At 42.9% G+C, this 43,113-nt stretch carries 30 protein-coding genes and 2 pseudogenes; 19 read left to right on the top strand and 13 right to left on the bottom strand.

What is annotated here, in order from left to right:
* Positions 1-69 precede the first annotated feature (69 nt).
* Entirely contained in the window at positions 70-1,245 is a 1,176-nt protein-coding gene (locus OCV81_RS12600; RefSeq protein WP_262640351.1) for a site-specific integrase, read from the bottom strand.
* 321 nt (positions 1,246-1,566) lie between these two features.
* Here OCV81_RS12600 and OCV81_RS12595 point away from each other — a divergent pair.
* A pseudogene (locus tag OCV81_RS12595) lies at positions 1,567-2,040 on the top strand (site-specific integrase); the annotation flags it as partial.
* Between the two features lie 59 nt (positions 2,041-2,099).
* Here the strand turns inward: OCV81_RS12595 and OCV81_RS12590 are convergent.
* The gene (locus OCV81_RS12590) at positions 2,100-2,405 is read right to left on the bottom strand and encodes a helix-turn-helix domain-containing protein (RefSeq protein ID WP_148330279.1); all 306 of its coding nucleotides are present in this window, start codon (positions 2,403-2,405) and stop codon (positions 2,100-2,102) included.
* A complete protein-coding gene (locus OCV81_RS12585; RefSeq protein WP_148330278.1) occupies positions 2,380-2,676 on the bottom strand; it encodes a helix-turn-helix domain-containing protein in 297 nt (98 codons plus the stop codon). Before OCV81_RS12585 ends, OCV81_RS12590 begins: the two co-directional genes overlap by 26 nt.
* Positions 2,677-2,991: 315 nt before the next feature.
* Between OCV81_RS12585 and OCV81_RS12580 the strand changes: the two genes are divergently transcribed.
* The gene (locus OCV81_RS12580; protein WP_004294141.1) at positions 2,992-3,297 is read left to right on the top strand and encodes a helix-turn-helix transcriptional regulator; all 306 of its coding nucleotides are present in this window, start codon (positions 2,992-2,994) and stop codon (positions 3,295-3,297) included.
* 58 nt (positions 3,298-3,355) lie between these two features.
* Here OCV81_RS12580 and OCV81_RS12575 read toward each other — a convergent pair whose 3' ends face one another.
* From OCV81_RS12575 to OCV81_RS12530, 10 genes are all read right to left on the bottom strand, one after another.
* On the bottom strand, positions 3,356-4,138 hold the full coding sequence (locus OCV81_RS12575) for a PRTRC system ThiF family protein (RefSeq protein ID WP_148330277.1): 783 nt from the start codon (positions 4,136-4,138) through the stop codon (positions 3,356-3,358).
* Positions 4,135-4,836, bottom strand: coding sequence for a prokaryotic E2 ligase family D protein (locus OCV81_RS12570; RefSeq protein WP_148330276.1), 702 nt, complete (start codon positions 4,834-4,836; stop codon positions 4,135-4,137). Before OCV81_RS12570 ends, OCV81_RS12575 begins: the two co-directional genes overlap by 4 nt.
* A 5-nt stretch (positions 4,837-4,841) precedes the next feature.
* Positions 4,842-5,951 carry a peptidase gene (locus OCV81_RS12565; RefSeq protein ID WP_148330275.1) on the bottom strand — a complete coding sequence of 370 codons (1,110 nt, stop codon included), beginning with the start codon at positions 5,949-5,951 and terminating at the stop codon, positions 4,842-4,844.
* A gap of 36 nt (positions 5,952-5,987) precedes the next feature.
* Positions 5,988-6,209 (bottom strand): PRTRC system protein C, encoded by a 222-nt coding sequence (locus OCV81_RS12560; RefSeq protein ID WP_004326366.1) that lies wholly within the window; start codon positions 6,207-6,209, stop codon positions 5,988-5,990.
* Positions 6,210-6,253: 44 nt separating this feature from the next.
* Complete coding sequence (locus OCV81_RS12555; protein ID WP_148330274.1) at positions 6,254-7,315, bottom strand: PRTRC system protein E; 1,062 nt, start codon at positions 7,313-7,315, stop codon at positions 6,254-6,256.
* An 18-nt stretch (positions 7,316-7,333) separates the two neighbouring features.
* Complete coding sequence (locus OCV81_RS12550; RefSeq protein WP_148330273.1) at positions 7,334-7,543, bottom strand: hypothetical protein; 210 nt, start codon at positions 7,541-7,543, stop codon at positions 7,334-7,336.
* 22 nt (positions 7,544-7,565) lie between these two features.
* Complete coding sequence (locus tag OCV81_RS12545) at positions 7,566-7,781, bottom strand: hypothetical protein (protein ID WP_004326363.1); 216 nt, start codon at positions 7,779-7,781, stop codon at positions 7,566-7,568.
* A gap of 291 nt (positions 7,782-8,072) precedes the next feature.
* Complete coding sequence (locus OCV81_RS12540) at positions 8,073-9,842, bottom strand: DNA topoisomerase (protein ID WP_148330272.1); 1,770 nt, start codon at positions 9,840-9,842, stop codon at positions 8,073-8,075.
* A gap of 75 nt (positions 9,843-9,917) precedes the next feature.
* Positions 9,918-10,178 (bottom strand): DUF4099 domain-containing protein, encoded by a 261-nt coding sequence (locus tag OCV81_RS12535; protein WP_148330271.1) that lies wholly within the window; start codon positions 10,176-10,178, stop codon positions 9,918-9,920.
* Positions 10,179-10,232: 54 nt separating this feature from the next.
* Positions 10,233-12,050, bottom strand: coding sequence for a DUF3945 domain-containing protein (locus OCV81_RS12530; RefSeq protein WP_148330270.1), 1,818 nt, complete (start codon positions 12,048-12,050; stop codon positions 10,233-10,235).
* Between the two features lie 951 nt (positions 12,051-13,001).
* Between OCV81_RS12530 and OCV81_RS12525 the strand changes: the two genes are divergently transcribed.
* From OCV81_RS12525 to OCV81_RS12445, 17 genes and pseudogenes are all read left to right on the top strand, one after another.
* On the top strand, positions 13,002-13,556 hold the full coding sequence (locus tag OCV81_RS12525) for an RNA polymerase sigma-70 factor (RefSeq protein WP_148330281.1): 555 nt from the start codon (positions 13,002-13,004) through the stop codon (positions 13,554-13,556).
* A gap of 106 nt (positions 13,557-13,662) precedes the next feature.
* A pseudogene (locus OCV81_RS12520) lies at positions 13,663-16,425 on the top strand (NPCBM/NEW2 domain-containing protein).
* Between the two features lie 96 nt (positions 16,426-16,521).
* Positions 16,522-18,981: an outer membrane protein assembly factor BamB family protein gene (locus OCV81_RS12515; RefSeq protein WP_148330269.1), complete on the top strand. Its 2,460-nt coding sequence runs from the start codon at positions 16,522-16,524 to the stop codon at positions 18,979-18,981.
* Positions 18,982-19,168: 187 nt separating this feature from the next.
* Positions 19,169-20,158, top strand: a complete 990-nt coding sequence (locus tag OCV81_RS12510; RefSeq protein ID WP_022340860.1) for a FecR family protein — start codon at positions 19,169-19,171, stop codon at positions 20,156-20,158.
* A 152-nt stretch (positions 20,159-20,310) separates the two neighbouring features.
* A complete protein-coding gene (locus OCV81_RS12505; RefSeq protein WP_262640349.1) occupies positions 20,311-23,727 on the top strand; it encodes a TonB-dependent receptor in 3,417 nt (1,138 codons plus the stop codon).
* A gap of 13 nt (positions 23,728-23,740) precedes the next feature.
* Complete coding sequence (locus tag OCV81_RS12500; RefSeq protein WP_148330268.1) at positions 23,741-25,513, top strand: RagB/SusD family nutrient uptake outer membrane protein; 1,773 nt, start codon at positions 23,741-23,743, stop codon at positions 25,511-25,513.
* 106 nt (positions 25,514-25,619) lie between these two features.
* Positions 25,620-27,782, top strand: a complete 2,163-nt coding sequence (locus OCV81_RS12495) for a glycoside hydrolase family 31 protein (RefSeq protein ID WP_148330267.1) — start codon at positions 25,620-25,622, stop codon at positions 27,780-27,782.
* Between the two features lie 180 nt (positions 27,783-27,962).
* Entirely contained in the window at positions 27,963-29,417 is a 1,455-nt protein-coding gene (locus OCV81_RS12490; RefSeq protein ID WP_148330266.1) for a glycoside hydrolase family 125 protein, read from the top strand.
* A gap of 33 nt (positions 29,418-29,450) precedes the next feature.
* The gene (locus OCV81_RS12485; protein ID WP_262640348.1) at positions 29,451-31,916 is read left to right on the top strand and encodes a beta-galactosidase; all 2,466 of its coding nucleotides are present in this window, start codon (positions 29,451-29,453) and stop codon (positions 31,914-31,916) included.
* A 67-nt stretch (positions 31,917-31,983) separates the two neighbouring features.
* Positions 31,984-34,899, top strand: coding sequence for a glycoside hydrolase family 2 TIM barrel-domain containing protein (locus OCV81_RS12480; protein WP_148330264.1), 2,916 nt, complete (start codon positions 31,984-31,986; stop codon positions 34,897-34,899).
* Between the two features lie 95 nt (positions 34,900-34,994).
* On the top strand, positions 34,995-35,186 hold the full coding sequence (locus tag OCV81_RS12475; protein ID WP_148330263.1) for a hypothetical protein: 192 nt from the start codon (positions 34,995-34,997) through the stop codon (positions 35,184-35,186).
* 509 nt (positions 35,187-35,695) lie between these two features.
* Complete coding sequence (locus OCV81_RS12470) at positions 35,696-37,972, top strand: carbohydrate-binding protein (RefSeq protein WP_148330262.1); 2,277 nt, start codon at positions 35,696-35,698, stop codon at positions 37,970-37,972.
* Positions 37,973-38,172: 200 nt separating this feature from the next.
* The gene (locus OCV81_RS12465; protein WP_262640347.1) at positions 38,173-39,204 is read left to right on the top strand and encodes a family 43 glycosylhydrolase; all 1,032 of its coding nucleotides are present in this window, start codon (positions 38,173-38,175) and stop codon (positions 39,202-39,204) included.
* A 6-nt stretch (positions 39,205-39,210) separates the two neighbouring features.
* Entirely contained in the window at positions 39,211-39,465 is a 255-nt protein-coding gene (locus tag OCV81_RS12460; RefSeq protein ID WP_262640346.1) for a carbohydrate-binding protein, read from the top strand.
* A 17-nt stretch (positions 39,466-39,482) separates the two neighbouring features.
* Positions 39,483-39,665 carry a hypothetical protein gene (locus OCV81_RS12455; RefSeq protein ID WP_022340849.1) on the top strand — a complete coding sequence of 61 codons (183 nt, stop codon included), beginning with the start codon at positions 39,483-39,485 and terminating at the stop codon, positions 39,663-39,665.
* Between the two features lie 160 nt (positions 39,666-39,825).
* Positions 39,826-40,884: an alkaline phosphatase gene (locus OCV81_RS12450; protein ID WP_148330261.1), complete on the top strand. Its 1,059-nt coding sequence runs from the start codon at positions 39,826-39,828 to the stop codon at positions 40,882-40,884.
* Positions 40,885-40,904: 20 nt separating this feature from the next.
* Entirely contained in the window at positions 40,905-42,923 is a 2,019-nt protein-coding gene (locus tag OCV81_RS12445) for a glycoside hydrolase domain-containing protein (RefSeq protein WP_148330260.1), read from the top strand.
* The last annotated feature ends 190 nt before the right edge of the window (positions 42,924-43,113 follow it).

Raw genomic sequence — 43,113 nt, 5'->3', positions numbered from 1 at the left:
GTCGGATAAGCTGATTGACGATAGGATTATATTGAACCCAATCCTAACTTCTTACTACAGAAGTATTTATCAAGCGACCAATCTGGGCGCACTCGCATACCGCTGTGTGGTCTTGATATGTTTGTGCCCCATGATTTTGCTTACCGTTTCGATGGGTATTCCTTGTGATAAACAAATTATGCTGCCGAATGTATGACGTGCCTGATGGAATGAAATCGGACGGTTGATGCCGCACATCACCGACATCTTTTTGAGGTGGCGGTTCATGCTTTCTTTCGTAAGCATGGGCAGCAATTTCCCGTCGGCATCCATGCCCTTGTATTTCTCCAATATGGCGAGCGGTATTTCCATCAGCCTTACACATTCGGGTGTCCCGGTCTTCTGCCGTTCGGTATGAATCCACAGGCTTCCATCCTCCGCTTTCACGAGATTCTTCTCCGTCAATGCCCTCATGTCGCAGTAGCAGATGCCCGTCCAGCACGAGAACAGGAACATGTCCCTCGTGAAATTGCGGTTGGGCGTATCATAAGTCATGTTGGCGAACTTGCCCAGTTCCTCTTCCGTAAGGTACATCTGCTTGAACTCCGGCTTTTGTGGTCTGTAGCCTTTGAACGGGCTGAACGGGATAATGCCACGGAACACGGCAAGCATCATCACGCTTTTCAGGCGGTTTACATGTCCGAGTATGGTCTTAGGCATAAACCGCTTGACGGTGCGCATGTACATGTCGAAATCCTCGATGAAATTCTCGTCCAACTGCTTGACAGGCATGTCTGAAAGGCGGTACTTGTCTTTCAGGAAGGTGGCGAGGTGGCGGTAAGTGTTCGTGTAATGGTAATAGCTGGTTGCGGAACGGTTTACGCCTACGCGCAAGGCATATTCCTCATTAAGCTCCGCAAACAGCTTCATGATGGTGTCCTGCGATTCCGCCAGCCCTTGGTAGGCGTTCTTCACTTCCTCTGCCGAAACAACCTCCTTGATGTCTTTAAGTTCGTTGAAACGCTGGCGCAACAGCAGCAGTGTACGTTCAATCTCCCGGTTTGCCATGACCGCCATCCTGCTCTTGCCCGTACACCGTTGTGCCGTGGCGTTCCACAGCCTTACATCTACCTTGAACTTGCAGGAGAACTGCGCGATGGAGTTGTTCTTTCCCCTGACGGCTATCCTGCCCATGAGGGGTGACAGTCCGTCCTTGTCCTGTCCGCTGCGCTTGATGTAGAGCAGCACTTTCATTTCTGTCTTCATTGTCATAACTTTTTTGGTTGCAATATTAGTGATACATTGCCGACCGACAGAATTGGAAACGGGGCAGAACGGCGCAAACGGAACGGACGCTGCTAAATCTGCGGATTTGAAGTCCCTGCCGCACGTATAATGCTTGTTTACAAGCATTAGGAACGCTGTTTTTCAGGCTTCAGACAGGTAGCGGAACAGGTAATGACTTGGTAGCGGAAACCTTGCATTATCCTGCCTTTCCCTGCTGTTTGGCTATAATGGCAAACTACTGTAAAACCGCTGCTTTACAACGTATTGCGTTTGATTCTCTTTATTCCTATCTCCCTTGCTTTGATGCTTCTTTCTTGCTTCACGGGTTTGGCTTTTGTGGATGTTTCTCAATTAACTGCTGAGGATTTAATTAAAGATGCCCAGGGAAATATGTGGATTCGAAAAATGAGACAGAAAACGAAGGAAATGTGTAATATTCCTTTACTTAGTGTTGCAAAAGAAATTCTGGAAAAGTATAAGGATTTTGCATCAACAAATGCTAAGGGGTTGTTATTGCCGGTCTCCAGTAATCAAAAGACCAATGCATATTTGAAAGAAATAGCTGATATTTGTGGTATAAAGAAGAAATTAACAACACATGTCGCACGACATACAGCTGCTACAGTAGTCTTTTTGGCAAATAGAGTTTCGATGGAGAATGTTGCGAAAATCCTTGGACACGCCAATCTTAATATGACAAGACATTATGCGAAAGTTCTGGATCAGTCCATATTGAATGATATGGAAAATGTTGAACGGAGCTTTAGACAATGAAAAAAGGGGCACAAGAAGGAATGGTTTACAAGCTATTCCTTCTTGTGATTTTAAATTTATCAGTTAAAATGGGTACCGAATATGTTTGTCCGGTTCTTAGCTAATAACTCTTCAATATCACTTTCTTTATAAAGAATTTTTTTACCAATTTGATAATAAGGTAATATTCCATTACACCTGTATTCGGATAAAGTACGTTTTGAAAGTTTTAATTTTTCCGCAAGTTCAGAGTCTGTTATATACTGTTCATTTTGGAGACTTCTCAATTGATAAGTTTTAAGTGATTTTAAAATCTCCTTTAAATCTTGGATTCGGTTAAAGAAATCGATGATTTCTTTATCACTTTTTGTCAGTATTTTTCCCATATTGTTGTTCCTTAATTAGATTCATGACTTCTTGTTTATGATAGTACGTTTTGCGGCCAATCTGAGTGAATGTAATATTTCCACGGTTCTTTAAGTACTGTAATGTTCTGAGTGAAATATTTAGTATTTCGCATACTTCTTGATTATCTAACCATTCATTTAGCTGACAATTAGAATGTTGATTTCTCAATAATTTGAATTCTTTTTCTAAATCAAATAATGCATCTAGCATTTCTTGAAATGTTTTTGCTTCTATATTAACTATTTCCATATTTGGTATTTTAGGATTGTTGGGATAAAGGTAATTATAGCAATATATATTATGTTTGATTGCTTCATCAGATAGCATCAAAATTCATTAGATGTCATGGAAGTTAATTGTGTTAACCGATACTTGATTATAGTTTACACTTTTGGTTTACACTAATATTTAGACATTATTTTGTATGTTTCAGATTATCAGCAGTTAAGTAGTAATATTAAATAAATATGAACTATGTGGCATACTATTTTCACTATTATAAGTACATACTCTTGAGTGCGCACAACGGGAGTATCGATTTATTCATTTAATAACATTGGAATTATGTCATATATAGATAATGAGATACTCGAAAGGCTGATAGGAACAATGGTAGAGGGATTTGCCCGCATTGAAAAGAAACTGGACCAGATGAACCGTCTGAAAGAATGTATGAACGGAGACAGACTGCTTGATAATGTGGATCTGGCAGAACTCCTTGGTGTGTCACAAAGAACTTTGGCACGTTACAGGCAAGAGGGCAAGATTAAATATTACTCGGTGGAAAAGAACGGGAAATCATTCTATCTCGCCTCAGAGATACAGAGTTTCCTGCTTCAGCGTGGTAAGAACGTAGTAAATAATAAATAGCAAATAGACTAAGTGACCGTATTCTGATGGAAAGATGATACATACGGTCACTTATGCATTATACCGGGATTGCGGTCACTTTCAATGTTTCCAGATTGACATAGGCACCGCGATACAGTGTCTTTCCTTCCTTGAACATTCTCCAGAGCAGGTCACATCCGATATGTGCCAGTGTGGAGTTAATGAACAAATCCTGTTTTTCCAAAGCTTCCGCCAGTGAGCAGCTTGGTCCCGATTCCTTTTCCTTGATTTTTGCATAGTCCACTTCCTCGGTGATGACATTCATTTTAGGCATGGGAATATATTCCTGTGAAGAAGGTTGGAGAACTTTCTCACGTACCGTCCCGATGATGACCTGTCCTTTTGTCTGGCTGTTCCCGAAATCCATCCAGTATATGGGAGCCGAATGGTCACTGAAGTTTTCTTTGCGGACTTTCTTCAGGAATTTCCAAAGCGTAAGACGTGAGCGTATATTGTCCGTACAGGTTATGATGATATTTGCTGTGTTATCTTCAGAAAAATTCCTGGTAGGAAAACATTGCGATTCTGCAGTCCATGCGTATCCGAAGAAACGGTTGATGCGTGTGACTAGTGATACGGCTTTGTTCAGTCCCAGTTCCGTCTCACTGAAAAGCTGGCGTCCTATATTGGCCTGGCTTACTGTGTCGGGATCGAATACGGTGACATGTAGTCCGGGATGGCCCAATGCCTGAAGTGCCATGCTCATGCGTGCCAGATTGGTTATCACTTGTGAGCCGGTACCTCCGGCTCCGATGACGAATACCGTTACCGGATGACGCGGATTGAGCAGGTAGCGGTCGGTAAAATGTATCTTTTTCATGGAAGTATGTCTTTAAGTTTTTTATTCATGGGCTTGAGTTCGTTCATGTCGAACGGATTGTTTCTTATGTTCTCGGTGACGATGACAAGATTTGAAACGGTAGGATTGACATTTCCTCCCAGATGGGAGAATTCAGTCAGCCAGAACCGTTTTTCCCAGTATTCCAGCAGGGAAAGGAAAGTCGGGTTCTGTGGCTTTTCCAGAGAACTGCTGCCAAGGCAGACACTTGATCCGGTCACGTTGAAGAACGGGGCACGGAACAGTGGTGTCGTTTCCACCGGACGTTTCCCCTTGAAGGCGAACACGTCCATGCTTCCGTTTTTTACATGGTAGACAATTCCCGGCAGATTGAATGTGCCGTCCTGTATATTGAGGTCTTTGTGAAAAAACATCTGTCTTTTTTCTGGCGGATTGTACCAGATATATTCTTCCTGTCCTTTTCTCGGATTGCAGGCCAGCATGTTTTCGGGGATTCTGCCTGCCGGTATCCCGCTCATTTCCTCCGTATAGGATTCCAGCAGGGTATTCATGAATTCGTATGTGACGGGGATACCTGCCCCCATCTGTCCGCTTTTCCCGATGGGACGCAATTCTATGAAGTATCTGGTGTCAGAATTTTTTCTGTCTTCATACTTGTAGGCTATGATAGCAGCTTTCGGCACCATCATTTTCTGTATGTTTTGGGTCAGTTCATTCATGATGTTTATAAATTATAGGTAACATGTTCTACAAATTTCTCAAACCATTTTGAGAACCGTTCCGGATAATTCTCTGGTCTGAACAGTTTTTCAGTTTCCGGTGTGATGAAGGTAAATGATACGGGAGTCTGGTTATATGTTTCCTGACAGTCAGTACTGAAACAGCTTTCCATGTCTTTGGTAACCGTATCCGTAATGGAATAGGTAAGCAGAATCTGATATTCGAGCGGTGGCGGTTCGAAATCCCTTTCCTTTTCGCTTGCATAGTCATAATCATAATTCAAGATATGAGGACTGTCTTTTGCAATCAGGGACATCCCTTCAGTAATCAGTTCCAAAAGTCTTTTTTCCTTATTGCAGGAAGGATTACAGTTGCGGATATGTTCTTCCAGATTCCTACAGAAAGCCTTGGAGTGCATCCGGCACAGTTTCCTGTGGATTCTCCCTTTCTCATATGACCTGAAAAGCTTTTCCTTTCTGTACAAATCCTTTTTCTCTTCCTCATCGAGCTGTTCAAAGTCCACATAATCGATACAGACTTCCGACATCTCAAAATAAGGGGTATCGGTTATATCCATCATCCTGTGATACTTGATGAACCTTCTGATGAACTCCAGTGTGATCCTTTTGATTTCACCTTTCAGTCTTTCTGTAAAATCTATCGGTATCAGGAACAGGGTGTAATCAGGCCATTCATGGAAATGATAGATACAGAACTGGAGCTTGTTACCGACAAGTTCCAGATTTACATGATGAGATACTATGGAATCCAGCGCATTATAAAGCAGGCATATTTTTTCTCTTATGGAAGTCCTGCCTGTAGGATGGTATGGCAGCTCCACATCCAGGAGCTGCGCATACTTCATGGCTGAACGGTACAGGAAATCAAGATTCTCTTTGGTGGTGACATTTACCGTTACATCCCTGTCATTCTCCACATACAGGTCGGGAGCGATGGAAGGTATTCTCGTGTTCAGAAAACCATGAGGCTTTCTGCTGGAGGGAGTTTTCTTTTCTTTCTGCTCCTGATGCCCCGGCTTATGTCCGTATTTTCGAGTTCCGATATGATAAGTCTGGCTAAATTTTCCAAAGCCCGTTCCGTAAGTTGTGTACATGGTTTTTTATTTTTATGTTGTCCTTTTTTCATGTCCTTACCCTTTCACTCCGATGGTTGTCTTGAATTCATATACTGCCCGGTCGTCTTCGATTTCCGGTCCGTGTACGGTCGCGGTGGTCAGTTCCGGATAGTTCATTGAATAGAAATCCATTACTTCAGCCGGAGACATGTTTACGTTCGGATCATCCAGTACGATTTCCTGACTGTTCTTCTTCATCTTGAATACTCTTTTCATTCCTTTAATTTCCAGTGCCATATTGTTTATTGTTTATTGGTTTTACAAATCATTTATTTTTATAATCAGCAGTATACCATTTCTACCTGTGCCTCGTCCTTCATACGGTACTCAGTCGGAAAATCCGGATATTCCGCATACGGGTCCTCTCTTAGAAGTTCCCTGTCATTCTCGTCTTCCGGATCGAAGCAGAATGTATCATGGGCTGCCGGTGCAGTCTGGTATTCCCGTCCGTTTCCGTTCTGTACCTGTGCTGTTCCGTTCGGTATATGGTCGTTTGTCGGCTGCCGTACCTGTTGTTGTGGATAAGGAGCCGTCTCAGGCTGGTAAGCCGGCTGCTGCGGATAGGGCTGCATTGTAGCTCCTTGTGGCATACCTGTTCCTTGCATTACGGGGCGGTTTGGAGCAGGTTGGATATATGCTCCGTTCATTCCATATACCGGTTGAGGCATTCCCTGTGGAATCTGTTGTGGTGCAGACTGCATGACAGGTTCAGGATTCATAGTATGGGTCTGCTGCTCTGGGAATATGCTTGTTTGCATACCGGGCTGTGACTGACCGTTCATATTGCCTTGTGGTTGGGGAATTACCGGCTCCGGTTCCTCTGCCATACCGAACAGACTTCCTTCGCTGGCCTGTTTCTGTACTTCCTGCATCTTTTCGTCAATCTCCTTCTGTTTTTCTGAAGGAGCCAGCACTCGTGCCTGTTTCAGCCATGTCATTGCTTCGGAGAACCTTTTTGCGGCAGTTGCATCATCAGCCTTCTTGAGGAGCTTTTCCATCTTTTCACGTTTTTCCCTGGCTTCCTTTGATTCAGCCGGTACTGTTGGGGTTTTGGATGATTTGGCCTGTGATGTAGCCTTTTCTGCCTGTTTCTCGAAATTTTCCGCATTGACAAGCAGTCCCTGTACCTTCTGTATCGGTTGGAGTATGGTCTGCAGGAAGCCCATATCCAGTTCTGCCGGTGTTCCGTTCACGACCAATGGCACCATGTTTTGCCGTGTATCCTCTTTCAGGCTGTTCCGCCTTGGCATGACTGTCACACTCAGGCTGTTGTCCACTTTACGGATATTGATATTCAGATCCGTACCTGCTGTAATCATCTGATAAATTGATTGAAAAAACATAATTGAAAAATTTTATGGTTATACATAAGTTTCCTTGAAGAATTCTTTCAGAATATTCTCTCTGTCCGGATTGCTGGAAATATCACGTAGCGATTCCAGATAGTAGCCGATGTTTTTAGGTTCATCAACTGTATTGGGCAGACGTCTTTTAACCGGTCTGATATGTTCGCTCTGTGGCCATGCAGTCGGCATGACAGGAGCTTGTGAAGTTATAGCAACTGTTTCCATATATGTATATTTATATTTTGGGTTATGCGACAAATAATCCTACAATGAACAGAAGAATAAGAATCTTGAAAATAATGACCAGTATCCTGAACAGGAAACCGAAGAATCCTCCTGCAAGCAACAGCAGCGTAATCATCCCGGTGGGGACAATCCCTTTGCTTGTCAGCAGACATATTCCGGTAATCAGGAATATCGCTGTTGCATGTCTGCCAATCTTTCTGATAATCTGTAGTTTCATAATCCTTAATTTTATGAATGAATAATCCCATCGGGATGTGTTTTCCCGATTTTATAGGCCTCCGGCCTCTTGGATTGCCTTTTTGCGCAAAGCCTGGCAGGAAAAAATACCGGAGCGTAGCGGGGATGATTTTTTCCTGTCCAGCCAAGCCCTTCAGGGCAGCCTTGCGGCAAAAGGCAGGCAATCCAAGACCTTTGCCGCTTAAAAGCGGAAAAACAGAATCTTTTCTGTACGGATACAAAAAATGCAGACCTTCCGGCCTGCATTCTCTTGGTTGATTAGGTATAGATGTTATTCTTCTTTTGTGGAATAGGTGTTGAAAATGTCATCAGTCATTTCCTTGGCGAGAGTCCTGATCCTGTTCAGGAAGTCCTGTCCGGTTATCATTCCGCTTTCAAGTCCGGCCAGCTGTTTTTCCCAGTCTGCGGTGAGTGAAGTATCCGCAATTTTCTTTCCACGGATGGTTTCGTAGGTGAACATGCCTTTCGGGGTCGGAACGATATATTTCCCTGAATAACGGATATACTTACGGTTAACCAGTGTACGGATGATATTGGTACGTGAGGATACCGTGCCCAGTCCGTTCTGTTCCATGTATTCCACCAATTCTGCATCCGTGAACGGAGTTACCGGCTGCTGTTTCTTGTGCACCATGTTGCATCCGCATACATTCAGGGTATCACCTTTCTCCACTTCGGGGAGTTCTTTGACGGAATATCCCGATGTCGGGATCATGTCGGAACGCATGAACACATCATGCCAGCCGGCTTCAATGATTCTTGTTTGTTCGGCCTTGAAATGTTGTGCCGCACAAACCGCTTCAATATTTGTCGTTTCTATGCGGCATGGAGCCATGAATGCTTCGAGCATCCTTCCGGCTACAAGTCTGTAAACCTGCATTTCCTTTTCGGACATATTTCCGGGACGGATACCTGTAATGATGATGGCATGATGTACATTGGCTTTTTCTGCGTTTATTACGTGGCGGGACAAACCGGATATGTCAATACCTCCAGTTCCTTTAGCGGCAGGGAACAACTCCCATGATAGCAAACGCGCCATGATTGGTGAAAGCGAGTCAAACACATCCTCCTTCAGATAACGGCTGGAAGTCCTTGGGTAGGAAATCAGTTTCTTTTCATAAAGGGACTGTGCTATGTCATACACCTCTGATGCGGTATAACCATAGCGGATGTTCGCTTCCTTCTGAAGTTGTGTCAGGTCAAGCAGATCCGGTGGAAGTATTTCCTTAACGCTGTGGCTGATACCTGTTATCTGTGCCTGATGTGCCAGCTTGCAGTCCTGGAAAAACATTGTAGCGGATTCTTTGTCGGGAAGATCCTGTGTGCGGCGCATCTTGAAAAGGATGCCGTCCTTTTGCAGGCTGATGTAGATGGGCCAGCTGTCCGATGAAATATGATTCTCCCTTTCACGGTAGCGTCTGCTGATGGCAGCCAGTACCGGTGTCTGTACCCGTCCGAGGGAATTGTTGCCGAGTCCCATCGCCTTGCACATGGCATAGCTGGCGTTGATTCCGAGAATCCAGTCCGCCTTGTTGCGGCTGTCGGCAGCAAGGAACAGGCTGTCGTAGCAACTGTCCGGCTTCAGGTTTTCCATGCCTTTACGCACAGACTCGTCGGTAAGAGAAGAAATCCACAGACGGAAGCAAGGCTGTGTACAGTTCAGGTATTGATAGACATAGCGGAATGTCATTTCCCCGTCACGGCTTGCATCGGTAGCCGCAATGATGGTGTCACATGCCTGAAATACCCTCTCGATTACTTTAAGCTGGAGCACGGCATCAATCTCCGGTATCCATCCGTTCTCGGTGCGTGTATGCCGTACCATCAGTTCAAATTCGGACGGGATGAAAGGAAAGTCATTCCGTTCCAGCTTCTGGGTTCCGTAGTCCTTCGGCATGGCCAGTGACAGCATGTTCCCGAAGGTCCACGTAACCATGTAGCCGTTTCCTTCCACATATCCGTTTCTTACTTTGGTTGCACCGATGATTCTTCCGATTTCTTTTCCTACACTTGGTTTGTCTGTTAATATGGCAATCATGATAAATTCTGTTTTTATATCTTTCCATACGGACTTACCGTATGGAAAGAGAGATGATACATTATGGATTCTTATTTATTCACCTGAAGGGTTTATACCGTTTACGCTGATGACCGGATTTCCATTCTTGTCTTCAATCAGACTGAGTGTGGCGTCCATGGTCAGTGAAAATACAGGAGTCTTGATTTTAATGGACATGACATTGGTTTCCTCTCCCCGAAGGAGCAGGTCCATGTTTCCGTCCTTTTCAATTTGCGATCTGCTGATACCTACCGATTCCAGTTTCTCCCAGTCGATTTGTTCAGCCTTGTAGATATGATGATTGTTCTTGTTCATGTTCTTTCCTTTTTTTAGTAGTTGATGATTTGAATGATTTAAATCCCGTTCAGGTCAGACAGCCTGTTTTGCTCCCTTTTTCTGTTCCTGCTGTTGGGTATTGTCAGTCTGTGAAGCACGTTGTGAAGTATTACGACGCACATCCGGATTTTCCTGGAAATATTGCAGCTGTCCGGTGTTTGCGTTTACTTTCAGATAGGAATCGAACGGTTTGCCGTTGGGACCTTTCATACCCGTTACGAGGATAGCCTTTCCGTCCTGAAGGTTTGCTCTTTCCTGTGCCGAAAGCAGGTGTCCGTAAACCTCAGCCGGGATGGCTGGTGCCTGTCGTTCGTTGAAACCGTCCGGAGTTCTGGAATACTGTGGTCTTCCGCTTGCCAGGTCCAGCTTGACGAATGACGAAAATTCCTCACCTTTACGGTTGATCATGTTCTCAAGATAGATGGGCTGCCCTTTGCGTAACGCTTCCTTGTCCTCCGGTGTGAGCTGTACCGAACAGATTTCCTTTGGTATGTAGATTTCTCCCGTTTCCGGATTGTGGCGCGTATATTGAAGACCACCTGTTACCTTATCCATGGTAACGAAGGATGAAAACAGTTCGCCGTTCTTTCGCTTCATATCCTCTACAAGGATGGTGTGGCCTTCGTTCAGCGCTTTGAGCTGCATGGGGGAAAGCGGTACACCGCCAAGCGTCTGCTGGTTGAAAGCCTGGTCTTTCGGGAAAATAAATTCGATGCCTCTTCTTTCCGCATTGTATTGCAGATTGGCATTGAATTCCTTGCCTTGATTGGATTTCATGCCATCCACGAATATCTGTTCACCGTTTTTCAGTTTCTGAATTTCATCCGGAGTCAGAGTCACACCTTTGATTTCATTCGGGATATAGACATGCTCCTGTCGTACGGCTACCAGTTCGTTGGTATTCTTGTCGATGGAAATCAGACACGGCTCTGTCGTGTTGCCACGCAGGTTAAGGTCAGCCACGCGTCCCATGTTTCCACTTTCACGCAGGTTTTTCTTGTCCTCTTCCGTGAAGATATGTCCGAAATAAGGACGGTCCAGTTCAGGTTCCTTTCTGATACCGTGGATGCCCAGCATGACCTGCCCGCCGTTGGATATGAACGAAAGGCGTGCATCAAGCTTTGCGGTCAGTACCCCAGGAATGTTGAGTGTCAGCGGCATAGTTCTGTTAGTCTTGTATCCTTTCAGCATGCTGTCAAGCTGTCCAGACTGATCCAGCATTTCCTTGGATATGCCGAACTTACCCAGTTCCTCCCAGTTAATCATATTCTCGTTATAGCGGTACGTGGGTGTCTGTTGGCGTTGCGGTTCCTGCTGTTCGCGCCCCTGTGCGGCAGCTTCCACCTGTGATACCTGTTCAGGCTGAGCCTGCGTTGTCTGTTCCTGTTTCTTTGCCATTGTTGTTTCCTCCTCTTTTGTTTGACTGTTTTTCTGATTGTTTGCTTTCGGTACGATTTCATAGCGTTTTAGAAACTCCTTTACCGCGTCTGTTTTCTTGCCTTCGGCCAGGTCCTTGAGAGCCTGTTTGTTCTGCCTGTAATCGTTGAAGGTCATGCGGATAAGCCTGAAATGCGTAGGTTCCTTCAGCTGGCTCCAGAAGTTCTTGATAAAATTTTCGAGGATACTCGAATTCTTGTCGAATTTCAGAAATGAGTTCTCATTCTTCTCCTCCGGTGCAACCGTCTGATAATTACCTTTCTCGTCTGCTTTGCTGACCACTCCCAAACCCTCCTTGGGGTCGTTCTTGTTATGTACCAGCAGAAGCTCGTCAATTTGTTCCACATAAGGCTTTTCCGGTTTCTTTGTCCGGCCTTGCCTTTTTCCCTTGTCTGGACTGTTTTCTTGTGCCATAATCTTTTGTTTTGAGTGACTACTTGATTTGTTTCACAGTCCAAATGTAAGATGATAAATTGAGTAAACAATTGATTTACAAATAGATGACATTAGATATCATCAGGTGTCATCAAATGTCACACGAAGGATAGGAAAGAACGGGAACAGAGGAAAAAAAGAAAAAAGAATTGGATGTAGGAGTAAAAACATAGCTAAGCCACCTGACTATGCAGATCGGAGGGAGCTGAAATCCCTGTCTTATTTTGGGAGTTGATAGGCAGGCTATGTTTTGTTATTTTGGAAAGTGGGTTTTCACAGTATTTGTGAGGCCATATATAGAATATAAGGATAGCCGCCTTTGATTTACGGCTATGCGTCACGTCGGTCGCAGTTAATCCCTGTAATCTTTTCTTTAATTCTAATCCGTTTGCCGCCGCATTCTTTTTCAGGTGAATTTTCATGGCGTAAGCCATAAGGAAAATTCTCCTGAAAAAAGGAATAAATGCGGCTGGCAAATCAGGATTGGGATTTTTCTTTGATGGAAGGGGAAAATGCATTTCTATAAGTAATCTCTTGGCATTGCTGATGGCGATGTCGGCATTCTAATGGTGGTTTGCACAACCGTTATGTTAATATATGATTCTGCGGAGTTCTAGCTGTTCTTTGGGATAAATTATATGGGATATCTTTGAATAAGAGTGTAAACAGATTGAATATCAGTGGTGTATATAAGTGTTTTTGCATGATGCATTTATGATTTGAGTGTTAAAATTTTGTAGATAACCATATTAAATAAGCATTGAGCAAAGAATTAAGATTTTACAAACAGTTTTAGGTATAACCTATTTGAAAAAACTATTGAAATTTTGATATAGTTACATTATTTTTTTCTTTGCTATATTTTCATTATTCTAAGAATTTTGTTTCTTTTGCGGGTTGTTAACTAATGGATTTGTGGGTTTTTCATTGATGGAGAAGTCTGAGTTACATATTTTGGCAGAAATCGGAGCCGGAAACATACACGCATTCGAACAGCTGTTTTTTCAATATCAGCCGAAACTGGTCTGTTTCCTGACGGGCTTGACGCATGATCCGGAATTAAGCCGGGATATGGCGCAGGAGATGTTCTTGTCTATTTGGCAGAACCGGAAAAGGTTGTCGGAAGTCAGGTCTCTTTCTGCTTATCTGTATCAGATGGCCCGTTATAAGGTGTATGATTATTTTGATCATCTGGAAGTGACCGAGCAATATGTAAAAGAGTATCTGGAAAATACGTCAGAGGCTAAGTCGGAAGAAGAACAGTTGTTCGCCCGTGAACTTCAGGCCATGATTCAGAATGCAGTCCGGCAGATGTCTCCCCAACGCCAGCAGGTCTATCGGATGAGTCGTGAAGAGGGACTTTCCAATCAGGAAATCGCCGACCGTTTGGGAATCAGCAAACGAACAGTAGAAAATCACCTGACAGCAGCATTGGCCATTCTTCGTAAAGTCATTTATCTCTGGCTGTTGTTGACTATCCGATAGTTTATAATTTTTTCCAGAAAAACGTTGTTTGTTTTGTGTGTGCATACCTTTTAAACCTACTTACAGGTACAAGTACTTAAATCTATAAAGGTGTAATACACAAAATATGAAAAAAGCAGTCATTCTTATTTGTCTTCTGGCCTGTAGTATGGGGAGTGAGGCTCAAGAGAAAATTTCGTTAAAGAATCTGGACTTTTCCAAAGTCTGGCAGGAATATGGTACGGTCATTACCGAGGATGATACCATCAAGTTACATGCTCCGTCAGTGGCTAAAATCAGGTTGGATGGAGAAGCGGAACGGTTCCAGACGCAAGTGAGTATATTTTCCACAGATATCGGGAATGATGATGCTTCTTTATTGGTCTAGCCTTTGGTGGACGGGACCAAGCTGCTTTTCCGCAAAGAAGGCGAAGGTAAACGGTTCCTAGGATTGACCGGAACCGACGGTAACATCGGGGAAGGTTCTGTCGAGGTGATTCTGAAGGCAGATGGTAAGGAAATCTATAGCAGCGGTGTCATCCGGCAGGGGGACGCTCCGAAGCAAATCGATGTATCCTTGAAGGATATACGGATGCTGGAAATGGTTGTCGACCCGACGGCCGACGGGGCGAGCGGTGATCAGGTGTTATTGGTATCTCCGGTCATCGGTTATCAGGGGAAGATGCCGGAGATGGTGGATGTCCAGTCAGTCGGGGAAGGACCCAGGCAAAGTGAAACGGTCATTGCACGGTTGGAGCAGCAGATAGGGAAACTGCCTGTGTGGGAGTCCCGGCTTTCGGACCGGACACCGTTCGACTGGCTGTTGACTCCGGAAAAGTCGGAGGCGGGGATTTACCGTTCGCCGGACGGGAAGAGTATTGTGATTGCCAATGGTATGGTGGCCAGGACATTCCGTATCTTTCCGAATTTGGCTACCACACATCTGACGAACCGGATGACGGGCGAAAGCATGATACGTGCAGTCAGTGGCGAGGGTTTTTTACAGATTGACGGAAAGAAGTGGAGTATCGGTGGTTTGGCAGGACAACCCGAAAGAGCTTATCTGAAAGAAGAATGGATAGATAAGATGACCACAATACCGGAATCGTTTCTGGTAGAGGATTTCGAAATCAGGTCAGTGGGGGAAACACTTCCTTGGGCACGTAACCGCTGGGCACTGAACAAAAAATCGGCTACAGGAAAGGAACTGGTCTTTACGCTTCGGGGAGATAAGGAGTTGAAGGATGTGGTGGTGAAGCTCTGTTTCGCTGTCTATGACGAGATTCCGGTTATCCGGAAACGGATGGAAGTGGAGAATCAGTCGTCCGTTCCCTTGAATATTGATGCTTTCAAGCTGGAATACCTGGCTTTTGCCGAGCCGGAATCGCCGGGTGACGGTAATCCGGACCTGTTTCGTCTTCCTAATATCCACATTGAAAGTGACTATGCCTGTAAAGGTACCTTTACGGAACGTGAAACGGACATTACCGAGAAATGGGTAATGGACCCGGAATACACTTCGCAGCGGAATTATCCGATGGAAACCCGCTGCATATTGGATGTTTCTCCGGAGATGGGGCCGGACCAGCTTCTGCAAGCCGGAGAGACCTTCTGCACTTTCAACGTTTATGAAATGCCTTTCGATAGCGATGACCGTGAACGTAAGGGGTTGTTCACCCGAAGGTTCTATCGTGCTGTGGCCCCTTGGCTGACAGAAAATCCTATATTCATGCACCTTACTTCCAGTGACCCGGAGACGGTCAGAAGAGCAGTCGACCAATGTGCCGAGACCGGTTATGAGATGATTATCCTCAGTTTCGGTTCCGGTGCGAATGCCGAAGATATATCCGAAGCGAATATTGCCAAATTCAAGGGACTGGTAGAGTATGCCCGTAGCAAAGGTATCGAGATGGGCTGTTATTCGCTTCTGGCCAGCCGCTGGATTAGTGAAGAAGTGGATGTCATCAATCCGAAGACCAGTAAGCGGGGAGGTATGAGGTTTGGCAGTTCGCCTTGTCTGTGCAGTGACTGGGGATATGAATATTTCAGTAAAATCAGAATTTTCTTTGAGAAGACCGGCATGACCTGTTTTGAACACGACGGTTCTTATCCGGGCGATGTCTGTGCCTCCACTTTGCATACACATCATAAAGGATTACAGGATTCACAATGGAACCAGTTCCACAAGATTACGGAACTGTATCACTGGATGCGCGAGAAAGGTATTTATCTGAATGTGCCGGACTTCTATTTCCTGAACGGTTCCACGAAAACCAGTATCGGTTACCGGGAAACAAACTGGTCATTGCCGCGTGACCGTCAGTTAATCCATACCCGTCAGTTGAACTATGACTGTACATGGGAACGTATTCCTTCTTCACTCTGGAGTTTTGTTCCTTTGGTAGAATATCATGGGGGAGGGGCTGCAGCTACATTGGAACCGCTCAGCGAACACCTGTTTGAATACAAGATGCTGATGGTACAGAATTACGGGGCAGGAATCCAGGCTTGTTATCGGGGACCCCGTCTGTATGATACACCTGAGACAAAAGCAGTTGTGACGGATATTATACGCTGGTATAAGAAGTATCGGAATGTCCTGAACAGTGATATTATCCACCTCCGTAAGCCTGATGCACAGGACTGGGATGGTATTATGCATGTCAATCCGCAGGGGAAAGAAAAAGGATTCGCCTTATTCTTTAACCCGACAGATGAGGCTATTACACGTAAGATAGACCTTCCACTCTATTATACCGGTCTGACGGAAACTGCCCGAATCCGGGAACAGGAAGGCAGCAGTGTGGAATATAGGTTGGGAAGAGATTATTCGGTGCAGGTGGAAGTGACTATTCCGGCAAACGGGTATACTTGGTATGTCATCGAATAGATGATTCTTTAAAAAAATAAGACCGAATGTAAAAGGAAAATATGTTACATCAGTGTAGGATGCATTTGTAGGGAAAATTTATGCAATGTTTTTATTATGAGAGAAATTATATCAATATTTATTATTTCTGTGTTTGCTTTATCGGGATATGCTCAATATTCCGGAAAGGTTTTTGTTGACGAAAATGATAATGGTATTTATGATTCCGGAGAAAAACTTCTGAAGGGTATTAAAGTTTCGGATGGATTGAATGTTGTAGAAACGGAATCTGATGGAAAGTTTGTTTTGCCGGGACACGAAAAGGAGAGATTCATTTTTATAACGGTACCTTCGGGATATAAAGCCGTATGCAATCATTATCGTAAGATTGATGATTCTACGGTAAGTTATGATTTTGGCATTGTTCCATATACTGTTGGTATAGACAACAAGGGGAGTCATAGGTTTATTCAAATAACTGATACTGAAATCTCCCAAGTGCAAGGTAATGAGAATTGGGCGGAAAATCTTCATCGGTATTCTGTAAATGAAAAGGTTGCGTTCATAGTACATACCGGTGATATCTGTTATGAGAATGGTTTGAAGTCTCATATAAAACTGGTAAATACAAGGAACATGGATGTTCCGGTTTATTATTGCATCGGGAATCATGATCTGGTAAAAGGAAAATATGGAGAGGATTTGTTTGAAAATATTTATGGACCGGTTTATTATTCTTTCGATGTAGACAATGTACATTATATTGTTACACCAATGGCGGGAGGAGATTATTGGCCGGGATATACCAAAGACGATGTCTGTAGATGGATGAAAAATGATCTTGAACATGTGAAACCGGGAACTCCTGTTTATGTATTCAATCATGACATTCTCACAGAAGGAGATAAGTTTATCTATAGTGGAAAATCTGAATCGATAAATCTTAATGAATATAATTTGAAGGCATGGATTTATGGTCACTGGCATATAAACCATATAAAGAAACAGGGAGATGTATATACCGTTTGTTCCAGTACAATAGACAAAGGCGGCATTGATCATTCTACGTCTTCATATAGAGTAATGCGTGTGGATAGAAAAGGTGATTTCGTATCCGAAATGCGTTATGCATATATAGATAATCAGCTTTGTATATCTTCGCCATCAGGAAAGACCGCATCAAATACAATAAATGTAAATGTATATTCTTCGGATGCTTTGACAAAACAGGTAACATATACCTGTATGTATGGCGAACAAGTTATAATAAAGGACAAGAAACTTAGCCCTAAAACAGATTGGACATGGGGTGCTGAACTTTCACTTGATGGCAAATATCATAATAAGGAGCTTAAACTGTTTGTTACCGCTGAGTTCTCAAATGGTGAAAAGCGTGTAGAAGAAAAGAAGTTTGAATATTCGCCGGGAGAAGTGTTGGTAGAACCGGGAGAAAACTGGACTAACCTTTTGGCCAATTCTGAGCATATAGGTGGAATCATTTCTTGTCCGCTTGATTCATTGCTCAGTCTTGCATGGACTACAAATGTAGGGGGGAATATCTTCATGACTTCTCCTATTGTATATAACGGAATGGTCTATATTGCATCTGTTGATGATGATAACAGAGGCCGTGCTGCTATCTATGCTTTAGAAGCTAAAACGGGAAAGATTGTATGGAAATATCATGTGGAAGGTTCAATAAAGAATACGATAGCGATAGATAAGGACAAAGTTTTTGCACAAGATATTTATGGTATTATTTATGCCATAGACTGTAACAACGGTTCATTGTGTTGGAAAAAGGATATTGGAATGGGTGTTTTACCTTCATTGACAGAAGGATTGGCTACAAAAGATGGAATTCTTTATGCTGGTACAGGTAAATACCTGCAAGCCATAGATGCTTCTACGGGTGAGATTTTATGGCAGAATCGTGACTGGGGACAAAACCAAGGTTCAACGGCTACATTATCAGTTTCCGATGAAATGATTATAGGTTCTACACAATGGGGGGCACTTTACGGGAATGATGTAAAAACAGGAAAAATGTTATGGAGCAAATCGCAGGATGGTCTTGGATTCAGAGCCTCATCTCCAGCAATAAAGGACGGACTCCTTTATCTGATATCAGATAAAGCGTTTTTCATAATGGATGCAAAAAAAGGCGATATTATTGTTCGGAAAGATTTACCTTATAGTGTAGATGCAACCTCCACGCCTGTCATTTCAGAAAATGAAATAATTTTTGGTACATCAAGGGATGGTTTGGTTGCTCTTGACAGAAGTACATTGAATGAGAAATGGCATTGTCCTGTAGGAAAAGCCTTGATTTATACATCATCATATACACGTCCTGACTCCCAGACAATAGAAACGAGTCCTATAATAGTTGGAAATACTGTTTTTGTAGGAGCTTCGGACGGTTATCTTTATGCTATAGATAAAAATGAGGGAAACATAACAGCAAAATATCATTTAGGCTCCCCGATATTCAGTTCGGTTTCTTTTTCTGGAAATACACTATTTGTTTCTGATTTTGGAGGAAATGTATATGCCTTTTGTATGAAAAGTAAATAATATTCTTTCCAAACAGAGAATTTCGCTGTAATGTACTGAAGTAGGTTGACAGGTAGCCATTGTTTATCAATATGTTTTCTTTCATTTATCTATTGATCGAAAGAAAAATTAAAATTAATGTATTTTTTTCTTGATTGACTTGTGTGTGTTTCCGGTTTAAACCTACTTATGTATAAAAGCAGGTAAAATGGAAACACACGAATCAATCAAAAGAATGTTCCAACTGTATGTTGGAAAGCATTTCACCCGGGCGGGAAGGGCTGTGTTCGGGAAATGGTTACGTGCGCAGCAGAATCAAGCAGAAAAGGAAGACGCGTTGCATCAGTATTGGGATGAATCGGCCGGGGAAATATCTTCGGACACGTGGAATGAATGGAACCGTCTGCAGGAACGGATGGGACTGTCGTTCTATCGTGGGAAACGAATCCGGATGAGGTGGATGAGATATGCGGCTGCTATCGCAATTTTTGTGATGACAGCAGGTGGAACTTATTGGACAACCAGAGAATTGACTCTTCGGCAGTCGACCGAAATGTGTGAAATGTTTGTTCCGTATGGCAAAACTTGTGAGCTTGTATTGCCTGACAGTTCGCGTGTCTGGGTGAATACCGGATCTACCCTCTTATATCCGTCGGATTTCAAGCAGTTGGATTCACGTACGGTGTATCTGACCGGTGAAGCTTCATTCCAAGTATCCAAAAATAAGGAGAAACCTTTTATCGTAAAGACTTCAGGACTGGATGTACAGGCTTTAGGTACAGTATTTACCGTAAAGTCCTACGCCGGGGAAGATTATACCATGGCTACACTGGAAGAAGGAAGTGTGAAGGTCAGTCTGAAAGAAGGGGCAGAGGAGTCTTATGTGCTACAGCCGAGTGAACAGCTGGTATTTTCACATACAGACAAGAGTGTGCGGATGAACCGGGTAGATTTATCGTTGTTCAGGATGGCACGCAAGGGGTATCTGATTTTTGAGGATGTCACCTTCGAACAGATGATTCTTACTCTTGAAAAGAAGTATGGAGTCACTTTCCAATACAATGCTACCCGTTATGGAACAGATTTGTATAACGTCAAGTTCGGACCTGATGAAAAGATTGAAGATGTCATGGAAATACTGCATCAGTTAATAGGTATACAATATATAATCAAGGGAAAAAGTATCATTGTCAAATAAGTAGAAGAAGGAGGAATTATCAGAAAAAGAAAACCGGAAAGAACAGCGCCAACTCCCCTTCCCGGTGTTTGAAACCAAGTATTTTAATTTTGTTCGTATAGGACCTTGAAACAAAACTATTTTTAAACACTTAAATTTCAACTTACAAATATATGAAATTAACAAATCTGATGCTAGAAGAAAGTAGAAAAAAAATTTCTCGGCTGTTGTGTATCACCGCATTATCTACATGCAGCCTCTTTGCCTACGCCCAACAACAGTCTGTCCGTCTGACAGGAAGCAACATTCCGTTGAAAAGTGTATTTAAACAGATCGAGAAGCAGACGAAGCTTTTTATCGATTACAAATCTCAGGACATTGATGACTCGCGTGTTATCCGGAATATGCCTGAAAAGGGTACGGTTCAGGAAGTACTGGTGAAATTGTTGGACGGAACAGATTGCGTAGCAACTTACAGTAATGGGCATATTATCATCCGGAAACAGGTTGATACGCAGTCTGGAAAGAAATCCCAAATGGTTAAAGGTACGATTCTGGATGCTACAGGTGAACCTATTATCGGTGCGAATGTCGTGGTAAAAGGAACGGCGAATGGAACAATTACGGACATAGATGGTAACTTTTCTTTGGACGTACCGGAAGGGGCTATACTTCAGGTTTCGTACATCGGTTATGCTGATCAGGAAGTGAAAGTAGGCAAGCAAAAGATTTTATCTATAGTATTGAGAGAAGATTCGAAGGCTTTGGAGGAAGTGGTAGTTGTAGGCTATTTGTCGCAAAAGAAAGCATCTTTAACGGGGGCTGTGGCAAGTATGAAAGTGGGGGAAAATTTGAATACAATACCAACTACTTCTGCCGGAAATCTGTTAGCCGGAAAAATGGCTGGTGTTAATATTGGAACCTCAAGTGGTATTCCTGGTAATAATCCTGAAATATCAATTCGTACAACTTCTTCTTGGAAAGAAAAGAAATATAATCCACAACCGGTCACATACGTTATTGATGGGGTAGTACGTGATGCGACAGATTTTAATAATTTAAGTTCTAATGAAATAGAAAGTATTTCAGTATTGAAGGATGCTGCATCAGCAGCAATTTATGGCTCCCGTTCTTCTGGTGGTGTTATTATTGTAACAACTAAAAAAGGAAAAGAAGGTAAACCTACTATTAATTATTCATATGGTTTTAGTATTGATTCCCGTACGGGTAATCAGGATTTGACAGATGGAGTGCAAACAGCTTTGTTGTATAATAGAGTATGTACAACTCCTGCTCAAAAATGGACTCAGGAAGAGATTGATCATATAGCTTCTATCAATGGTGGATATGGTTATGATCTATTAGAATCGGTCTGGCAGAATCCAACAACCCAAAGTCATAACATAAGTGTTTCTGGAGGAAGTGATAAAATACGATATTTTGGAGCTGCATCATATGTAAAACAGCAAGGTTTTCTGGAGCCCATGACATATGATAAATATAATTTCCGTATGAATGTAAGTGCAGATGTGACAAAGTATTTAGAGGCATATGTTGGATTCTCATTAAATAATAATAAAATAGGTAGAACTGCAAGTGATGGACATGAAGATAATGGATGGCCTAATGGCATATATTCTGCATTGAGGATATCTCAACCAGAAATTCCAGTGTTCTCAGAATCAGGAAAAGTATTAGATACAAATGGACCATTAAATCCTGCCGCAAGAGCACGAAATGATGGAGGATATCATCATGAAACCTATTTAAAGCCAACTGCTGTATTTAAAATGACATATAAATTTCCTTTTTTTAAAGGGATGAGTATGAGTGTTCAATATAGTAAGAGTTGGATACACAATGCTAAAGAAGGATTTTATAAAAATTATGATATTTATGTACCTAAAAAAAGTGGAGCTAATGGCCGTATAATATCAATAAAAGATGAAGATATTGTTGGAGTAAAAAAATCTTCATGGTTAAGTAAAGACTATATTGAGAAAAGCTCTGATTGGGGGGATGAACAACAATTAAACTTTTATTTAAACTACTCGAATACATTTAATGAAGTACATAGGTTAGATGCTGTTTTATTGACAGAATGGTATGAGGAATACAAATCTCAAGTTTATGGAGGTCGTGAGACGTTTCCGGTATATTTATATGACCAGTTTTGGGCTGCTAGCGATAGCCGTGTTGATACATATGGTGGAGGAGATGTCGCTAGTCGAAACGGACGTATGTCGTATGTGGGACAATTCAATTATTCGTATGCGGACAAATATTTGTTGTCGTTTTCTTTTCGCGAGGATGGTTCTATGAATTTTGCTCCTTCTCAGCGTTGGGGATTTTTTCCTGCTGGTTCTGCTGCTTGGGTGCTTTCTGAAGAGAACTTTTTTAATAAGAAGTGGATTCAATTTATGAAAATTCGTGGTTCCGTTGGTTTGACAGGTGATGATTCTGTGGGTGGATGGCAATGGATGGAGTCTTATTTATCAAATTCGGATACTAAAAATGCTTATTTTGGAAAAGATCCTTCGAAAAATACAGGATTGACATACGGTAAGGTCGTAAATCCGAATTTGACATGGGAAAAAGCATTGAGTTATGATGTAGGTATAGATATGAATTTCTTTAAAAACTGGCATTTTACATTTGATTACTGGTTCCGTAAATCGTATGACATTTTGGATAACCGTCAGGCCACTTTGCCTACTACATACAGTCGTGATATGCCTGCCGAAAATTATGGAAAAATGAATGCTCAAGGTATTGATTTGGAATTGGGATATCAAGGTAGTAGTAAAGATTTTACTTATCATGGGAACTTGACGCTGTCGTATGGATGGAATGAAATCAAGTATAAAGATTACGCTGAGAATGCCCAATGGATTGATATTCCGATTGGAACTTCTACTTCCCGTATTGTTGGATATGATTTCGACCGGATTATCCGGACACAAGAAGAATTGGATGACTTCAATGCGGCAAACCCTAATTATACTTTTAATGGAATGAAACCTCAACTAGGTGACATTGTTTATAAAGATCATACTGGACCGAATGGAGTACCCGATGGTGTGATTGATGATTGGGATCGTGTGGTGCTGCGTGACAAAAATTTTCCGGTAGTTTATGGCTTGAATTTGGGAGGTAGTTGGAAAGGTTTAAGTCTGGATATGATGTTTGCCGGTGAGTTGGGATTGTACAAGTCATACCGGAGCATTGCCGGTAATGTAGAATGGAACCGAATGTATGCCGGTTGGTATGATGACAGTTGGACACCTGATAATCCTGATGCGTCTTTGCCTCGTATGGTTAGTGCCAATGTGCCGAGTACTTATCGGGATAAGGATAGTCAGTTCTGGTTTAAGAAAGCGAATTTTATGCGCTTGAAATACATTACATTAAGTTATGATTTGCCGAAGAATCAGTTCTATAATAAAATCTTTGATAATGTCCGTTTATTTATTTCTGGAACCAATTTGTTCTGTTGGAGTAGTTTTAAATATTATGATCCTGAATTGGGAGGAGGAAATGATTATCCGATTATGCGTTCGTTCAACTTTGGTATTGATGTGAAATTTTAAGTACAAATCAGCTATGAAAAAGAAAAATATAATTGTTGGTTTATTTTGTAGTTTATTATTGGGGAGTTGCAGTTTGGATTATGAAAATACCAGTGCTATAACACCAGATGGAGTATGGGAGAATCCAGATATGGTCAATGCTTTTTTGACTGATATTTATGGAAGTATGATGCCAGGTTGGCCTATTTCTGCCAATAATACGGATGAAGGTATGAATGGACCTACTGATATGAGTCAATATGTGCGTGGTGAAATAACAGTGGATAATTGTGCTCAGGGATTGGATTATAAGAATATTGATAAGATAAATTATTTTTTAGCTAATCTTGAGAGTGTAACTGTACTGAATGAAGATGAAAAGAAGCAATTAAGAGGACAAGCATTGTTTTGGCGCGCATGGGATTATTGGGGTAAAGTATTCTCCTTGGGAGGAGTTCCAATGATTTTACAGCCGCAGGATGTTTCAGATTTAAATTCATTGTTGGTTCCAAGAAGTTCTACTTCAGAGTGTGTGAAACAGATATTAGCGGATTTGGATGAGGCAATAGCCAGTTTGCCTGACAAATGGGAAAATGAAAACTATGGTCGTATCGATAAAGGCTGTGCTATGGCTTTTAAAGGCCGTGTATTGCTACAATATGCCAGTCCACTGTTTAATCCCAACAATGATCAACAGCGCTGGCAGGATGCATATGATGCCAATAAAGCAGCTATCAATTTTCTGAAAAGTGTAGGTAAAGGACTTTATGAAGGTAATTTTGCTGATATTTGGTATGATGAGCAGAATAAAGAAGTGATTATGGTAAACCAGTTTTATTATCCGGATCATGCATTTGATCAAAATGCTATACGTCCTGAACCATTGACTATGGGTATGGCGAGTTGTAATCAAGCTATTTTTTCTTTAATAATGGCATATCCAAAGTTAGATGGTACACCATTGGAGGTTGATTTAAACCGGCTAAAAAATGATAGGACTTATAATAAGCAATTTTTATCAGATTTTTATGTTAATAGAGACCCTCGTTTCCACGCTACTATCTTTTGCCCAGGGATGGAATATTATTGTCCTGATCATCTGAAGAATAATATGAAGTTTTGGAATGCCTGGAGGAAAGATGGTGATTTAAATGTTTCTTTGGTACTGGATGAAATATCTAGAACAATGCCATCTGGTGCGAATTTTTTCCAAAAGAAAGGTTTAGATGATTTAGCTGTTACAGAAATCTATAATGCTGAGACAGATTGGATAGAAATACGTTTTGCTGAAGTATTGATGAATTACGGAGAATGTGCAAATGAACTAGATAAAAAAACTGAAGCATTACAAGTTTTGTATGATATTCGTAAACGTGCCGGAATTCAGTCTACAGACGGAAGGTATGGCATAACGGCTACCAGTCAGGATGAGATTCGAGAGGCTTATGTAAACGAACGTTTCATTGAATTTGCATATGAAGGGAAACGTTGGAATGATTTACGACGTTGGAAACGTTTTGATCTTTTGAATAATCTTCAATATCGTTCCACTTTATATCCGGTAATAGATGATTATTCGATTATTCAGAAGGGACAATTTGATTGGAACAAGGATATGATGGATCCTGAAGTACGTAAATTATTCTATTTTGAGTATATAGATTGTGTGGATGGTGATAAAAGTATTTATAGGTTTAATCTTGATTTGAACCATTGGTTCTATCCTATTAAAAAGGAAGATTTGGATCGTAATTCGAAATTGGAACAAAATAATGAATGGGGCGGTTCGTTTGATCCATTACAGTAATTATTGATTTGTTTTTTTAATGGTTATAGTAGAGAGGTATTATTTATTGAATTCTAAATAGATAAGCTTCTCTACTTATAAAATTAGTTTTAATTTTAAGATCGTAATGAGGAATTCAATATTGTTATTAATATTATGGGAATTTAGTACTTTGTTCATAAGTGCATCTTCTGTTGTACATAGTGAAGTGAGTATTAAAGAGATTGCTCCCGGAGTTATTAGTTTGACTTTAGGAGATGTAGATCCGTATACACCTTTTAAGTTATTGGGTTGTAAGCCTAAGTCTGAAAATATGCAGCAAAGTGCTGTAAAGACATTACCTTTTGATTTGTCTGAGGTTGTTATTAAACAAAATAAACGTGGATGTTCAGTTTATGTTCCTTTGAAAGAGAGTGAACAGTTATATGGATTTGGGTTACAAATGGGAAGTTTTACTCAGCGTGGATTAAAGAAGAAACCTATTGTAAATGATCATCCATTAAAGAATTTGGGATATACACATGCGCCGCAGCCTTTTTATGTTTCTACGTTGGGGTATGGTATTTTAGTTAATACCTTAAAGTATACAACTTTTTTGTGTGGTACTGAAAATGAATTAAAAGAAAATGGAGTAACCATTAAGGAGAGCAATCATGATAAAAATATTACCTCTGCTGAAGATTTGTATACTGTAAAAAGTAGTACAAAATATGTGTATATTGATGTACCTAATACAAAAGGTGTTGAGATTTTCATTATAACAGGACCTGATTTGCGTAAGGTTGTAGAGCGATATAATCTGTTGTCTGGCGGTGGATGCTTACCTCCTTTGTGGGGATTAGGAATAAAATATCGGACGAAATATGACTTTAATCAGCATCAGGTAGAAGATATAGCAGGATATTTTAGAGATAAAAAACTACCATGTGATGTTTTGGGACTAGAGCCTAGATGGCAAACTAATTCATATTCATGTTCTTATGTATGGGATACAAAGCGTTTCCCAAGTTATAAACAATTTATTTCGAATATGAGTTTAAAGGGTTTTAAATTAAATTTATGGGAACATGCTTATGTACACCCTAATTCTCCAATTTATAAGCCGTTAAAACCGTTTTCTGGAAATTTCTTGGTCTGGAGTGGTCTTGTACCTGATTTTTCTTTGGCAGATGCTCGTAAAATATATACAGATTATCATCAAATATTGGTAGATGATGGCATTGCTTCATTTAAAATGGATGAATGTGATAATTCAGATATTTCTTCAGGAGAAGGAAATTGGGGATTTCCTGATATGTCTGAATTTCCTTCTGGAATGGATGGTGAACAGATGCACCAAATATTCGGTTCGTTATATGTAAAAATGATGAATGAACTTTTTGAAAGGAATAATATTAGAACATTTCAAGATTACCGTTCGTCAGGATTATTTATGTCCTCAGTGCCCGCTACGTTATATAGTGATACGTATGATTTCAAGCAATATATTCAAATGATAAACAATGCTGCTTTTGGTGGTTTGTTATGGTCTCCAGAATTACGTGAATCTTCTTCTATTGAAGAATTATTTCATAGATTACAGCTTGTATTATTATCGCCACAAGCTGTTTTGAATATGTGGTATTTGGACATGCCTTCTTGGTGGCAGCCTGATAAAGAAAAAAATAATAAAGGTGAAAAATTACCCAATGTAGAGAATATGGAGGATATTGTACGAAAGCTATTGAATCAACGTATGAGTCTGATACCCTATTTGTATACAGCATTTTTTGACTATTATGAAAAAGGAACTCCTCCTTTTCGTCCTTTAGTAATGGATTATGTAGAAGATAAAAATGTTTGGAGTATAGATGACCAATATATGATAGGTGAAAATATGATGGTTGCACCTTTGTATAATAAAGGCGATAAACGTAAAGTATATTTTCCTAAAGGTAATTGGTTTGATTTTCATACAGGAAAGAAATATGTAGGTGGTGACTATTATGAGATTGAAACTGAATATTCTAAATTACCTATATATGTAAAAGAAAATAGTGTAATACCGGTAGCTAAACCAGAGTTATATATTAATAAAAATACTGTTTTTGAAATTACATGTAGAGGATATGGTATTTCCAATGAAGCAACATTCCGTTTAATTGAAGATGATGGTCAATCATTTGATTATAAGAAAAATAAATTTAATATTTTACTTTTAAAAACGAATGGTTCAAAGACTAATTGGAAATATATTGTAAAGAATTATTCTGATAAGAAATATAAGATTTGTAAATGGGAATTCTTTTAGGAGCCTCTTAGTAAAAAGGGTGTGTTTATATTTTTAAGTTCTTCATTTATCATTGTTGTTTTAAGGTTAGAGTAAGTCTCATGTGCATTTACTTCTATAAAGAGTATTTTTTATGTACTCTTTGTAGAAGTATGCATAGACTTATAATTGAAGTCTTATTGTTGTTAAATTTCTGGTGATATGCATGTTTTATATAAAATATTACTTGCTAATTTATTTTTTTCACCTTTTACTGTATGTGTAGCTTTGTCAGCATGTGTAAAGTCTGATAAGATAATTTTTGAAAACGATGCAACATATGTTTCACGGCGTCCACCATTTGAACAAAGACTTTTTACATCAAAGCTAGTCGAAAAAGAAATTAATAAGGTGGCTAAAAAAATTATTGATCCTAAATTGAGATGGTTGTTTATCAATTGTTTTCCAAATACACTGGATACGACTGTAAAATTTAGGATAAGGGATGGGCATCCTGATACATTTGTAATAACCGGAGATATAAATGCTATGTGGTTGAGAGACTCATCGGCACAGGTACAGAATTATTTATCGTTAGCAGCTAAGGATAACGATTTGAAGGAAATGATAAAAGGCTTGATAAGCAGACAACTAGACTGCATATTATTAGACCCTTATGCAAATGCTTTCAATGATGGTCCCACAGGTAATGGTTGGCAATCTGATGGCACGAGAATGTGTAAAGATGTTCATGAGAGAAAATGGGAGATAGATTCTCTGTGTTATCCTATCCGTTTGATTTATCAGTATTGGAAGGCAACAGGGGACGATTCGGTATTCAATGCTAAATGGGAAAAAGCCATGGCATTAGTGCTGAAAACCTTTCAGGAGCAGCAACGTAAAGAAAGTGAGGGTCCTTATTCTTTCGAGCGTCATACAGGAAACGCTATCGGTACATTAGTGAACCGAACCGGGAATCCGGTTAATCCGGTGGGCATGGTCGTTTCCTGTTTCCGGCCATCGGATGATGCTACAATTTTTGGCTTTTTGGTTCCATCGAATATGTTTATTGTTGCCTCTATGCGTCAGCTTTCTGAAATTATCAGAACCACCGGTAACGGAAAGAATTTACTTAATCAGACAGAACGTTTGAAAAAAGAAGTTGATGAAGCTATACAGAAATATGGAATAGTGAATCATCCGGTTTTTGGTAAAATCTATGCTTATGAGGTGGATGGATATGGTGGATGTAATCTGATGGACGATGCGAATAATCCAAGTCTGCTTTCTGTTCCGTATTTTGGATATGTAAATGCAGATGATCCGGTTTATCAGAATACACGCAAATTTGTGTGGAGTAAGCATAATCCATATTTTTTTAAGGGAACAGTGGCTGAAGGAATCGGTGGGCCACATTGTGGCAAAGATAAAATCTGGCCGATGAGTATAATTTCGAAAGCTTTGACTTCTGAAGACAAGGAAGAGATAGCGGAATGTCTGCGTGTATTGGTCAATACGGATGGGAATACCGGATTTATTCATGAAAGTTTTCATAAAGATAATCCTGCAGATTTTTCCAGAGGTTGGTTTGCGTGGGCCAATACACTGTTTGCCGAATTGGTATTAAAAATATCGGAGAAATATCCTGAATTACTATTGGAATCATATACTGAGTGATATTTGATTATGACATTTTATTATATGAAATCGATGAAGAAGATAATTTTGTTTATGATAGCTGTAACGTCCGTTTTCCGTTTGTTTGCGGTAGAGACGATACCGGCAAAAGAGTTTTCAAATCCAGACCGTATTCGTTATGACGGTTCTTGTATGACCATTGACGGTAAGGATGTATTCATCTATAGTGCCGCTTTTCACTATTTCCGTTGTCCCGAAGAATTGTGGCGTGACCGTTTCCAGAAGATAAAGGAGGCCGGCTTTAATACGGTAGAGACTTATGTTCCATGGAACTGGCATGAACGGGAAATGCCTGCGGGATTATCAGATACGACAAAGTTTGACTTTTCTGATATAAAGAGATGGTTGAAGATGGCACAGGATGAATTTGGCTTTTATACGATAGTTCGTCCGGGACCATTCATCTGTGCGGAATTCTCGGGAGGAGCATATCCCCGTTGGTTGGCTAAATTCCGTCCTCAGGGCTATCAGGGGCTTTGGTTGCGCAGTGCGGATCCTACCCACGTACGTTGGTGTGTCCATTGGTTCGATGCTGTCTGCAAGGCATTGGCCGATGAACAGCTTACCAGAAAGCCGAAAGGCGGGAAAGGTATCATCCTTATCCAAATAGAGAATGAATACAATGCCCATGGGTGTGAGAACAAGTCTTATTTTTTGAAGGAACTCTACCGTTCCGTGCGTCGGAACGGGTTCGATATTCCAGTCTTTACTTGTCTGACTGGAGAATGTCGTGGAAGCAGCGATAAGGAACTTTCTCAGGTGTTCGATTGTGACAATTATTATGTCGGCCAGTCGGATGCACCGAGTTGTGCCCACCGGATGGTCTCTCTGAAGAGTAGTCAGCCTGACGCTCCCGGCTTTGTGACAGAACTGCAGGGGGGGTGGTTTTCTCTGGTGACTGGTACGCTGAGTGAAGAGCATTATTCGGATGCCCGTCATTTCAAGGCCATTGGTCTGATGAGCATGTTGGGCGGATGTACGGGGATAAACTATTACATGTTTGCCGGAGGTACCCATTTTTCCGGTTGGGGAGCCCGCGGGATGACTACTTCGTATGATTACAATGCCGCTATCCATGAAAGTGGTGCTGTGGGTGATAAATATTTGGCAGCAAAAGGATTGGGAGAATTCCTTCATAAGTATGAATCGCAGTTGGTAAGATCTACGGGAGGACCTTGTAAGATAGAAGGAGTTCCAGAATCTGTATTCGGAGGAGTTAGGATGGCGAAAGATGGTACTTTGTTTGTCTTTCTGCATAACACGGATACGGGTAAACTCTGTAAAGGGAAGGCAACTTTATTGCCGGGAAAGATACAGTCGCCTCGGCAGGCGATGTATAATATCGATCAGAATGGGAATAAAGTATTGATGCAAGTAGACGAATCCCAAAAGGGGGATTCTTTGGCTGTGTCACCGATACAGGTAACCTATGAGTTGGGTCCTTTGGATACGAAGGTGTTGGTAATACCTGTAAAAAAGAATCCGGAGAAAGGTGTGTGGTGGCCTAAAAAACAATCTGCCATAGAACGTCCTTCTCGTTTACCTGCCCCGGTGCGCATCGCCTCGGTGAAAAGGAGGGAAGATTCGACAGAGAAAGCACAATGGATTCCTTTATCTCGTTTGGTCTCTTTGCCTGATTTAGGCATTAATGATTTCCGGTATAGCCTGTTCCGGGCCAAAGTGAACTTGAGCAGACAACAGGTGGAAAATGAGAAGTATCTGCTGTTCAATATGTTTACACGAGATATTGTATCTGTACAGGTGAACGGGAAGAATGTCGTCCGTCTTTTCCCTGACAAAGCTGATGCACAGACATGGACCACACGGAACTGTTTTGATCGTATACGTCCGGATGAGTATGACAACCGGTTCGATGTTTCCGGCACCTTACAGGAAGGGGAGAATGAGATTTTGGTTGTCTATGAAAATTTGGGCCATGCCCACGGATATGTACCGATGGAGGAACTTTCCGGAATCCGTGAAGCCGGGCTTTCCGTTTCGGAGACAGCTTTGTCGCATCCGCTTGAATGGGAATATGCTGCTGATGCGGCTGGTGTGACAGAAGGCTGGATTCTGCCCCGATTCGACGATGGGGACTGGTCGGTGGTTCCGCTTGACATCCGTTCGGAGATTCCCCGGAAGGGAAACGGGATACAGCCGGTGGCAGAACAGGACGGGCTGCTGACCTGGTATCGTATCGAGTTTACCTTACCTTCTCAGAACCCCTCTGTCTGGATTCCCTGGCTGATGAGGATTAACGCTTCCGGCAACGGGTTCATGTGGTTGAATGGCCACAACATCGGCCGCCATTGGGAAGCCGGTCCGCAGCGGGAATTCTATCTGCCCGAATGCTGGTTGAATTTCGGTAAGGACAAGAAGAATGTCCTGGTTCTGGGCTTGCGCCAGACGGTCAACGGAGCCGTGATAAAGTCCATGGAAATAGCCCCTTATCGGGATGCTGCAGAAATGAAGGAATAGGAATCCGGACAAATGGAGAAGTTTAATAAAGATCAATCACCGTATAAATAAAATGGAGTTATTGTATATGAATGGATTTACCAAGATGAACAGTATATGGGTATTGCTTCTGGTGTTGATAGGTACTGCCTGTGCAAGAAAAGAAAATGCCCGTATCACATTGGATATGAATACGGACTGGGCTTTCTATCGTGGGGATGTTGCACACGGTGAAGATGTCGGTCTGGATGATTCCCGATGGATACCTGCAACCATTCCTCATATCATGCAACTGGAAAAGAAACATTGCGGTGGGGATGTTATCTACGACGGTATCGGCTGGTATCGTCGGTATTTCAAACTTCCGGAGAATTATGCGGGTAAACGTATCGCCGTGTCGTTCGAGGGAGTGATGAATGCTTGTGAACTGTTTGTCAATGGTCATAAGGTGACAGAACACAAGGGAGGGTATGTTGGTTTCACATCGGATATCTCTGATTATGTCAACTGGAACGATGACAACCTCCTGGCTCTGCGTGTGTCTGCCGCATACGATTCGCTGACTCCTCCGGGAAAGCCCCAGGATCGTCTGGATTTTTATTATTACAGTGGAATCTACAGGGATGTGAAGATGGTTGTCACCGACAAGCTACATATCTCCGACGAACTGGAGGCGGATGAAGTGGCGGGCGGTGGACTTTTCATCACTTACCCGAAAGTGGAGAAGGAAGAAGCTTTGGTGGCAGTCCGTACCAGCCTGAAGAACGGTCATGGGGAATGCCGCAATGGGGTGTTGCAGTCCGTGCTGAGGGATGAGGAAGGAAAGGTGGTGGCAGAACAGGAGAATCCGTTCTCACTGGAAGGTGGAGACGACTGTTGTCTGGAGCAGACCCTGACTGTCAGTAAGCCACTTCTTTGGCATCCCTATCATCCGCACCTTTATGAACTGGAGTGTCAGGTGAAGGTGGACGGTAAGACGGTCGACTCCCGTACGGAAACAATAGGTATCCGTACCATCCGATACGACCGCGACAAAGGTTTCTTTATCAACGGTGAACATCTTTACCTGGTCGGGGCCAACCGCCATCAGTCGTTCCCGTATGTAGGGGATGCGGCTTCCAATTCCATGCAGGAACGTGATGTGATCGACATGAAACGGGGTGGTTATAATGCCGTGCGTGCCGCCCATTATCCCCAGGACCCGGCTTTTCTTGCAGCTTGCGACAGGTATGGACTGCTGGTGGTTGAATGTATTCCCGGATGGCAATATTTCAACGAGGATCCGGTATTTACCGAACGGCTTTGCCAGGTGGCCAGACAGATGATTCGTCGCGACCGTAACCATCCGTCCATAGTCCTTTGGGAGACTGCGCTGAATGAGACGCATTATCCGTTGGAGGTGGTCAAAGCCATTTATCGGATTGCCCATGAAGAGTATCCCGGCAATCAGATGTATACATCTGCCGACTATTTCAGCCATGAAGAGACGGAACCTTACTATGACGTTTTCTATAAACAGGTGGGCCGTTTCCCGAAGGACGGGAATGTGATGAGTAATTACCTGGACGACCAGATTGCTGTCAAGCCGCTCCTTACGCGTGAATGGGGTGACGGAGTAGGTGAAAAACCGCGTGTACGCCTGGATGAGAATGAAGAGGAGCAGATGAAGCAATGCCGCGGACGTTTCCAGCAGCTGATAGGGAAAGGCTATTTCGACTGGTGCATGCTGGATGCCAATCCGCGTATGGGCGGTCATTTCTTGTGGAGTTACAACGACTATAACCGGGGGGCGGAAGAGTATACGATGTTCTGTGGTGTGGTCGATGTGAACCGTTATCCGAAGTTCAGCTACTACATGATGCAGAGCATGCGTCCGAAAGAAGTCTCTCAACCGGGACTTTATGAGGGGCCGATGGTACATATCGCTTCTTTCAACTCCTCGGAGAAATACATCTCATCGACAACCGATATACCGGTCTTTTCTAATTGCGATGAAGTCCGTCTTTACCGGAATGGGAAACTGATTGGACAGCAGACACGGGAAGCGCAGAAGGATACTTATGGAGCCATCATCGAAAAGGGCGGAAGTCCGCTCTATCTCTTCAATGCCGGTGGCTATGAAAGCGGAGAACTGAAAGCAGAAGGCGTGGTGGACGGGAAAGTAGTTACCACTCATACGGTCCGTACTCCGGGTGCACCTCATCATGTGGAAGTGGTTGTTTCCGATCATCCTGTCATTCCGGTTGCAGACGGTAGCGATATGATTCCGGTCTATTTCATCATCTGCGATGAAAACGGTACAAGAGTAAACACTTCAGATGCGGAGATTCGTATTACTGTTACTGGTGAGGGTACATTGATAGGTGACGGTATCCGCCGGATCGGCATCAACCCGCAGCGCGTAGAAGGGGGCGTTGGATTTGCTTTTGTCCGCACTACCAAGAAGGCTGGACGGATTACCCTGACGGCTACATCGGAGGGACTGCAGAGCGGTAAAACGGAGATTACTACCCGTCGTTTTGAAGGAGAATACCTGCCGGACGGTTACCATCGTCCTTTTACCGGCAATGAGGAAGATGGTGTAGTTGTCAAGCCGACCCGTTGGGACAAACAGATATTGGAAAGGCCGGTAGCGGAAATTGAATCGGTTAAGGTTTCCTCCACCCAAGACGGTTATCCGGAATCGAACCTGACCGACAGTGATGATTTCAGTTGGTGGATTGCCGGCGAGGATACTTTTCCGCAGGTCATCACACTGACACTAACAGAGCCGACGGATATCATCGCCAGCCGCATCCGTTTCCAGAAAGACAGTTCTTCATATAAGCATCGGGTAGAGGTCTCGGAAGACGGGGCTTCGTGGGAACTTCTGTATAAGCGTGAATGTACGGGTTGGGATTTTAAACCGGTACGTCTGGGAAAGAAACTCAGATACTTTCGGCTGACTATAGACGATGTGTCGGAGGGAAGAGCAGGACTGGCGGAAATTACACTTTTTAAATAGCCAGGTGTAATAGAGGAAATAGGTAAGATAGGAGCATCATGATGTTCTTGTATAGAAATTTTGCTCTGTTCCTTCAGTCAATCAGTAATAAACATTTGAATGAATTGGTTGCTACGGATAATGGTGATCCTACATCATTCACTCCGTTCCAAAGTGCTGAACGGGAGTCGTTCAACGGTTTGGCATTGGCTATTGTTCGAGGGAAGGAAGGAATTGCAGGGAAGATGCAGGTAAAAGTAAGTGGAGCTGGTCTGGAATCTGCTTCGATAGAAATTGAAGTGAAATAAAAGAAAGAAGAAAAGGATGCAGCCGGTGAGACAGAAGGCTGAATCCTGTCTCGATTCGGAGATGGGAACTGGTTGGTGATTTCCATCCGTTCGAAACCCTATCAGGATGCCGCAGAGATGAAGAAAAAGGAATCTAGGCAATGGATACGTATAATAAAAATCAGTCATATTGACTTTGAAAGAGTCTACAGAGATTATCGCCAGCCGTATCCGTTTTCCGAAAGACAGTTCTTCGTATAAGCATCGGTTAGAGGTTTCGGAAGACGGATCTTCGTGGAAACTTCTGTATAAGCGTGAATGTACGGGTTGAGATTTTAAGTCTGTACAGATGAATAAGAGACTGAAGTATTTCAGGATAACAATCGAAGATGCTTCCGAGGGGCGTGCCGAACTGGCTGAAGTGACTTTATACAAATAGAGTAAAAAATAGTCGGGATTTACTTAGAGTGATTGGTGCAATAATATAGATTGGTGCAATAATATAATATAATATAATATAATGTAAGGAGATGAAGAAGTTTGTGTGTTTGATTGCGGTATTCCTTTTGTGCAGCCATTTGTCTGCACGGGAATACCATGTGTCCGTAAAAGGAAAGGATACAAATGTGGGCAGTTTGTCTGCACCGCTGCGAACTATTCAGGCGGCTGCTGACAAGGCGATGCCGGGCGATGTGATTACCGTGCATGAAGGAATTTATCGGGAACGGGTGGTACCGCCTCGTGGCGGTGAATCGGACGAGAAACGTATCATTTATCAAGCTGCACCGGGCGAACGGGTGGTTATTAGCGGTTCGGAACGGGTTAAGGGTTGGGAAAAAGTACAAGACAATGCGTGGAAGTTGACTTTGCCTGATTCGTTCTTTGGCGAGAGCAATCCGTTTGACGAACAGATATATGGCAGTTGGTATCGTGGCAAAGGACGTCCGAACCACACAGGAATGGTGCTTCTTGAGGGGAAACGTATCCGTGAGACGTTTTCGTTAGAAGATGTGTTGCAGCCACTTGATGGCAAACAACCGCATTGGTATGCCGAAGCCGACGGCAACGGTGGCCCTGTATTGATGAATTTCGAATGGGTAGAGCCGGTGGGTGGCAAACGGCAGACTTCCATGCATGCTTCGGTAAAAGGGGGCGATGCGGCTATTTGCATTACGATTGTCAACCGATGGCCTTTCGGTTATTTGAAAGATGGGTCAGAGATGTATTTCGACCAGGTGGATTTTGGTACAGGTTCGGATACACTGATTTTTCAGGCGGCTACATTAGGCAAGGGGGGAACAGTCGAAATGCGTTTGGATACGCCTGATGGGGAATTGTTGGGAACCTCGCAGGTGACGAATACGGGTGACTGGGAGAAGTTCGAAGAGTTCTGCCTTCCGATGAAACGAGTGCTGGAGGGCAAACACAACCTCTGTTTGGTCGTTCGTGCGCCGGAGTTGCCTGAAAAGGGGAAGACTTCTATCTGGGCACAGTTCCCTGATAGTGTGAATCCCAATAAGGCAGGTGTGGAGATTACAGTTCGTCCGCAAGTCTTTTATCCGGAGAAGACAGGGATAGACTATATCACTGTCCGCGGATTTATTCTGGAGAATGCCGCTACTAACTGGGCACCTCCCTCAGCCGAACAGCCAGGTCTGATTGGACCGCGCTGGGCAAAAGGATGGGTGATTGAAGCCAATACCATCCGTAACTCCCGTTGTGCCGGTATTTCGTTGGGCAGACCGACATTCGGCCATTCGCATCATTACCGTTTCATGCCTCCGAGAGTCTATCCGGAAGCGGATGGAGGGCAGACGGAACAGCAGTTGTTGGATTATTTCGCCCATGCTTCTTGGAATAAAGAGGATGCCGGATTCCATGTCATTCGCAACAATCATATTTATGATTGCGGACAAGCGGGAATTGTCGGTTGCAGCGGCGCTGCTTTCAGTGTGATAGAGGGTAATGAAATTCATGATATATGTTTGGACGAGACTTTCGAAGGCGACGAGATGGCGGGTATCAAGTTGCACTTTGCCGTGGATGCCATCATCAGAGACAATCATATCTATAACACCATCCGTGGTTTGTGGCTCGACTGGGGTTCGCAAGGTATGCAGGTGACGGGCAATCTGTTTCACGACAACAACGTGCAGGAGGATATTTTCATAGAGGTTTGTCACGGCCCGATACTTTTGGCAAACAATATCCTATTGTCCGGCTATTCGCTGAATCTGTCGCAAGGGATTGCCGGGGTACACAATCTGGTGACGGGTAAGGTGTTTGCCGGATTAGACCGTTGCGCCGGGGGTAGGTATTCTTTTTTTTACGAACCGCATGGGACGGTCTCGGTCGGCAATGTGCGGAATATGGGAGGTGACTTGCAATGGGTGAACAACCATTTCGCCCAAAAGGCCTCTTTGGGTAACTGGGACGAATGCCTGCTACCTATCCGTTACAAAGGCAACCTGTTTACGGCAGGGGCACATCCCGACAAGCGGGAAAAAGATTTTGTGGAGGCTTCCGGTTTTGACTCTGCTATCCGTTTGGAGCAGCGTGCTGACGGTTGGTATCTGAAGATGAATGTCCCCCAGGAAGGTATCACGAATCCGAAAAGCCGGTTAGTGACTACCGAAACATTGGATAAGGCGATTATCCCTCAACAAGCATTTGTGAATCCGGATGATAGTCCCATTGCCATCGACAAGGACTATTTGGGAAATAAGCGGAATGCTGTGCATCCTTACCCGGGACCGATAGAGGTGGAGAAAAGCGGTGCGCAGGAATGGAAAGTCTGGCCTAAATGATTGATATGAAATCTATAAACGAAGGAAGTCTGAGGACGATATTGATGTATAGAATCAAGAAAAACAGTAGAAACAAATAAATACGTGTTACGGTGAAAAAAAAGATATTTTTAGGAATCGGGTGCTCTTTTTTACTGGTAGCGCTAGTAGCTTGTACTTCTAATCAGAAAAAAAACGAAACAGGAATAACGGCGGACAGGATGTTGAATCCGATTTCTCCTCCCGGGTTATATATTGCGGATCCAGAAGTCCGACCAATGCCTGACGGTAGGATTTATGTGTACGGTTCACGTGATGAACCCGAACATGTTTGGTGTTCCCATTCTTATAATGTATTGTCTACTTCCGACCTGATTCATTGGAATGTGGAGCAGATGTCGTTTGCGACTACCGGTAAAGGGAAACAAACGAATTATACTGACCGAACGCTGTATGCTCCGGATTGTATTTATCATAACGGGAAATATTACCTGTATTATTGTTTGGAGGGAGGTGGTGAGGACGAAGGTGTGGCTGTGTCTTCCTCTCCGTATGGCCCCTTTAAAGAGGGTATGAAAATCGAAGGTATCAGCGGAATCGACCCGTCGGTTTTCATTGACGATGACGGACAGGGGTATCTGTTCTGGGGGCAAGGGTATGCGAAAGGAGCTAAATTGAGCAAGGATATGCTGACGATTGAGGGAGCCGTGCACGACAGTTTGCTGACGTATGAGGAGCATGCTTTTAATGAAGCAAGTTCTGTTCGGAAACGAAACGGAATTTATTATTATATATATGGGGGGCACCAACGGCACGGAGAATCTAATTGTGCAACATTAAACTATGCAACAGCAACTTCTCCTTTCGGACCGTACACCTATCGAGGAGTTATCATCGACAATTGGGGCAGCAATCGGAGGATAGTCAATAATCATGGTTGTATCTTTGAAGTGGACGGTCAATGGTATATTGCCTACCATCGGCCTACGCACGGAGGAGCAATGATGCGCAAGGCATGTTTGGAACCTATTACCTTCAATCCGGACGGCACTATTCAAGAAGTAGAAATGACAACGCAAGGTATTGGCGGACCGATGTCTCCATTGTTGCGGATGGATGCAGCAAGAGCCTGTCTGATGGGAGGACATGTTACTGTAGTCGCCCGTTATCCGAAATATGACATTCCCGTAGAATATTTGGCGGAAATAAGAGATGGTGATTATGCTTATTGGAAATACTACGATTTCGATTAAGCGGAAGTGAAACGTTTCATCTGCAAAACATGGGATAATAACCGTGCTGCCAAGATTGAGCTGCGTTTGGATAGTCCGGAAGGAGAATTGATAGGTGTCTGTGAGTTGGAACCGATGCAAGGTGAGACTGCCTATGTATTACATGAAGCATCAGTCAAATCGGTAAAAGGCAAACATGCCCTCGTAATGGTTTTCAGAGGTGATCCTCTTGCAAAAGAAGAAGACATAATGAATCTGGAATGGTTTACTTTTACCGAATAAGCCTCCTAAAAAGTAAAATGTGTAGCCGTCTGTTGGATGATAAGATTATTGAAAAAGTCTGTAACTGCTATAACATCTGCCGTCATGGGAAGGCAGCTCCGCAGCCCGAGTTTTATTTGCCGGAATATTGGTCGAACTTCGGAATGGGTGGGAAGGATGTTTTGGTGTTGGGATTGCGTCAGTTATCCCATAGTGTATAATGATGCGTTGTTTGTGAGCGAGAAAAATGAATATGTGTGGTGGTATGTTGTGGAACGAACCACATTCCGAACATTCATTTATAGTTTGTAACACAATGATGAATTGTATATGATTTGTGTCTTATTTAGTGATATAATGGAATTAATGAATTAAGAATAGATGAAAAAATTATTTAATTGTGCAGTATTGTGGCTTGCTTTTGCAAGCATGGCCTTAGCCAAAAGCCCGAAAAATATCATTATTATGATTGGTGACGGGATGGGAATCAATCAGGTTCAAGCTGCTTATACGCAGAATGGCGGACACCTGAACATGACAGACCGTTGTCCTTTTGTTGGCTTGCGTCGAACGAACTCCGCCAATAGTTACACAACCGATTCGGCTGCCGGTGGAACGGCTATTGCCACAGGCACGAAAACGAACAACGGAATGGTCGGTATGACTCCGGACAGTGTCCCGTTGAACTCGATTATCCGGTTGGCTACTTTGAAAGGCTTATCGACGGGAGTTATTGCTACCAGTTCGTTGACTGATGCTACTCCGGCCTCTTTCGTGGCCCATCAACCTTCACGTTATATGCAGGAAGAAATTGCGGCAGATTATTTGAATAGCGACATCAATCTTTTCATTGGTGGCGGGAGAAAATATTTTGAGCGGCGGAAAGATGGCCGGAACATATCGGAAGAAATGGAGGAAAAGGGTTACGAGGTAGTTTATTCCTTGGCTGAAGCTAAGGATATTTCCGGTAATCTGGGCGTGTTGCTTTCCGAAGACGGGATGGAACCAGTTGATAAGCGAGAAAATGGCTTTCTGGCAAATGCTACGGAATTGGCGATAGAGCAATTGTCGGAAAATAAGAAAGGCTTTGTCCTGATGGTGGAAGGTTCCCAAATAGATTGGGGTGGACATAATAACGACCAGGAATACATGGTAGGCGAGACCATTGACTTTGACCGGGCGGTAGGCAAAGCGCTCGATTTTGCAGAAAAAGACGGAAACACATTGGTGGTTATCACGGCGGACCATGAAACTGGTGGTATTGCTATCCATGGTGGTGACTATGACAAGAAAGAGGTTACAGTGAAATATACAACGGGTGGACATTCGGCTTCCCCTGTCCCGTTTTTCTCTTACGGACCTGGTGCTGAACAGTTTGCCGGCTTTAAAGACAATACGGCCTCTTTCCATTTGATGAAAAAACTGTTGGGAATAAAATAAGTATTAAAATAGTATTCGTAATGGCTTTTCGAATTAAGTTATTAGGATTGGTATGTCTTTGGCTAATTGCTGGAGACAAGTCAGTATACGGACAACAGTTGTATACTGACTTGGTAAATTTATTTATGGGAACATCTGGCGATCACGGACAGGTATCGCCAGCTGCTACGGTACCTTTCGGTATGGTGGCGGTCGGACCGGATAGTTCACCCAGACAGCATGCTGGGTATGATTATGCCGAGACAAGGACATCCGGCATTTCCGTCAACCGCCTGTCAGGAGTGGGATGTGGTGGTTGTGGAGGCAATCTCAGTATTCGGCCGGTTGCCTATGAACAGGAGTGGAAGCGGATCCCGGAAACGGAAACAGCTTCTCCCGGTTATTATTCGGTAGCATTTGATGATGGAACAACAGTCTGTCTGACAGCTACGGAACGTATGGCCGTGGAGAAATACCATTTTGACCGGAAGAAAAAGGAGCAGGCACTTTACGTTGATTTCTTTTCTTCCTTTTCAGGAGCGTCGGCACAGTATAAAAAAGTGTCGGATAATGAAATACAGGGTGTCATACAGGGTGGAAATACTTGTGGAGTCGGTGCTTACCAATTGGCATTCAGTCTATACACTGATATACCTTTTATTTATACACCGTTAGAGAAGGGTAAAGGAAAGCTTTCGTTTGATAATGTGGAAGGGGTAGAGGTACGTATTGCCCTCTCTTCTGTTTCTCCAATGGAAGCCTCGTGGGAGGTAAAAGAATCATTGAGGAACGATTTTGACCAATTCCGTAGAACGGCATCCGATAAATGGAATGAAGTCTTGTCACGGATAGAGGTGGAAGGAGGGACTGATGAGGAACGTATCCTTTTCTATACTTCATTGTATCGTGCCAGTCTGAGTCCTCATGAAGTAGCTCGTTCGGGAGAATTCTATCGTGCGACGGACGGTAATCTGCATTTGGCTGACAATAAGACCTTTTATAGTTCATGGTCTATCTGGGATACGTTCAGGGCCAAGTTCACGCTGTTGAATCTGCTGGTGCCGGACAGGATGCCGGATATTGCCCATTCTCTGTTGCTACTATATCGCAACGGCAAGGAAGCCTGGAGTACCTCTTTCGAGCCGACCCCCTCGGTGCGAACTGAACATACGGCAACCGTCTTATTGGACTGTTATCATCGCGGTGTGAAAGGTATTGATTTCAGTATAGCCTATCAGGCAATGAAAGAAGAGGTGGATGCTCTGAAACCCAAATCGCCCGACCAGCAGATGGAAGCAGTAACTGACTTGTGGACTTTGTCGCAAATAGCCGCTATTGTGGGACAGACGGAAGATGAACAGAAGTATAAAGCCTTGGCCGAACAACTGTTCGAACAGACCTGGAAAAAAGAATTCATGAACATCACGCCGGATTATGCCAAGATGGGAGGAAACGGAATGTATCAGGGAACTGCCTGGCAATATCGATGGGCTGCCCCATTCTATTTGGATAAGATGAAGGAATGGGTGGGCGAGGAGAAATTGGTAGAGCAACTTTCCTATTTCTTCAACCATTCGTTGTATAACCAGGGGAACGAACCGGACATACATGTCCCTTATATATTCAATAAACTGGGTAGGCCGGATTTGACCCGCGATATTGTGTACCGCCTGCTGACAGACGATAAGATGGTGCATCTCTATGGCGGTAATGCTGAGTTTACTACTCCTTACGTCGGGCGTGCTTTCCGTAACCATCCTGAGGGTTACATGCCAGAGATGGATGAAGATGACGGTACGATGAGTGCGTGGTATGCTTTCAGTGCGATGGGGTTGTTCCCCTTGGTGATTGGCAGTGACGAGTACGAGCTGGTTGCTCCTTTGTTCGATAAGGTGGTTTTGCATTTGCCCGAAGGACGGGATTTGGTAATTACCGCGAAGAACAGGAAGAAGCGGAACAAGGATGCCAAGAAGGTCTTGTTAAACGGGGTGGAGTTGAAGGATTTCTGCCTCCGCCATGCTGCGCTTGAAAAGGGTGGAACACTGACCTTTGTCTTTTAGTTTCAAAAGGCCACAGCGTGACATTGCCCGATGGGGTACAGATGTGTACGCATATAAACGAATGCTAAGTATTGAATTTGAATCTAAACTTGAAAAACCTTAATTCCGCAACACTATTACAAATATAACTTTTTAAGTACCTGAGCAACAAAAAGTTGCTCAGGATTTTGCCATGTCAGATTTTTCACCT

The sequence above is a fragment of the Phocaeicola fibrisolvens genome (assembly GCF_025567125.1).
In the GTDB taxonomy this organism is placed as follows: Bacteria; Bacteroidota; Bacteroidia; order Bacteroidales; family Bacteroidaceae; genus Phocaeicola; species Phocaeicola fibrisolvens.
This window is presented reverse-complemented; position numbering and strand designations above follow the sequence as displayed.

Coding starts and splice junctions, on each gene's coding strand:
- OCV81_RS12600 (WP_262640351.1), bottom strand. CDS start 1,245: ATGAAGACAGAAATGAAAGTGCTGCTCTACATCAAGCGCAGCGGACAG.
- OCV81_RS12590 (WP_148330279.1), bottom strand. CDS start 2,405: ATGGGAAAAATACTGACAAAAAGTGATAAAGAAATCATCGATTTCTTT.
- OCV81_RS12585 (WP_148330278.1), bottom strand. CDS start 2,676: ATGGAAATAGTTAATATAGAAGCAAAAACATTTCAAGAAATGCTAGAT.
- OCV81_RS12580 (WP_004294141.1), top strand. CDS start 2,992: ATGTCATATATAGATAATGAGATACTCGAAAGGCTGATAGGAACAATG.
- OCV81_RS12575 (WP_148330277.1), bottom strand. CDS start 4,138: ATGAAAAAGATACATTTTACCGACCGCTACCTGCTCAATCCGCGTCAT.
- OCV81_RS12570 (WP_148330276.1), bottom strand. CDS start 4,836: ATGAATGAACTGACCCAAAACATACAGAAAATGATGGTGCCGAAAGCT.
- OCV81_RS12565 (WP_148330275.1), bottom strand. CDS start 5,951: ATGTACACAACTTACGGAACGGGCTTTGGAAAATTTAGCCAGACTTAT.
- OCV81_RS12560 (WP_004326366.1), bottom strand. CDS start 6,209: ATGGCACTGGAAATTAAAGGAATGAAAAGAGTATTCAAGATGAAGAAG.
- OCV81_RS12555 (WP_148330274.1), bottom strand. CDS start 7,315: ATGTTTTTTCAATCAATTTATCAGATGATTACAGCAGGTACGGATCTG.
- OCV81_RS12550 (WP_148330273.1), bottom strand. CDS start 7,543: ATGGAAACAGTTGCTATAACTTCACAAGCTCCTGTCATGCCGACTGCA.
- OCV81_RS12545 (WP_004326363.1), bottom strand. CDS start 7,781: ATGAAACTACAGATTATCAGAAAGATTGGCAGACATGCAACAGCGATA.
- OCV81_RS12540 (WP_148330272.1), bottom strand. CDS start 9,842: ATGATTGCCATATTAACAGACAAACCAAGTGTAGGAAAAGAAATCGGA.
- OCV81_RS12535 (WP_148330271.1), bottom strand. CDS start 10,178: ATGAACAAGAACAATCATCATATCTACAAGGCTGAACAAATCGACTGG.
- OCV81_RS12530 (WP_148330270.1), bottom strand. CDS start 12,050: ATGGCACAAGAAAACAGTCCAGACAAGGGAAAAAGGCAAGGCCGGACA.
- OCV81_RS12525 (WP_148330281.1), top strand. CDS start 13,002: ATGGAGAAGTCTGAGTTACATATTTTGGCAGAAATCGGAGCCGGAAAC.
- OCV81_RS12515 (WP_148330269.1), top strand. CDS start 16,522: ATGAGAGAAATTATATCAATATTTATTATTTCTGTGTTTGCTTTATCG.
- OCV81_RS12510 (WP_022340860.1), top strand. CDS start 19,169: ATGGAAACACACGAATCAATCAAAAGAATGTTCCAACTGTATGTTGGA.
- OCV81_RS12505 (WP_262640349.1), top strand. CDS start 20,311: ATGAAATTAACAAATCTGATGCTAGAAGAAAGTAGAAAAAAAATTTCT.
- OCV81_RS12500 (WP_148330268.1), top strand. CDS start 23,741: ATGAAAAAGAAAAATATAATTGTTGGTTTATTTTGTAGTTTATTATTG.
- OCV81_RS12495 (WP_148330267.1), top strand. CDS start 25,620: ATGAGGAATTCAATATTGTTATTAATATTATGGGAATTTAGTACTTTG.
- OCV81_RS12490 (WP_148330266.1), top strand. CDS start 27,963: ATGCATGTTTTATATAAAATATTACTTGCTAATTTATTTTTTTCACCT.
- OCV81_RS12485 (WP_262640348.1), top strand. CDS start 29,451: ATGAAGAAGATAATTTTGTTTATGATAGCTGTAACGTCCGTTTTCCGT.
- OCV81_RS12480 (WP_148330264.1), top strand. CDS start 31,984: ATGAATGGATTTACCAAGATGAACAGTATATGGGTATTGCTTCTGGTG.
- OCV81_RS12470 (WP_148330262.1), top strand. CDS start 35,696: ATGAAGAAGTTTGTGTGTTTGATTGCGGTATTCCTTTTGTGCAGCCAT.
- OCV81_RS12465 (WP_262640347.1), top strand. CDS start 38,173: ATGTTGAATCCGATTTCTCCTCCCGGGTTATATATTGCGGATCCAGAA.
- OCV81_RS12455 (WP_022340849.1), top strand. CDS start 39,483: ATGTGTAGCCGTCTGTTGGATGATAAGATTATTGAAAAAGTCTGTAAC.
- OCV81_RS12450 (WP_148330261.1), top strand. CDS start 39,826: ATGAAAAAATTATTTAATTGTGCAGTATTGTGGCTTGCTTTTGCAAGC.
- OCV81_RS12445 (WP_148330260.1), top strand. CDS start 40,905: ATGGCTTTTCGAATTAAGTTATTAGGATTGGTATGTCTTTGGCTAATT.